Source organism: Gordonia sp. NPDC057258, from assembly GCF_042668985.1.
In the GTDB taxonomy this organism is placed as follows: domain Bacteria; phylum Actinomycetota; class Actinomycetes; order Mycobacteriales; family Mycobacteriaceae; genus Gordonia; species Gordonia hongkongensis.
Genome location: NZ_JBHUXZ010000038.1, coordinates 1 through 46,116 on the forward strand (window position 1 = coordinate 1; position 46,116 = coordinate 46,116).

Annotated in this window: 40 protein-coding genes and 1 tRNA gene; 20 read left to right on the top strand and 21 right to left on the bottom strand. The window is 67.0% G+C overall.

All coding sequences use genetic code 11. The features are described 5' to 3' along the window. Positions 1–254 precede the first annotated feature (254 nt). From ACFUEJ_RS20370 to ACFUEJ_RS20380, 3 genes are all read right to left on the bottom strand, one after another. Complete coding sequence (locus ACFUEJ_RS20370; RefSeq protein WP_388031533.1) at positions 255–1,127, bottom strand: exodeoxyribonuclease III; 873 nt, start codon at positions 1,125–1,127, stop codon at positions 255–257. Positions 1,128–1,155: 28 nt separating this feature from the next. Continuing rightward, positions 1,156–2,325 carry a Fic family protein gene (locus ACFUEJ_RS20375; RefSeq protein WP_159369852.1) on the bottom strand — a complete coding sequence of 390 codons (1,170 nt, stop codon included), beginning with the start codon at positions 2,323–2,325 and terminating at the stop codon, positions 1,156–1,158. Positions 2,326–2,659: 334 nt separating this feature from the next. Continuing rightward, positions 2,660–2,747: transfer RNA gene (locus ACFUEJ_RS20380), tRNA-Ser, on the bottom strand. 77 nt (positions 2,748–2,824) lie between these two features. On the opposite strand from ACFUEJ_RS20380, the gene ACFUEJ_RS20385 reads away from it, so the two are divergent. Continuing rightward, complete coding sequence (locus ACFUEJ_RS20385; protein WP_205333285.1) at positions 2,825–3,796, top strand: NAD(P)H-quinone oxidoreductase; 972 nt, start codon at positions 2,825–2,827, stop codon at positions 3,794–3,796. 7 nt (positions 3,797–3,803) lie between these two features. Here the strand turns inward: ACFUEJ_RS20385 and ACFUEJ_RS20390 are convergent, their stop codons facing one another. Together ACFUEJ_RS20390 and ACFUEJ_RS20395 are read right to left on the bottom strand one after the other, a co-directional pair. Then, entirely contained in the window at positions 3,804–4,226 is a 423-nt protein-coding gene (locus tag ACFUEJ_RS20390) for a MarR family winged helix-turn-helix transcriptional regulator (protein ID WP_159369850.1), read from the bottom strand. Positions 4,227–4,371: 145 nt separating this feature from the next. After that, positions 4,372–5,568: a cysteine desulfurase-like protein gene (locus ACFUEJ_RS20395; RefSeq protein WP_205333286.1), complete on the bottom strand. Its 1,197-nt coding sequence runs from the start codon at positions 5,566–5,568 to the stop codon at positions 4,372–4,374. A gap of 60 nt (positions 5,569–5,628) precedes the next feature. Between ACFUEJ_RS20395 and ACFUEJ_RS20400 the strand changes: the two genes are divergently transcribed. The 4 genes from ACFUEJ_RS20400 to ACFUEJ_RS20415 all read left to right on the top strand — a co-directional run bounded on the left by ACFUEJ_RS20400 (position 5,629) and on the right by ACFUEJ_RS20415 (position 8,906). Then, positions 5,629–6,189 (top strand): bacterial proteasome activator family protein, encoded by a 561-nt coding sequence (locus ACFUEJ_RS20400; RefSeq protein ID WP_068971149.1) that lies wholly within the window; start codon positions 5,629–5,631, stop codon positions 6,187–6,189. A gap of 85 nt (positions 6,190–6,274) precedes the next feature. Continuing rightward, entirely contained in the window at positions 6,275–7,138 is an 864-nt protein-coding gene (locus ACFUEJ_RS20405) for an ABC transporter permease (protein ID WP_388031481.1), read from the top strand. 11 nt (positions 7,139–7,149) lie between these two features. After that, positions 7,150–7,989, top strand: coding sequence for an ABC transporter ATP-binding protein (locus ACFUEJ_RS20410; protein WP_068971148.1), 840 nt, complete (start codon positions 7,150–7,152; stop codon positions 7,987–7,989). Next, complete coding sequence (locus ACFUEJ_RS20415; protein WP_205333287.1) at positions 7,986–8,906, top strand: glycosyltransferase; 921 nt, start codon at positions 7,986–7,988, stop codon at positions 8,904–8,906. Before ACFUEJ_RS20410 ends, ACFUEJ_RS20415 begins: the two co-directional genes overlap by 4 nt. Before the next feature lie 72 nt (positions 8,907–8,978). Here ACFUEJ_RS20415 and ACFUEJ_RS20420 read toward each other — a convergent pair whose 3' ends face one another. From ACFUEJ_RS20420 to ACFUEJ_RS20430, 3 genes are all read right to left on the bottom strand, one after another. After that, positions 8,979–10,196, bottom strand: coding sequence for an IS110 family transposase (locus ACFUEJ_RS20420; protein WP_159369979.1), 1,218 nt, complete (start codon positions 10,194–10,196; stop codon positions 8,979–8,981). 396 nt (positions 10,197–10,592) lie between these two features. Then, on the bottom strand, positions 10,593–12,020 hold the full coding sequence (locus ACFUEJ_RS20425) for a DHA2 family efflux MFS transporter permease subunit (protein ID WP_388031486.1): 1,428 nt from the start codon (positions 12,018–12,020) through the stop codon (positions 10,593–10,595). Further along, positions 12,005–12,829: an acyl-CoA thioesterase gene (locus ACFUEJ_RS20430; protein WP_388031535.1), complete on the bottom strand. Its 825-nt coding sequence runs from the start codon at positions 12,827–12,829 to the stop codon at positions 12,005–12,007. Before ACFUEJ_RS20430 ends, ACFUEJ_RS20425 begins: the two co-directional genes overlap by 16 nt. Before the next feature lie 54 nt (positions 12,830–12,883). Between ACFUEJ_RS20430 and ACFUEJ_RS20435 the strand changes: the two genes are divergently transcribed. The 6 genes from ACFUEJ_RS20435 (at position 12,884) to ACFUEJ_RS20460 (ending at position 20,360) form a co-directional block, all read left to right on the top strand. Next, on the top strand, positions 12,884–13,357 hold the full coding sequence (locus tag ACFUEJ_RS20435; RefSeq protein WP_065631230.1) for a helix-turn-helix domain-containing protein: 474 nt from the start codon (positions 12,884–12,886) through the stop codon (positions 13,355–13,357). A 132-nt stretch (positions 13,358–13,489) separates the two neighbouring features. Continuing rightward, the gene (locus tag ACFUEJ_RS20440) at positions 13,490–14,368 is read left to right on the top strand and encodes a TIGR03619 family F420-dependent LLM class oxidoreductase (protein WP_065631365.1); all 879 of its coding nucleotides are present in this window, start codon (positions 13,490–13,492) and stop codon (positions 14,366–14,368) included. A gap of 166 nt (positions 14,369–14,534) precedes the next feature. Beyond that, positions 14,535–16,145, top strand: coding sequence for an ABC transporter substrate-binding protein (locus tag ACFUEJ_RS20445; RefSeq protein ID WP_388031488.1), 1,611 nt, complete (start codon positions 14,535–14,537; stop codon positions 16,143–16,145). Position 16,146: 1 nt separating this feature from the next. After that, on the top strand, positions 16,147–17,112 hold the full coding sequence (locus tag ACFUEJ_RS20450; RefSeq protein WP_388031490.1) for an ABC transporter permease: 966 nt from the start codon (positions 16,147–16,149) through the stop codon (positions 17,110–17,112). Then, positions 17,109–19,742 (top strand): dipeptide ABC transporter ATP-binding protein, encoded by a 2,634-nt coding sequence (locus ACFUEJ_RS20455; RefSeq protein WP_388031493.1) that lies wholly within the window; start codon positions 17,109–17,111, stop codon positions 19,740–19,742. The genes ACFUEJ_RS20450 and ACFUEJ_RS20455 overlap by 4 nt, the downstream gene beginning before the upstream one ends. 75 nt (positions 19,743–19,817) lie before the next feature. Next, on the top strand, positions 19,818–20,360 hold the full coding sequence (locus ACFUEJ_RS20460; protein WP_374100780.1) for a GtrA family protein: 543 nt from the start codon (positions 19,818–19,820) through the stop codon (positions 20,358–20,360). A 49-nt stretch (positions 20,361–20,409) separates the two neighbouring features. On the opposite strand, the gene ACFUEJ_RS20465 is transcribed toward ACFUEJ_RS20460, so the two are convergent. Then, positions 20,410–21,240 (bottom strand): aldo/keto reductase, encoded by an 831-nt coding sequence (locus tag ACFUEJ_RS20465; protein WP_159369843.1) that lies wholly within the window; start codon positions 21,238–21,240, stop codon positions 20,410–20,412. 61 nt (positions 21,241–21,301) lie between these two features. Between ACFUEJ_RS20465 and ACFUEJ_RS20470 the strand changes: the two genes are divergently transcribed. Further along, complete coding sequence (locus ACFUEJ_RS20470; RefSeq protein WP_388031496.1) at positions 21,302–22,894, top strand: phytoene desaturase family protein; 1,593 nt, start codon at positions 21,302–21,304, stop codon at positions 22,892–22,894. 27 nt (positions 22,895–22,921) lie between these two features. Here the strand turns inward: ACFUEJ_RS20470 and ACFUEJ_RS20475 are convergent, their stop codons facing one another. The 3 genes from ACFUEJ_RS20475 to ACFUEJ_RS20485 form a co-directional block, all read right to left on the bottom strand. Continuing rightward, a complete protein-coding gene (locus tag ACFUEJ_RS20475) occupies positions 22,922–23,239 on the bottom strand; it encodes a hypothetical protein (RefSeq protein ID WP_311277553.1) in 318 nt (105 codons plus the stop codon). 77 nt (positions 23,240–23,316) lie between these two features. Further along, a complete protein-coding gene (locus ACFUEJ_RS20480; protein WP_388031499.1) occupies positions 23,317–26,295 on the bottom strand; it encodes an RND family transporter in 2,979 nt (992 codons plus the stop codon). Further along, complete coding sequence (locus ACFUEJ_RS20485; protein WP_388031502.1) at positions 26,296–26,739, bottom strand: MmpS family transport accessory protein; 444 nt, start codon at positions 26,737–26,739, stop codon at positions 26,296–26,298. Between the two features lie 287 nt (positions 26,740–27,026). On the opposite strand from ACFUEJ_RS20485, the gene ACFUEJ_RS20490 reads away from it, so the two are divergent. Next, complete coding sequence (locus ACFUEJ_RS20490) at positions 27,027–27,587, top strand: peroxidase-related enzyme (RefSeq protein ID WP_388031504.1); 561 nt, start codon at positions 27,027–27,029, stop codon at positions 27,585–27,587. A 76-nt stretch (positions 27,588–27,663) separates the two neighbouring features. On the opposite strand, the gene ACFUEJ_RS20495 is transcribed toward ACFUEJ_RS20490, so the two are convergent. After that, positions 27,664–28,077 (bottom strand): hypothetical protein, encoded by a 414-nt coding sequence (locus ACFUEJ_RS20495; protein WP_269553590.1) that lies wholly within the window; start codon positions 28,075–28,077, stop codon positions 27,664–27,666. Further along, on the bottom strand, positions 28,038–28,541 hold the full coding sequence (locus ACFUEJ_RS20500) for an arginase family protein (RefSeq protein ID WP_388031507.1): 504 nt from the start codon (positions 28,539–28,541) through the stop codon (positions 28,038–28,040). The genes ACFUEJ_RS20495 and ACFUEJ_RS20500 overlap by 40 nt, the downstream gene beginning before the upstream one ends. Before the next feature lie 217 nt (positions 28,542–28,758). Between ACFUEJ_RS20500 and ACFUEJ_RS20505 the strand changes: the two genes are divergently transcribed. Continuing rightward, entirely contained in the window at positions 28,759–29,385 is a 627-nt protein-coding gene (locus ACFUEJ_RS20505) for a TetR/AcrR family transcriptional regulator (RefSeq protein ID WP_388031510.1), read from the top strand. Between the two features lie 28 nt (positions 29,386–29,413). Here the strand turns inward: ACFUEJ_RS20505 and ACFUEJ_RS20510 are convergent, their stop codons facing one another. Beyond that, positions 29,414–30,322: a diiron oxygenase gene (locus tag ACFUEJ_RS20510; RefSeq protein ID WP_388031513.1), complete on the bottom strand. Its 909-nt coding sequence runs from the start codon at positions 30,320–30,322 to the stop codon at positions 29,414–29,416. A 178-nt stretch (positions 30,323–30,500) separates the two neighbouring features. Here ACFUEJ_RS20510 and ACFUEJ_RS20515 point away from each other — a divergent pair, with 178 nt between their 5' ends. The 4 genes from ACFUEJ_RS20515 (at position 30,501) to ACFUEJ_RS20530 (ending at position 35,692) form a co-directional block, all read left to right on the top strand. After that, on the top strand, positions 30,501–31,925 hold the full coding sequence (locus tag ACFUEJ_RS20515) for an FAD-binding oxidoreductase (RefSeq protein WP_058250950.1): 1,425 nt from the start codon (positions 30,501–30,503) through the stop codon (positions 31,923–31,925). A gap of 65 nt (positions 31,926–31,990) precedes the next feature. After that, a complete protein-coding gene (locus ACFUEJ_RS20520) occupies positions 31,991–32,752 on the top strand; it encodes a decaprenylphospho-beta-D-erythro-pentofuranosid-2-ulose 2-reductase (RefSeq protein ID WP_388031516.1) in 762 nt (253 codons plus the stop codon). A 250-nt stretch (positions 32,753–33,002) separates the two neighbouring features. Continuing rightward, positions 33,003–34,907: a galactan 5-O-arabinofuranosyltransferase gene (locus ACFUEJ_RS20525; RefSeq protein WP_388031538.1), complete on the top strand. Its 1,905-nt coding sequence runs from the start codon at positions 33,003–33,005 to the stop codon at positions 34,905–34,907. Positions 34,908–34,912: 5 nt separating this feature from the next. After that, positions 34,913–35,692: an MBL fold metallo-hydrolase gene (locus tag ACFUEJ_RS20530; RefSeq protein WP_388031541.1), complete on the top strand. Its 780-nt coding sequence runs from the start codon at positions 34,913–34,915 to the stop codon at positions 35,690–35,692. A 24-nt stretch (positions 35,693–35,716) separates the two neighbouring features. Here ACFUEJ_RS20530 and ACFUEJ_RS20535 read toward each other — a convergent pair whose 3' ends face one another. Beyond that, a complete protein-coding gene (locus tag ACFUEJ_RS20535) occupies positions 35,717–36,394 on the bottom strand; it encodes a nitroreductase (protein WP_388031518.1) in 678 nt (225 codons plus the stop codon). A gap of 332 nt (positions 36,395–36,726) precedes the next feature. Here ACFUEJ_RS20535 and ACFUEJ_RS20540 point away from each other — a divergent pair, with 332 nt between their 5' ends. Next, positions 36,727–39,330 (top strand): alpha/beta fold hydrolase, encoded by a 2,604-nt coding sequence (locus tag ACFUEJ_RS20540; protein ID WP_388031521.1) that lies wholly within the window; start codon positions 36,727–36,729, stop codon positions 39,328–39,330. 194 nt (positions 39,331–39,524) lie between these two features. Here ACFUEJ_RS20540 and ACFUEJ_RS20545 read toward each other — a convergent pair whose 3' ends face one another. The 4 genes from ACFUEJ_RS20545 to aroQ form a co-directional block, all read right to left on the bottom strand. Next, entirely contained in the window at positions 39,525–39,842 is a 318-nt protein-coding gene (locus ACFUEJ_RS20545) for a metalloregulator ArsR/SmtB family transcription factor (protein WP_068971647.1), read from the bottom strand. Beyond that, positions 39,835–40,317, bottom strand: coding sequence for an SRPBCC domain-containing protein (locus ACFUEJ_RS20550; RefSeq protein WP_137811045.1), 483 nt, complete (start codon positions 40,315–40,317; stop codon positions 39,835–39,837). The genes ACFUEJ_RS20545 and ACFUEJ_RS20550 overlap by 8 nt, the downstream gene beginning before the upstream one ends. A 136-nt stretch (positions 40,318–40,453) precedes the next feature. Next, a complete protein-coding gene (locus tag ACFUEJ_RS20555; protein WP_388031525.1) occupies positions 40,454–41,707 on the bottom strand; it encodes a DUF3500 domain-containing protein in 1,254 nt (417 codons plus the stop codon). Between the two features lie 77 nt (positions 41,708–41,784). Continuing rightward, complete coding sequence (gene aroQ, locus ACFUEJ_RS20560; protein ID WP_068971650.1) at positions 41,785–42,243, bottom strand: type II 3-dehydroquinate dehydratase; 459 nt, start codon at positions 42,241–42,243, stop codon at positions 41,785–41,787. A 134-nt stretch (positions 42,244–42,377) separates the two neighbouring features. Here aroQ and ACFUEJ_RS20565 point away from each other — a divergent pair, with 134 nt between their 5' ends. After that, positions 42,378–45,806, top strand: a complete 3,429-nt coding sequence (locus tag ACFUEJ_RS20565; RefSeq protein ID WP_388031527.1) for an arabinosyltransferase domain-containing protein — start codon at positions 42,378–42,380, stop codon at positions 45,804–45,806. A 55-nt stretch (positions 45,807–45,861) separates the two neighbouring features. Here the strand turns inward: ACFUEJ_RS20565 and ACFUEJ_RS20570 are convergent. Beyond that, a partial coding sequence (locus tag ACFUEJ_RS20570; protein WP_388031530.1) for a hypothetical protein occupies positions 45,862–46,116 on the bottom strand: 255 nt, incomplete at its 5' end.

The window sequence follows — 46,116 nt, forward strand, 5'->3', positions numbered from 1 at the left end:
CGTCGTCTACAACCACCTCACCACCGACCACCACGCCCGCACCCGCAAAGCCGACAACCCAACACCCGCCGCCGCTTGACATAGGAGCTATGAGCCGGCACCGAGCGCCAGCGAGGCGCCGAGTCGAAGCCACTCGGCAACCACAACTGCCCGAGCCGCAACCACCGCTGGTTGAGCCGGCACCGAGCGCCAGCGAGGCGCCGAGTCGAAGCCACTCGGCGACCACCATCGAACAGGGACGCGCGAGCCCCGGATCACAGCTCGGCGTACTCGACAACCAGCGGGGCGTGATCGGACAGCCGAAGGTCCGGCGACGCCTCCTTGTCGACCATCACCGCGCGTGCCCGCCGGGCAAGCGCGGGCGAGGCGAGCTGGTGGTCGATGCGCCATCCGACGTCCTTGACGAACGACTCTCCCGCCCAGCTCCACCAGGTGAGCGGTCCGGGACGGTCGCCGTGCAGGGCGCGTACCACGTCGACGAGCCGGCGCGGACCGGTGATCTCGCCGAACCAGGCGCGTTCCTCGGGCAGGAAGCCCTCCATCTTGCGGGCCGCGCGCCAGTTGGTGACGTCGTGTTCGAGGTGTGCCACGTTGAGGTCGCCGAGGAGCAGGAACTCCCGGCCGGCACGGCGAGCGGCGAGCCGGTTGCGCTCGAGTTCACGGGTGAACCCGGCCAGAAAGCGTTGCTTGCGTGCGTATTTGGCGCCGCCGTCCGGTACTTCACGCATCGAGCCGGGGCGCTGCGACTCGGCCGGAAGCCCACCTTTGGGCAGGTAGAGGTTGGCGACGGTCAGCGGCCGATCGGCGAGATCGACCTCGATGTAGCGGCCCTCGTGGGCGAAGGCGGACAGTCCGCGAGCCTTGGGCGGATGGGTCACCCACGTCCGCACCGCGGCGGGTTCGTTCCGGGCGAGCACCGCGACACCGTTCCGTCCGGCGACGGAGCCGACGTCGACGGCGGCGTGGTAACAGTCGAACTCTCCGACGTCGTCGATGCCACACCGCAACTCCTGCAGTCCGACCACGTCGGGCTGCCGTCCGTCGAGCCAGGCGTCGAAGCCGCGACGACGCGCCGCCCGGATCCCGTTGACGTTGAACGACGCAACGGTGAATCCACCGGTGCTCATCATCTTTCTCCTCTGGCCTCGGTGTCGCTCAGTACTCCAGGGCAGTCAGGACGGAATCGCACTGAAAGATCCGGTCGTACCGACCAGCGGTACGCTGTCGAAGAATTTTCAGGTCCACTAACTTCGCTATCGCAGAGTTCGCTGCTTGGTACGAAACGCCGTACAACTTCGAAGCGAGGGTGGCCGTGATCATTGGGTACCCCACCAAGTCGTCAGCGATACGCAGTGCGACGCCCTTCGACCCGCGCAGTGTCAGCTGGAAGCTCTCGCGCAGGGCGAGTAGCCGATCGACTCGGGCCACAACCTCGAGAGCCTCGGCGTGAATTGCTGCAGACATAAAGCAAATCCACGTGTCCCAGTCCCCCGTCTGTGACACGCGAAGCAATCCTTCTTGATACTCAGAGCGCCTCTGCACAAGCCATGGAGACAAGTTCAGGATGGGGTACCGCAACTCGCCCGCGCACATGAGCTGCAAAGTCGCGACGAGCCGACCCAAGCGACCGTTTCCGTCGTGAAACGGGTGGAGCGTCTCAAACTGGTAGTGAGACACAGCAACACGGATGATCGTGGGCACGTCGTTGACCTCGCGTATCCACGCTTGCCACGCTTCCAAGCCATCGGTCAAACGATGGTCCGCTGGAGGCGGAACGAAGCGGGCCGAATCCACACGCCGGTTGCCGACACCTATGAAGACCTGAGAGGTGCGCACGCTACCGGCGTGTGCACCGTCACTGGGTGTGCCTCGGAGTAGTTCAGCTTGCAGGTCTTCGAGCATTCGGATGGAGATCGATCGGCCTTGACCGATCATCTCGTAAGCGCGCTCCGCTGCGGTTACGTAGTTTCGAACTTCACTGACTGAGCTGGTCATCTCGTCGTTGTCAAGGAAGTCCGCCTCGAACACGTCCGACAGAGCCGCGTAAGTCCCTTCTAGGGCCGACGTGCTGACTGCCTCGCGGCGCGTCGCCGGCCGCGCCAGCAGTGTGGGATTGGGGAGCAGCGAAGAAGCCTGATCTGCTCGGGCGAGCGCTGCGGTCGCTTCGACAACGACCGAGTACGTCGACGCCTGCAACTCGAAACCCGCAGGCAGTCTGTTGGGGACGTAGCCGAAGTACTCGTACTCCTCGTTGAACCGAGGGTCGTAACCCCTGATGGGCACTAGCTCCCCGACCGGGCTGTTTCTCAATCTCTCGAGATCCACTGGGTGATCCAACCTTGAAAACCAACGATGTGATTTCAAGGTTAACGCACTAACCTTGAAATTGGCCCCGTCAATTTCAAGGTTCACCGCAGCCCTGGAAAGCGGGTCCGTCGAGCACCGATGCAGTGAGGTGAGGCCAACTCGCGGGCCGCATCGACGGTCGCCACAGAGACTGTTGCTCAAACACCCTCTGATGCAGGTCATCCGCTAGACGACGATCTGAAGGCCGTCGTCAACGCCGCAGACCGTCAGGCATCTGCCGGCGTCGAGCAGTCAGGACACGGGTGGCGCGGACTCAGGCGGCTGGCTTGCCTGCGCAAACAAGTAACACCTCTGGCGGAAGCGGAGGGATTTGAACCCCCGGTGGTTTTACCCACGCTCGCTTTCAAGGCGAGTGCATTCGGCCGCTCTGCCACGCTTCCCTGACGAGCAAGGTTACACACGAACGCCGGACCGGACCCCGCCCGGCACCGCGGTGCGCTGTGACACCATCGAAGAGGTGAAAGCCATCGTCGTCGAATTAGAGAACCTGTCCCTGTCCGATGTGCCCGACCCCACTCCCGCGTCCGGCGAAGTCGTGATCGATGTGGTCGCGGCCGGCGTCAACCGCGCCGACATCCTGCAGCGTGCGGGCAACTATCCCCCGCCACCCGGTGCGTCGGACACCCTCGGACTCGAGGTCTCAGGGCGGATCTCGGCCCTCGGCGACGGGGTCAGCGGCTGGTCGGAGGGCGACGAGGTGTGCGCGCTGCTCGCCGGCGGCGGTTACGCCGAGAAGGTGGCGGTCCCGGCCGAGCAGCTCCTGGCGGTTCCCAAGGGCGTCGACCTGGTGTCCGCGGCGGCGCTGCCCGAGGTGGCGTGCACCGTGTCGTCGAACATCTTCGACACCGCGCATCTGACCACCGGCGAGCTCCTGCTGATCCACGGCGGGTCCAGCGGCATCGGCACCCACGCCACCCAGATCGCCCACGCGATGGGCGCTCGCGTCGCGGTGACCGCCCGCACGCAGGACAAGCTCGAGCGCTGCCGCGAGTTCGGCGCCGACATCCTCATCGACTACTCGAGCCAGGACTTCGCCGAGATCCTCCAGGACGCCGGCGGCGCCGACGTCATCCTCGACATCATCGGCGCGAAGTATCTGAAGTCGAACCTGAAAGCACTGCGCACTGATGGACGCCTCGTGATCATCGGCATGCAGGGCGGCACCACGACCGAGATCAACCTCGGACATCTACTGGCCAAGCGGTTGTCGGTGATGGGTACGACGCTGCGCGCCCGGCCCGTGCACGGTCCCGGCGGCAAGGCCGAGGTCGTGGCGTCGACCCTGACCCGGACCTGGCCGCTGATCGAAGCCGGGACGGTCGTACCCGTCGTCGATCGCGTGTTCCCGCTCGCCGACGCCGGCGCCGCGCACGACCATCTCAACAGCGGTGACGTGGTCGGGAAGGTACTGCTGAGCGTCGCGGGCTGAGAGTGGCTCAGTCGGAGGCCGCGGGCTCCGCGGCGTCGACGGCCTCGCGGATCTTGCGGAACGCGACGCCCAGGGCGGTGAACTCCTCCGGGGTCATCGCGTCGACGACGAACTGCCGGATCACCTGATCTCGGGCGTTCACATGGAGGGCGAGGGTGCGCCGACCGTGATCGGTCAGACGCACGAGTCGGTGTCTGCCGTCGGCCTTCGACTCGAACCGGTGGATGTTGCCGTCGTCACTGAGTCGGCCGATCATGCGCGACACCGTGCTGACCCGCATGTGCACGGCGTCGGCGACCTCGCTGACGCTCAACTGCCGGTTGGTACAGACCGCTTCGAGAATGCGCAGATCGGATACGGATAGACCGCGTTTCGCGAACTCGTCGTTGACGCGGGCGAAGAGCGCCCAGCCGCCGTCGACGAGGTTCATCCAGCTCTCGGCCTCCGCAGCGGTGAGCGACCGGGGCGGGCCCTTTTCTGGACCATCAATCGTTTTTGCCGACACAGCATGACAACATACATTGTCGTTAACCCAAACAACACCATAGTGAATTTCGGAAGGGTTGCCGGGCACTTCAGGCCAATGAACCCAGCGTTCGCACCAGGTGATCGACCTCGTACGGGGTCGAGTACGGGGCCAACCCGACCGTGACAGCACCGCCGAAGTCGGGTGCGCCCATCCGAGCCAGGGCACGGTTGGGAAGGTCGGCGAGTGCGCAGACACCGTTGTCGGCCAGGCGCCGGACGACCTTGTCGGCACCCACCGACTCCACGGTGAAGCTCGCCAGCGGTATCCGGTTCTCCTCGGTCCCCACGAGGTTCACATGGTTGAGCTGGGACAGCGTCGTGACCAGGTAATAGTTGAGGCGCTGCAGATACTCGTAGACACCGTCCATCGACGTGACGAGACGCCGCCGACGCTTGCCGATCCCGGCCTCGTCGAGTCCGGCGAGGTGTTCCACCGAAGCGACCAATCCGGCGAGCATCGCGCCCTGATGCGGTTCGGGTTCGAGCCGGGCGGGCCCGCGCGCGGACGGGTCCATCGACATCAGCTTCAGCCGGTCGATCAGGTGGGGTTCGCGGAAGGCCATGGCCGCCATGCGCGGACCACCCCACCGCTCGGCCGAGACGACGAGGACGTCGGCACCCAGGTCGTGGATGTCCAGGCTGATGTACGGCGCCGCGTTGGTGGCGTCGACGACCAGAAGCGCGCCGGCTTCGCGGACCAGCGGCGCGATCTCGCTGATGTCGGTGACGGCCCCGGTCGTGGACGACGCGAGGGTCACCGCGACGACCTCCGTATCGGGCGTGACGAGATCGCCGAACTGCCAGGCCGGTAGTCCGCCGGTCTCGACGTCGACCTCGGCCCAGCGAACCCGGCCGCCGTAACGATCCGCCGCGCGCAGCCACGGCACGATGTTCGGCTCGTCATCCTGACGCGTGACGACGACGTCACCCCGCAGCCACGCATGCGGCGCGAGGGCCTCCGCCAGACCGGCCAGCAGCACGTACCGCGACGGTCCGAGCACCACACCCGCGGCGTCTCCGCCGACGAGATCGGCGATCGCGCGCCGGGCACCGTCGACCACCTCCGCGCTCGTGCGAGCCGACGGGTAGACCCCGCCCGGGGCGGCGGACAGAGAGCGGAAACTGGTGGTCACAGCGGTCGCGACCGAATCGGGGATCTGCATCCCCGCCTGCGGGTCGAGGTGGATCCAGCCGTCGCCGAGCGATGGAATCAATCCACGCACGTAGGCGACGTCGAAAGCCATGGGCACGAGGATAGACGTCGGCCATCTGCCGTTTCGCGGTGTCCGGGCACAATGGGACGCATGGCTATCGAAGGCACTCCAGGACCCGGCCCCACCTCAGGACCGTTCGGCTCGGCCGGCGACTCCGACAACGTGATCGTCGTCGGCGCGGGCACGGATGGGCAGACGGACGGCGAGTCGTCGGAATCGACCAGCGTCGCCGACATGGTCGAGCAACCCGCCAAGGTCATGCGCATCGGCACGATGATCAAGCAGCTGCTCGAAGAGGTGCGTGCGGCTCCTCTCGACGACGCGTCGCGCAATCGCCTGCGTGAGATCCACCAATCGTCGGTGCGTGAACTCGAAGAGGGGCTCGCGCCCGAGCTGCGCGAAGAACTCGAACGTCTCGCGCTCCCCTTCTCCGACGAGGGCACCCCGTCGGACGCCGAGCTCCGCATCGCCCAAGCCCAGCTCGTGGGCTGGCTCGAGGGACTCTTCCACGGCATCCAGACCGCACTGTTCGCCCAGCAGATGGCCGCCCGCGCCCAGCTCGAACAGATGCGTCAGGGCGCGCTTCCGCCCGGCATGCCCACCCCCGGCGGCGCCGGCGGACCCGGCCACAGCACGGGGCAGTACCTCTAGGTCGCCACACCGGCTCAACCGGCTGAGGGTCACCCGCTCAACCGGCAGCGGGCAGCGGATGGGCCGAGGGGTACGCTGACTCCTCGTGTCAGCGGTAGTAGACGACGACGCGATCCCCGCGCGTCCCCAGGGCTCTGATTCGCGCAGCTTCGCGCGCGCGGTCAAGGACCTCCGCGACGGTTTCGCGAGCCGCGAACTGTGGTTCCACCTCGGCTGGCAGGACATCAAGCAGCGCTACCGACGTTCGGTCCTGGGACCGCTGTGGATCGTGATCGCGACCGGTGTGACCGCGATCGCGATGGGTCTGCTCTATGGCGAGCTCTTCGGCATGGACATCAGGGTGTTCCTGCCATACGTCGCGCTTGGCTTCATCTTCTGGAACTTCATCTCGAGCTCGATCCTCGAGGGATCCGAGGTGTTCTCGAAGAACGAGGGCCTGATCAAACAGCTTCCGGCTCCCGTGAGCGTGCACGTCTACCGCGTGGTGTGGCGCGCGTTGATCATCTTCGCGCACAACGTCGTCATCATCGTCATCCTGTTCCTGATCTTCCCGCCGCCGCTCAACTGGACCGTCACGCTGATCGTCCCGGCCCTCGCGCTGTATGTGGTCAATTCGATCTGGGTGACGATCGTGTTCGGCATCCTGTCGACCCGATTCCGCGACATCGGCCAGCTCCTCACCACCGCGGTGCAGCTGGTCTTCTTCATGACGCCGATCATCTGGACGGCGCAGAGCCTCGGGAACGCGACCGGCGAGGCGTCGTCGAGGTTGAAGCTCGTCGAGCTGAACCCGATGTTCCATTATCTGGAAATAGCGCGCGGACCGCTGCTGGGCGAGCCGGTCGAGTTCTACCACTGGGCCGTCGTCCTGGGCTGCACCGCCGTGGGCTGGGTGCTGGCCATGCTGGTGTTGCGCAACTACCGGGCCCGCGTGGCGTACTGGGTGTAGGGACGGATTCGATGGCCAGGAACAACGATCTCGGAGACAACCGCGTCCGCGTGGACACGTGGGACGCGTGTGTGGACTTCCCGATCTTCGACGCCAAGACCCGGTCGCTCAAGAAGTCGGTCATCGGCGCGGCCGGCGGCGTCATCGGCTCCACCGAGTCGAACGTGGTCGTCGTCGAGGCACTCAAGGACATCAACCTGCACCTCAAGCACGGCGACCGGATCGGGCTGGTCGGCCACAACGGCGCCGGCAAGTCGACGCTGCTTCGTCTGCTGTCGGGCATCTACGAACCCACGCGCGGCGCCTGCCGGGTGCACGGCCGGGTCGCCCCCGTCTTCGACCTCGGCGTCGGCATGGACCCCGAGATCTCCGGCTACGAGAACATCATCATCCGCGGCATGTTCCTGGGCATGACGCGCAAGGAGATGCTCAAGAAGATCGACGACATCGCGGAGTTCACCGAGCTCGGCGACTACCTGCAGATGCCGCTGCGCACCTACTCCACCGGTATGCGGGTGCGCATCGCACTCGGCGTGGTGACCTCCATCGACCCGGAGATCCTCATCCTCGACGAGGGCATCGGTGCCGTCGACGCCGACTTCATGCGCAAGGCGCGGGGTCGGCTCCAGGCGCTCGTCGAGCGGTCGGGAATCCTGGTGTTCGCCAGCCATTCCAATGAGTTCCTGGCCCAGCTGTGCGACCGCGCCCTGTGGATCGACCACGGACAGGTCCGCATGGAAGGCGGCATCGAAGAGGTCGTCGAGGCCTACGAGGGCCCCGATGCCGCGGCACACGTCCGCAGGGTGATCGCCGACCTGGAGAAGGCGGACAAGAAGGGGACCCCGGAGTGACCGACGGCGCCGTCGCTCCGAAGGTCATCGCGGTCGTGGTCACGCACCGTCGCGTGGAGCTGCTCGCCGAGTCGCTGGCCGTGGTCTCTGGCCAGGACCGGCCCGTCGACCATCTGATCGTCGTCGACAACGCCGACGAACCAGAAGTCGCCGAACTCGTTGCGGCGCAGCCCGTTCCGACGACCTACCTCGGGTCGAGACGAAACCTCGGCGGTGCCGGCGGATTCGCGCTGGGCATGCTGCATGCGCTCGCCCTCGGCGCCGACTGGGTCTGGTGCGCCGACGACGACGGCCGACCCGACGGTCCGGCGGTCCTCTCGACGCTGCTCGACTGCGCCGCACGGCACGACCTCGACGAGGTGTCACCGGTGGTCGCCAACCTCGACGACCCGGACACCCTCGCCTTCCCGCTGCGACGCGGACTCGTGTGGCGACGGAAGCGGTCGGAACTCTTTGCCGACGGTGAGACCCAGGACGACGATCTGCTGCCCGGCATCGCGTCGCTGTTCAACGGCGCTCTGTTCTCTGCACGGTGCCTCGAACAGGTGGGCGTGCCGGACCTGCGGCTGTTCTTCCGCGGCGACGAGGTGGAGGTGCACCGTCGGCTGGTCCGCTCGGGCGTGCGGTTCGGCACCTGCCTGCGCGCGGGATACCTCCACCCCGACGGCTCGGCGGAATTCCGACCGATCCTGGGCGGTCGCATGCACACCCAGTACCCCGACAACGACACCAAGCGGTTCTTCACCTACCGCAACCGCGGCTACCTGATGAGCCAGCCCGGACTCCGCAGGCTGCTGCCCCAGGAGTACGCCCGGTTCGGCTGGTTCTTCCTTGTGCAGCAACGTGATCCGAAGGGCTTCGCCGAGTGGGTGCGTCTTCGCGGCCTCGGTCGCCGAGAGCGGTTCACGCGGCCCTGAGGTGTTGATCCTTCACTGCTCCCTGAGCTGCGAGCGAAGCGAGCCACGAAGACATCCCAGGGGTGCAAGGTGTCAAGCGGCGAGGTTGGCGCGGTGGTTCCAGGCGGTGTGTTCGTTGTAGAGGGTGCGGTGTTTGAGGCAGCCGTGGAGGATGCCGATGAGCCGGTTGGCGAGCGCACGCAAGGCTTGGGGGTGGGACTTCTTCTGATCTCGCAGGCTGTCGTAGTAGACGCGGGCGCCGGGACTGCCGGTCAGCGCGCTTTGCGCCATCGCCATGGCGGCGGCGTTGAGGCGAGTGTTGCGGATATGGCGGGCCAGCACGACGTGCCCTTTGCCTGAGGCGATGGTCCGTGGTGAGGTGCCGGCATAGTTTCTGCGAGACTTGGCGGTGGCATAGCGTTCGGGGTCGTCCCCGAACTCGCCAAGCATCCGGGCGCCGGTGATGTCACCGACTCCGGGCATGGACAGGTAGATCTCGGCGTCCGGATGCGCTCTAAAAGACTGGGCCATACTGGTTTCCAGTTGATCAATTTGGGTGTTGAGCGTCGTCAGCATGTTCACCGTCACGGTCACGGTCGCCGCATACGCTGCGGTAAGTGCCTCCGGTGCGCTCAGATGACCGCCCCCACGCAGGGCCTGCTGGATCTCGCGGGCACGGGTATCGGTATTGCGTTGGCGGCCACCCTTTTTCAGAGCTGATCGGATCGCCGCGACCGTCAGTGCCGCTCCCTGTCGTGGGGTGGGAGCGCGACGCAACACCGCCAGGCAGTCTTTGTGGGCGAGGTCGCCGCCGAAGGCATCGACCGCGGCCGGATAGTAGGCGCCCAGTTGAGCGCGCAACACGTTCTGTTGTGCTGAGCGCGCCCACACCAGATTCTGATGCGTACGGGCCATCACCGTGATCGCCTTGACCTCGACGGTGTCGGCGGCGACCAATCGATGATTGTGCCGGTCGGTCCGCACCAGATCAGCCAGCGTTTTCGCGTCAGCCTTATCGGATTTGGTGCCCCCGACATGGTGGCGGTCGCGGTACCGCGACACCGACAACGGGTTGATCGCATACACCTGATAGCCCGCGGCGACCAGGGCGGCGACCCACATGCCGTGATCGGTTTCGATCCCCACCACCACCTCAGAGGGGTCGTGGGCGAACCGGGCGAGCAGGTCATGCATCGCCGTCACGCCGGCCGCGTTCTCGGGTAGTCGGCGGGTGGCCAGGGTGGTGCCGTGTTCATCCATCACGCACACGTCGTGATGATCCGACGCCCAGTCGTTGCCCACACAGATCATGTCGGTCGTTCACCTCGTCTTCGGTCGTCTCGATCGATCGTCGGTGTGAACCTTGGGGTGATCACCCTTGACGCGGCCTAATGGATCAGTGCTCACCCCACATGGTTCAGGGGGCACGACATCCCAGAAGCGTTCTAGCGGGTGATCCTTACCCGGCCGGGCCACGGTCTTCGTGTAGAAATCCGACACCGTTTCAGGGTCTCGGAGTGGTCACCGGCCGGGAAGGCTCACACAAACCAGCATCCCCTGCAGGACGCCGATCCACCCCCATTAGGGTTTCACAAGGCACGTCACCATGCCCTTCGAGGCTCGTCGACCTCGACGCGCTCCTTCGTCGCTTGCTCGGCCCGGCGGCTTGCGCTCCTCACACCTCAGGGAGCAATGGGTCCTCACACCTCAGGCAGCGGAATTCAGCACCGCTCGCGGGGTCATCCCCAACGCCGAGATCGCGCCCAGCGCAGCGATTCCCGCGAGTACCCACCAGGCGGTCAGGAACGAGTTGTGCACATCGGCGTACACCGCCGAGGTGCCGATGATCGCGACCAGCAAGCTGACACCCAGCGACATGCCGATCTGACGACTCATGTTGACCACCGCGCTTCCGGTGGCGGCCTGATCTGCGGGGAGGTCGGCGGTCGCCGAGGAGAGGATCGACGGCAACGCGAAGCCCACTCCGACACCGCCGATCAGCCAGCCCGGCAGGAACTCGGTGGCGAAATCCGGTGTGGCGTCGACCGACAGGGCGATGAGGGCCGACCCGAGACCGAAGAGCACACAACCGAAGGCGACGAGTCGCCCCACCGGGACCCGCGCACTGAGGCGATGCGACACGGCCGCGAAGATCGGGACCATCAGCGGTCCGGTTGACACCGCGAGACCCGTCACGATCGGCGAGAAGCCCCAGACCTGCTGCAACCACAGGATGTTCGCGAGAAGTGCGCCGGCGAACGGGATGGAGAACAGCAGCATCGTCACGTTCGCGACCGAGAAGGCCCGGATCCGCAGCAGTGCAGGCGAGATCACCGGTTCGGGATGACGCGCCGAACTGAGGACGAAGCCGACGAGCCCTGCCCCGGCGACGATCCACGCACCGGTGATCCGCGCGTCCGTCCAACCCCACTCACTCCCCTGGACCAGACCGAGTGTCAAGGCCCCCACCGAGACGACCAGGAGAAGCGCGCCCAACGCGTCGGGAAAGCCACTGGCCGAGACGTTTTGGGGGCGGGACAGTACGATCGCCCCGGCGACGATCGCCGCCACGCCGACGGGCACGTTGACCAGGAACACCCAGCGCCACGACGCCTCGACGAGGAGTCCGCCGACGGCCGGTCCGAAGGCCGCGGCCAGGGCGCCGGTGGCCGCCCAGATGCGCACCGACCGGGCCCGACGTTCCGGCGGCAACGTCGCCACGACCAGACCCAGACTCGCCGGGGTCAGAATCGCCGCGCCCAGTGCCTGCAGTGCGCGGAATGCCACCAGCCACCAGACGCCCTGCGCCGCGGCACATGCGGCACTCGCCGCGGTGAATATCGCGAGACCGAGTAGGAAGCCGCCCTTGCGGCCGTACCGATCGACGATCCGGCCCGCCGGAACAAGGAGCGCCGCATACAGGATGGCGTACGCGTTGAGGATCCAGGACATCTGGGACAGGGTCGCGCCGGTGAAGTCGGCGCCGATGTCGTCGAAGGCGACGTTGACGATGAAGACGTCGAGGCTGGCCATGAACGCCGCCCCAGACAGGATGAGCAGGACGAGGCCGGGCCGCGCGACAGTCGGCGCCGGCTTCGCCGGGCCGCTTCGAGTGACCGTCATCGGACCGGCCATCCGAGAACCCGGCGACTCTGGCGCGCGGAGGCGAGGAGCCGGCCGCCGCGGTCGCGCAGCGTGGTGTCGTCGACCGACCAGCCGCCGGACGTCGAGGTGTTACGCGTATGGACGAGAATCGGCGCCGGAGTGGCGTCGTCCAGCGGCGCCGTCACATGCATGGAGAATGCCACCGTCGGAAGTGCAAGCGGCGCAGTCAGAGTCGGGAAGACGGCGGGCGGTAGGCAATCCGCCAGCAGGGCCAGGTAACCTGCGTCGACGGCCATCGGGGTTCGGGTGGTGATCCATGCCCGCATCCAGGCCTCGTCGGCTCCGGTGAGCGCGAGCGGACCGTCGACCGGTCGCACATCGAGCTGCGCGCCCATCGGCACGATCTCCGGGGGAATCATGAAGGGGTCGAGCCCTTCCGGGCCGGGAACGTCCGCGACCCGGTCGATGACATCGGCAGGTGCGGATTCCCCGACCCGCCCGGTCGTGACTGATGCCGACGCGATGTCGACACCCGCCTGGGTGACCGTGACGTCGACGACCCTCGTGTGCCGACCGACCTCCCGGACCGTCGGCGTCAGGAGCAACTCCCCGCCGTCGGGCTTGCCGACGAATCGCAGATCGAGAGCGCGCACCGTCGTACCCGGCGCTGCATCGGCGCCGACCCGGACGGCCAGCGCCGCGATGGCACCACCGTGCGGGCCCGACCATCCCCACCAGGAACGGTCGATGGTCGCCGACCATCGACCGTCTCCGGTCGGGGTCGCTCCGAAACTGTCCAACAATCCGTCAATGGCTTCTTGCCTGGTGAGTTGCTTCACGCAACTCATGCAAGCAGGTTGAGTTGCGTCACGCAACCCACTACTCTCGATCCTATGCGCCGCGCCTCATTCGCCGAGATGAACTGCTCGATCGCCCAAACGTTGGAGATCGTCGGCGAATGGTGGACGCTGCTGATCGTCCGGGACGCGATGTTCGGCGTAACGCGATTCGACGAGTTCTCGTCGCGGCTCGGCATCGCGCGCAACGTGTTGACCCAGCGACTGGACACCCTCGTCGAACACGAGATCCTGGCGAAGGAGCCGTACCAGGACAACCCGGTGCGCTACGACTACCGCCTCACCGAGAAGGGCCGGGACCTCTGGACGGTTCTGGCCGCGTTACGTCAGTGGGGTGACCGGTGGACCGCCGAGGACGGCGCACCAGTGGTGTCGACACACTCCTGCGGTCAGACGATGACGGTCGAGCCGACATGCTCGGCATGCGGCGAGCGAATCGGCACCGGCGAACTACGGGTACACCCGGGCCCCGGCGCGACTACGGACAATCCCCTCGCGGGGCTTCGCTGACCCTGGGCCGACACAGCCAACAATTGCCATCCCCCTGCGCGCTGGAGACCTGCGACGATGACGAAGTCCATGTCGAATAACTAGAACGTGTTCTACTGTGGACGGAGTTTCACCGCCGTCCCGAGGAGCATGATGCGGTTCACGTATGCCGAGGCCATGACCGATCCGTCGTACTACGCGCCGCTCGCGCAGGCCGCCGAAGCCGCGGGGTACGCCGGCTTCACCATTCCCGACTCGCTGGCCTATCCGGAGGAATCGGACGCGAAGTATCCGTACACCCCCGACGGCAATCGCGAGTTCCTCGACGGCAAGGCGTTCATCGAGACGTTCATCCAGGCCGCGGCGCTCGGCGCGGTCACCTCGACCATCCGTTTCACACCCTTCGTGGTGAAGCTGCCGGTCCGCCCGCCCGCGCTGGTCGCCAAGCAGGCCAGCTCGGTGGCGTACCTGACGAACAACCGCTTCGCGATGGGCGTCGGCACGAGTCCGTGGCCCGAGGACTACGACTTCATGGGCGTGGACTTCAAGCGCCGCGGCAAGCGGATGGACGAGTGCATGGACATCATCCGCGGCCTGACCACCGGCGAGTACTTCGAGTTCCACGGCGAGTTCTACGACATCCCCAAGATCAAGATGACCCCCGCGCCCACCGAACCGATCCCGCTACTCGTGGGCGGTCACGCCGACGCCGCGCTGCGTCGCGCGGTCATCCGCGGCGACGGTTGGATGCACGGTGGCGGTCCGCCCGAGGAGCTCGAGACGCTGCTGGACCGGATCAACGAGATCCGCATGGCCGAGGGAAAGACCAACGATCCGTTCGAGATCCACGTGATCTCCATGGACGCCTACACCGTCGACGGATGTAAGCGGCTGGAAGACAAGGGGATCACCGACGTGATCGTCGGTTTCCGGTTGCCGTATGTCATGGGCGACGACACCGAGCCGCTGCAGACCAAGATCGACCATCTGAACTGGTACGCCGACAACGTGATCGCCAAGGTCAACGGCTGATCGTCCTGCCTCTCCCGGTATTCTCCGCCCTGCCCTGGGGTATGGCACGGTTGCACCACCTGTACCGCTGGGGCACACTGCACAGCAGGGCGCCTCACGCATGCCGTGGCGCGGCCGACGTGCGGTGAGACTCCGAGGCGAACACTCGCCGGGCGGGAGGACAGTGATGACCGATTCGCCGAGCGGGTCGGTGTATTCATCTGTGCGCGAGCAGCTTCCGCCGCGCAGACCCGACGTTCTCGATCGCCGCGGGTTCCTTCGCGTCGCCGGTGTCGCCGGAACCGCCTTGCTGGGCACGTCCGTGCTGGCCGCATGCGGTGGTGGATCATCGGACACCGCCAGCACGATCAAGGCAGCCATCGCGGGTGAGCCCGATCAGCTCGATCCGCAGAAATCGAGTTCCTACTTCACGTTCGAGGTTCTCGAGAACGTCTTCGACACCCTCGTCGAGCCCGACGAGAAGCTGCAGATGCGGCCTGCCCTGGCCGAGAGCTGGGAGGTCAGCCCCGACGGCCTGCAATGGACGTTCACGCTGCGCTACGGGGTCATGTTCCACAACGGCGACCCGCTGACCGCGGCCGATGTCGAATACTCCTTCCGTCGGATCATCGACGAAGAGCTGTCCAACGCATACAAACTCGATGCCATCGCCTCGATCACCGCGCTCGACGAACGCCGGGTCAGGTTCACCGTCAGCGCGCCGACCCCCAATCTGCTGACCAGCATCGGCGGATTCAAGGGGTTGGCCATCGTCAACCGCCGCAACGTCGAATCCGGTGAGATCACGACCAGGCCGATCGGCACCGGGCCGTTCTCGTTCATCTCCCGGTCGCCGGGCGCATCCATCGTGTTGGCGTCGAATCCCGACTACTGGGGTGGGGCGCCCGCCGTCGACGGGGTCCGCTACAGCTTCATCTCACAGGGCACCACCGCGGTGTCCGCACTACGGTCGGGTGAGATCGATTGGACCGACGCCATTCCCGCCCAGCAGCTCAGCATCCTGCGCCGCGACGACACACTCGATGTCGGGACCGTGGTCGCCAACGACTACTGGTACGTCACGATGAACTTCGACGCCCCGCCGTTCGACGACACCCGGGTCCGCCAGGCGGTCGCGTATGCGATCGACCGGGACTCGATCGCGCAGGTCGTCGGATACGGGACCGCGACGCCCAACGAGCTCGCGATCCCCTCGACCAGTCCCTGGTTCGCACCCTACGACCGCTATACCGCCGGACTCGACCGCGACGCCGCCGTCGCGAACGCCAGAGACCTGCTCCGGCAGGCCGGCATCCGCGGACTCGACATGCGCCTGATGGTGACCACCGAGTATCCCGAGACGGTGACGGCGGCGCAGGTGATCGCGTCGAACCTCGCCGACGTCGGGATCGACGTGCGGATCGAACAACTCGACTTCGGCGCGTGGCTCGATCGCCAGGCCGCCGGCGACTTCGACGCCCTGCTGCTCGGCTGGCTGGGCAACATCGACCCGGACGACTTCTACTACGCCCAACACCATTCCGAGGGCACGTCGAACTCGCAGAAGTACTCGAACCCCGAGGTCGACGCCTTGTTGGACCGGGGTCGAACCGAACTCGACGTCGAGGCCCGCAAGCGGATCTACGCCGAGGCCGCGAGCATCATCGCCGACGACGTGAGCTACCTCTACCTCTACAACCCGTCGTCGACCCAGGCTTTTGTGACGCGGCTCCGGGGATATGTCGTCCGACCCGACAAGGCCATCCGGTTCCGCGATGCCCGGCTGGAGAGGAGCTGAGATGACCGCGTTGCACTCGCCGCTGGCGCGCTTCATCATCGTGCGGCTGCTCTACACGGTCGCGGTGTTGCTCGGCGTGATCGTCGCGGTGTTCTTCCTGATGCAGGTCGTGCCCGGTGATCCCGTCCGCATCGCGCTCGGCACCCGCTACACCCCGGAATCGTATGAGGCGCTGCGCAGCGCCTCCGGACTCGACCAGCCGCTGGCAGCACAGCTGGTGAACTATGTCGGCAGTGCCTTCACCGGTGACCTGGGTGTCAGCTTCCGCAACAGCGAACCGGTCACGACGATGCTCTTCGATCGGCTTCCCGCCACGATCACACTCGCGACCGCGGCGATCGTCGTCGCGTTGCTCATCGCCGTGCCACTCGGTTTCTGGGCCGCGCTGCGGGAAGGTCGGTTGGCCGACAACGTCATTCGCGTGGTGAGCCAGTTCGGGATCTCCGTGCCCGACTTCTGGATGGGCATCCTGCTGATCGGTCTCTTCTCCACCGCGCTCGGCTGGTTACCGTCGGCCGGGTACCAGCCCTTCGCCGACGACCCACTCGGTTGGCTCGAACACCTCGTGCTGCCGGCGATCACGGTCGGGGTCGTGACGGGGGCGATCATGACGCGGTACGTGCGCTCGTCGGTGCTCGACGTGGTGAACGCACCGTTCGTGACGACGGCCGAATCGAAAGGGCTGAGCACCAAGCGTGTTCTCCTCGATCACGTCGGACGCAACGCGCTCGTACCCGTGCTGACCATCTCCGGTATCCAGTTCGCAGGTCTGCTCGGTGGTGTCATCGTCGTGGAGGTCGTGTTCGCCTGGCCCGGACTGGGTCTGCTGGTCTACGACTCGGTCGCCGCGCGCGACTACCCGGTTCTCCAGGGTGCGATCCTGCTCATCGCGGTGATCTTCCTGGTCGTCAACCTCGTCGTCGACATCCTCTACGCCGTCATCGATCCCAGGATTCGACTGTCATGACCCTCACCTCACCCGACCCGCCGGAGCCCGGTACCGGAGTCGACGACGAACCGGCCGGCACCGAGCTCAACAGCGGAACGTCGACCGATTCGGCCTGGCGATTGCTGCTACGCAACCGCACCTCGGTGATCGGGCTGATCATCATCGCAGTCGTCCTCGTGTGCGCGGTGTTCGGTCCGCTCATCGCTCCATACGGCGCCAACGAGATCGACGTCCCGAATGCGCTGCAGGCACCCAGTTGGTCCCATCTCTTCGGGACCGACGACCTGGGTCGCGACGTCTTCTCCCGGGTGGTGCTCGCCGCGTCGGTGAGCATGCGCGTGGCGGTCATCGCAGTGGCGATCTCCCTCACCGTCGGCGTGATCCTCGGTATGGTCGCCGGTTTCGCCGGTGGCGTCCTCGACACCGCGCTCATGCGGATCGTCGATGTGGTCTTCTCTTTCCCGGTACTGCTACTCGCGCTGGCCATCGTCGCCATCCTGGGACCGGGAGTCACCTCGGCGATGATCGCGATCGGCGTCGTCTACATACCGATCTTCGCCCGGGTGGCGCGCGCCGACACCCTGCGTGTGCGACAGACCCAGTACGTCCAGGCGTCACGCACGATGGGTGTGGGGACATCGGCCATCCTCATGCGGCATGTGCTGCCCAACATCTCGGGTCCGGTCATCGTCCAGACCTCCATCTCGCTCGCGTTCGCGATCCTGTCGGAGGCGGCGCTGTCGTTCCTCGGTCTCGGCGTCCAGCCGCCGGACCCGTCGTGGGGCCGGATGCTCTTCGACGCACAGGGGTTCATCACCACCGCCTGGTGGATGGGCGTGTTCCCCGGTCTGGCGATCCTCTTGACGGTCTTCGCATTTAACCTCGTCGGCGACGGCGTACGCGATGTGCTCGACCCGCGCCAGCGCACGCTGCTGCGCAACCGCGGGTACGAACGCAAGTCGCCGACGGTGACCACACCGTCGACCTCGAAACACGTCGACTCCGACGGATCGGTGCTGCGCGTAAAGGACCTCGTCGTCGGTGTCGGTCCGCGAGAGATCGTGCACGGCATCAGTTTCTCGGTCGCGCCGGGTGAGACGCTCGGGATCGTCGGGGAGAGCGGTTCGGGCAAGTCACTGAGCGTGTTGTCGGCGACCGGGCTCTTCGACGCGCCCAGCGCGTACGTCCGCGGGTCGGCCCGCCTCGGTGACACCGAAATAGTCGGCGCCACACCGGCGAAACTCCGGGCCCTCCACGGTTCGCGAGTCGGCTTCGTTTTCCAGGACCCGTCGTCGAGCCTCAATCCCCTGCTCACCGTCGAACAACAACTGACCGAGGGTCCGCGCCGGCATCTCGGCCTCTCGCGGGGCGAGGCGCGCGAACGGGCCCTTACCCTGCTGCGCGACGTGAACCTGCCCGACCCCGAAAGCCGTTTGCGCGCATACCCGCATCGGTTGTCCGGCGGCCAACGGCAGCGCGTCATGATCGCGATCGCGTTGGCCTGCGATCCGGAACTCCTCATCGCCGACGAGGCCACCACCGCACTCGACGTGACCACGCAGGCACAGATCATCGACCTCGTCGCGAAACTACAGCGCGAGCGCGGTATGGCGGTGGTCTGGATCAGCCACGACCTCGGCGTCATCGGGCGGATCGCCGACCGGGTGATGGTGCTGCGATCCGGCCGGATCGTCGAGAGCAATGACGTCACAACGCTGTTCGACGACCCGCAGGACGAGTACAGCCGCACACTGCTGGACTCACGTCCGCTGTTGAGCAAGGTCACCGAACGTGATGGCGCGTCGCCTCTTCAGAAGCGAACCGACGCCGACCCACTGCTCCGCGTCACGGGGCTGGGCGTCGACTATGTGGTCCGCGGCCCGTCGGGGCGCCGGGTGGTGCACGCCGCCGACGGGGTCGACCTGCAGGTCGCTCGTGGCCGGACGCTCGGGATCGTCGGCGAATCGGGATCGGGGAAATCGACCGTGGCCGGCGTGATCACCGGCCTCATCACGTCCGCCCAGGGCACGACGGTGCGGGGCAGCGTGACCGTCACCCTCGACGGCCGGAGGGTCGAGGCCATCGGGGCGCGCGGTGCCGACGAGGCCCTGCTCCGACGCCGCGTCGCCATGGTGTTCCAGGACCCGGCCGCCTCGCTCGATCCGCGGATGACGGTAGCGGCGTCGATCGCCGAACCGCTGCGGACGCACGGCCTCACCGACGGCCGGGACGGCACGCGGAGTCGTGCCGAAGAGTTGCTCGCCGACGTCAGCCTCGACACGTCGTTCCTCGACCGCTATCCGCACGAGATGTCCGGCGGCCAGCGGCAGCGGGTGAGCATCGCCCGCGCGCTGGCGTCCGACCCGGAGGTCCTGATCCTGGACGAATCGACGGCATCGCTCGACGTGTCGGTGCAGGCCAGCGTCCTCGACCTGCTCGCCGAGCTCCAGCGTCAGAAGGGGCTGACCTATCTGTTCATCGCGCACGACCTGGCCGTCGTCGAACAGATCAGCGACACCGTCGCGGTGATGCAGGACGGGAAGGTCGTGGAGAGTGGACCGGCGTCGACCATCCTCCACGACCCCGCGACCGACTACACCCGCGCGTTGCTCGCGGCCATCCCGCCGGAGGTCCCGCAGCGGGCCTGACCCGTCGACTGTGCGTCGCAACCCCGCCACGCCCGTCGGCACGGTTGCCAGGGCGTCGTCGGCTAGGGTGTCAGCGTGTCTCGACCCGACCCTGGTGACCACCTCGAGAACGCCGTCGGGCCCGACGGCCCCGTTCGCGATGACGACGAACCGAGCCACGAGGACTTCGCCACACGCCATGCACCGATGCCGATCGAGCTGCCCCTCGACGACGAAGAGGCGTCGACGAATGTCGGCCTGAAGACCCAGCTGGTGCGCTTCGTCATCACCGGCGGGTTCTCCGGGCTGCTGGACTTCGGGCTGACGATCCTCCTGCAATACGGTCTGGACGTCCCGTTCTGGCCCGCGAAATCCGCGGGATTCATCCTCGGCACCACCGTCGCGTACCTGCTGAACCGTCGATGGACGTTCCGAGCCGAACCGAGCATGGCGCGGTTCGTGTCGGTGGTCGCGCTCTACGTGGTGACCTACTTCGTCAACGTCGGCATCTACACGCTTCTCTCGCATGCCTGGCAGGAGACGCTGGTGTACAGCTTCGCGGCGTACGTCGTCGCCCAAGGCACGGCGACGGTCATCAACTTCGTCGTCCAGCGGATGGTCATCTTCAAGATCCGCTGACCCGAGAACGCACGGTCAACGAAAGCGGACGCCCAGTCGACGGGCAGGGTCAGAACTCCTCGTCGACGTCGGAGTCACGGGCGGCGCGCTCACCGCGGTCGAGGGTGGCGAGTTCGGCCAGGTCGGCGGGGTCGAGAGCGAAGTCGAACAGGTCGGCGTTCTCCACCTGACGGCCGGTGTGCGACGACTTCGGGACGACGCTGATGCCGTTCTGCACCGACCAGCGCAACGCGATCTGCGTCGGCGACTTGCCGTACTTGCGCGCGATCCGGAGGATGACCGGGTCGGCGAGCAGGCCTTCCTTGCGGCCGGTCGGATGCCACGCCTGAGCATGAATACCCTTGTCGGACATGAACTCCCGCAATTCGGTCCGTGGCAGTGAGGGAGAGCACTGGATTTGATTCAGAACCGGCCAGCGTCCCGTCTCGTCGAAGAGCATCTGCAGGTGGTGCTGTTTGAAGTTCGAGACGCCGGGTGTGCGGACGTATCCCTCGTCGGCGAGCGTGAGCAACGCTTTCCAGGAGTCGACGGTGCGGCCCAGGCTCGGGCACGGCCAGTGGATGAGGTAGACGTCGATATGCGCGACACCGAGCCTGCGGGCGCTCTCCTTGGCGGCGTTGATCGCCTCGTCGAAACCCTGGTCGCCGCCGCTCAGCTTGGTCTGCACGACGATCTCCTCGCGCGGGACGCCGGTGCCGTGCAGCCCCATCCCGACACTCAGCTCATTGCTGTACCGGGGCGCGGTGTCGAGGAGGCGGTATCCGGACTTGATCGCCGAGCTGACGGCGCTGACAGCCGGCCGGCCGAGCATGTTGTAGGTGCCGAGCCCCACCAGGGGGATCGAGGTGCCGTTGCTGAGCTCGACCGAGGGGATGTCCACCGCATCAGGATATGTCGACAACCGCATCCTGCGCCGCCGGTCGATCTGGAACGCTTGACCGATGAGCACCGGAGACGACGCGTCGTACGACGACATCGTGGTGGGCGCGGGACACAACGGCCTGACCGCTGCGGCCTACCTCGCTCGTGCCGGCCGGCGTGTGCTCGTCCTCGAGAAGGCCGACCACGTCGGCGGCGCCACGGTGTCGGCGACGCCGTTCGCCGGTCTCTCCGCGCGGTTGTCGCGGTACTCGTACCTGGTCTCGCTGATGCCGAGCCAGATCATCACCGACCTCGACCTCGACGTCACACTCATCCGACGGCGCTATTCGTCGTACACGCCCCTGCCGTCGGATCCGGCGCGCGGCATCCTCGTCGACAACCTCGATGACGATGCGACGGCCGCGTCGTTCCGGCGGGTGACCGGCTCCGACCTCGGTTTCACCGCGTGGCAGTCGTTCTACCGTCGGCTCGGCGTGGTCGCCGACCGCGTCTTCCCGACCATGACCCAGCCGTTGCGGACCGCCGCCGACATGCACGACATCGTCGTCGGCCCAGACAAGTCCACCACCGACACGTCGACCGCCGAACTGTGGGAGGCGCTCACCACGCTGCCGCTGGGCACGCTGCTCCGTCAGTACTTCGACGACGACCTGATCCGCGGGATCGCCGCCACCGACGGACTCATCGGCACCTTCGCCGACCTCGACGATCCGTCCCTGCGCCAGAACATCTGCTTCCTGTACCACGTGATCGGCGGCGGAACCGGCGACTGGGACGTCCCGGTCGGCGGGATGGGCGCGGTGTCGGGTGCGCTCTACCAGGCGGCGACCTCGGCGGGAGCCGAGATCAGAACGGGCGTCGAGATCACCGGCGTCGATCCCGGCGACGGGACCGTCGAGACGACGAGCGGCACCTTCCGCGGTTCGATGCTCTATGCCGCGTGCGCGCCGCAGGTGTTCAACACGTTCCTCGACGGGACGCCGATCCCCTGCGAGCCGGACGCCCGCGGGTCGCAACTCAAGATCAACCTGCTGCTCGACCGGTTGCCGCGACTCCGCGACGGGTCGACCCCGCCGGCGTCGGCATTCGCCGGGACCTTCCACATCAACCAGACCGCCACCCAGCTGCACGACGCGTGGCGGCAAGCGAATCGTGGTGAGGTGCCGGAGGTCCCGCCGTGCGAGATCTACTGCCACACGCTCACCGACCCGTCGATCCTGGGCCCGGAGCTCGCGGGCAAACACACGCTGACGCTCTTCGGGCTGCACATGCCAGCAGACGTGTTCGACGAACCCGGCGCCGTCGAACACGCCGTCGGCGCGACCTTCGCCTCGTTGAATTCGGTGTTGGGGGAACCGATCCAGGCGGTGATCGCGCACGATGCCAACGGCCGGCCGTGCATCGAGGCGAAGACCCCGCAGGACCTCGAGGACGCCGTCGGACTGCCCGGCGGGCACATCTTCCACCGGCCGTTGCAATGGCCGTGGGCCGAGACCGTGTCGGAAGTCGGCCAGTGGGGCGTGGAGACCCCGCATCCGCGACTTCTGTTGTGCGGCGCGGGCGCTCGTCGCGGCGGCGGGGTCAGCGGTATCCCGGGCCGTAACGCCGCTGCGGCAGTGCTGGGTGCGGATGCGCTCGAGTCGCCTCGTTAGACATCACGGCCGGACCTCCACGCCCGGTCAGTCACCCTCGATCTTCTGCGCATTCGCCCACCGGCGTCCCGGGTCGCCGCCCCACGCATCCCAGGCCACGCGTCCCGCTGACGGGAAGCCGTCCTCGCCGTTGTTGAACCCGGTCGCGTTCTTGTCCACCTCGTGGCGAGAGAAGTAGTTGCGCATATTCTTGATCTGGTCGTCGTCGACGTCCTTGCCGTCGGCCAACTGGTGGGCCCGGTGGCGGCCGGTGTCGGTGAACCCCTTACCCGCCTTGCCGTCGTCGATCCATCGCACCGCGCGCTGGGCAGCCTCCTGGACGTCCTTGGGTGGCTTGTGACTCATCTGCCGCGCTCCTGTCGTCGGGTCGTGAGATATCCGCGTGCCCGTCGGAGCCTGACGTCAAACCCGTCGACGGGGCCCTACGCGCGCACCTCGGCGAGGGGGCGGTCGTCGGCGATGGTCGCCGTAGCCCGATCCGCCACTCGCGCAGGTAGCGACACGAACGGCGTCGGCCACCAGAACCAGCGACCGGACAGTCGCGCGATAGCCGGCATCACCAGCGTGCGGACGAGAAGGGTGTCGATCAGCAGTCCGATCGCCACGGTCGTGCCGATCTGTGCGACGTTGTGTGCGTAGCTGGCGAGCATGGCCAGCATCGTGATCCCGAAGGTGAGTCCGGCCTGGGTGACCACGCTGCCCGTGCCGACCATCGCGCGGATCAGACCGGTTCCACCGCCCGCGCCGTACTCCTCACGAAAACGGCTGACCAGCAACATGTTGTAGTCGGCACCCACGGCGACCAGAAAGGTGAACGCGATGGGCGCGACCGACCAGTGGAGCGGATTGCCGATGAGACCCTGCCACAGGAACACCGATACCCCCATCGCGGACAGGTAGGAAAGCCCGACGGTCCCGATCACGGCGAGTGCCGCGACCAGACTGCGCAGCAGGAACAGGACGACGCAGAACACGAAGGCGAAGGCGGCGACGACGATCGCGATGAAATCCTCGTGCGCGAACGACTCGATGTTGAGGAGCGTGCCGCCCGGCCCGCCGATGCTGACGGTCGATCCCGCGAGCGAGGTGTTCTTGATCGCCGCGAGTGAAGTCGGGATCACCTCCGCGCTCACGTCCATCGCGTCGCGGCTGAAACCCTCGCGCTGCGGGGTGACGATCATCCGCGTCGCCTTGCCGTCGTCGGAGAAGTAGTACGGGATGCCGCTCTGGAAGAGCGGACTCTCCAGCGCCTGGCTGGGCAGGAAGAACCCGCCGGCCCCGGGACTGCCCGCCGAGTACGCCCCGCTGACCTCGTCGAGGAAGTCGGTGATCTCGCCGACCTGCGGGAGCAGCGCACCCAGCGTCGTGCGCAACGGCCCGATCAGCTCGCGAATGTCGGTGACCGTGGCGCGCAGCGTCGGGATCTGCGCGGCGGCGGTGGGCAGCGCATCGCCCAGGGAACGAGTGCCGCTCGCCAGTTCCCGCACGGAATCACGCAGTGTGGGAACGTCGTCGAGCACCGACAGTCCGGTGAGCGCGGTACGGCACGCGTCGACACCCCGGCACTGCGGGACCGATTCGACGAGTCCACGCACCGGCGCGATCCCCGCCGACAGTTCGTCGACCTTGGTGAGTGTCGACTCGCTCGTTCGTTGCAATTGCGCAGTGGCATCGGACAAGGATCCCGCGCCGGCCGCCCCTTGCCGCAGCGCGGTGTCGAGGCCGTCGATGGCGGTGTCCAGGCGATCGACCGTTGCACCGATTGCGTCGAGATCGGAGATGCGGTCGCGCAGAAGCGATGTCATCTGACCGAATCGGTTACCGATGTACCCGGCCTGCGACGTGAGAGTTCCTTGGTCGAGCGTCTGCCCGAGGGGGCGGGTGATCCCTTGGACCGCGTTCACACCGTCGATCGAGGCGACGGCGTCGGTCATCTGCGCGAGAGCGACCAGATCCGCCGCATTGCGCATGTCATGGTCGGACTCGACGATGAGCACGCTCGGCGCCATGATGTTGGGCGGCAGGTGCCTGTCTGCCGCAGCGAATCCCACGTTCGCCGGTGAGTCCCCCGGTTGGGCGCGACGTTCGTTGTAGCTCGGCGCGTACATGGCGAGCGGGATGATCATGACCGCGAGCACCGCGAGTGCGGCAGCGAGTACCGGGCCCGGCCAGCGGGCGACCGTGGTCCCGATCCGGCGCCAGCGTCGTGGCGACGCCGACTCGCGCGGCTCCACGAACTCGAGCCTGGTGGCGAGGGCCAGGACCGCGGGGCCGAGGGTGAGTGCAGCCGCGAGGGTGATGAGAATGGCTATGGTGCAGGGCAATCCCGACGTGCTGAACATCGCGAGCCGGGTTGCGGCCAGGCAGGCCATCGCACCCGCGACGGTCAGCGCCGAGGCGATGACGATGTGCTGGACGCCGGCCAGCGCGTCGTAGTAGGCGTCTTCTCGGTCGCGACCCTTTCGGCGCGCCTCCTGATATCGGCCCACCAGGAAGATCCCGTAGTTGGTGCCCGCGCCCAGGACGATCACCGCAGACAGCGCCGCGGCGAAGATCGAGACCTTGATGACCTCGTTCCCGGCCAGGAAGGAGATCGTTGCGCGGGCCACGGCCAACGCCAGCCCCACCCCGAGCAGTGGCACCATCGCGGTGACGACGGACCGGTAGACCAGCAGCAGCACGGCACCGACCAGCAACGCGCACACCGACACCAGCAGGATGATGGAGTCGTTGATCGCGACCATCTCGTCGTTGACGACCGCCGACGGCCCGGTGACGTGCACGGCGATACCGGGTGGCGGTGTCGACGCGGCGACCGTGTCCCGCGCGGACTGGGTCGACTCCATGGCCAGCGCGGTGCCCATGTTCCCGGCGAGATTCACCAGGACGTAGGCAACGTGACCGTCGGAACTCTGTGCAGCCGGAGCGAGATCGGGATTCGACCACAGGTCCATCGCGGAATTGACGTGTTCGGTGTCCGCGGTCAGCGCAGCCAGCAGGTCGTTGTAGTAGGTGCGGGCGTCGGGCCCCAGCGGTTCGTCACCCTCCATGAGTACGTAGACGAAGTTGTTGCTGCCCCCGCCGCCGAAGTACTCGCCCATCTTGACCAGCGCCTGCACCGACGACGCCTCGTCGGGCAGGAAAGACTGCGCATGTTCGGTGACCGTCGATTCCAGCTGGGGCACAACGATGTTGAGACTGCCGGCGATGAGCCACCAGATGACTATGACCGGCAGCGAACAGGCGTACAGAAAGCGTGCGAACCGCGGTCTCGACGATGCCCTGTCGCGCAGCACCTCGCGGCGTACGGGCCGCCGGATCTCGGCAGAGAGTCCCTGTAGGAGTCGAGCGAACCGCTCGCGTCTGGTGGTCATCTGCCGCTCCCCTTCGTCGGTGCTCATCTACGCCACCGGGACCAGACAGTTGGCGGCCGTGCTGCCGTCGGCGCCCGAGCCGGTCTGCCTTACTCGCTCGAACCCGTTGACCCGCACCGCGCATGACACCGCGCCGCGACCTGACGATTGAGTGAGCACACCGATGGACGTCGTCAGTTCGCGCGTACGGAGCACCATCCGCCACGGAACGGAGACCTTGTCGTCGACGACCCGTCCCCCGGGCTCGATGTAGGACACCCGCGCTGACGAGCCCGCCGGGCCGGTCACCACGTACTCGATCGACTTGTCGCGCACGACGCCCGCCTCAGGCGCCGCCGGCGAGTGGCCGATCGCCCGGTCGGGGATCTCACTCAGGCGCAGCTTGCCGACGTAGAACGCCGACACGGACATCACCGCGATGAACACCCACACGATCCACCACGAGCCTGCATACGCAACGGACTTCTTCATCGGACCCCCATCGACATCAGGCATCCGCGGCTCGACCTGGCCTTATGCCTGCCGAGCCGCGTTCTGCCTGCCAGTGGCAGGGACTCTATATGTGACATCGCACGTTGGCAAGGTCCACCGAACGCCCGCGTCTTGCTTCGAAGCCATCCGACGCAGACCTCCGCCATGAACTCCATGCGTGATGGCCGTGACCCCTTCTTCCGGGGGTGGTGAGTCACGTCGCAAGGCGCGACCATGGGCTCCTCGCGAAGCGAGCAGGGTGCGCCCCTGTGACGGAAGGCCTTGCCATGACCACGAGCCGATTCCCCTTGACCGAACTCGCCGACCTGCCGGATGACCTTCGCGATCGCATCCAACCCATCGCGGAGAAGTCCGGTTTCGTCCCCAACATCTTTCGCGCGCTGGGGCATCGCCCGAACGAGCTACGAGCGTTCCTCGACTATCACGACGTCCTGATGGAGGAACCGGGCCCGCTGTCGAAAGCCGAACGCGAGTTGGTCGTCGTCGCCTCGTCCGGAGCGAACAGATGCATCTACTGCGTCGTCGCCCACGGCGCCATCCTGCGCGTGCGATCCAAGGATCCACACCTCTCCGATCACGTGGCAACCAACCCTGCCGGAGCGGTCCTGGATGAGCGTCAGCGCGCGATCGTCGATCTCACTCTCGCCCTGACCAGGACCCCAGAACTGTTCGCGGACAGCGACATGGCTCGCGCCCGGCAAGCGGGGCTCACCGATTACGAGATCTGGGACGTCGGGGCGATCACTGCGTTCTTCGCCGCGTCGAACCGACTCGCACACCTGACGGCGGTGGCACCCAATCACGAGTTCTATTCCATGGGTCGGTGACTCGGGACACGGCCGGATCAGCTCACCGCGGATCGAGCCGGTACAGACGCAAGTGAGCGGGTGTCACCACACGGGGCTAGGTGGAGCTCAGTGCCGAGACGAGCACCGACACGAGCCTGGGTATCGCGGTTCGATCTGCCGACGCATGCGCCGGGTCGAGCTGCCCGATCGACAACCCCCAGCAGTCGGGATCTTGTAGCAGCGCGCCGAGTGCCTGTCCGAGTATCGCGATGGTCGGCCCGCTGTTTCGGCCGTTCACGTTCTCGGCGATCGGCGCGTCCAGAAAGTCGAGTACGTCGACATCGAGATGCACCAGGAACGGTCCGGACGCCAGAATCCGGCGGGCGTCGGCGGCCGCACCTCGGGGGTCGTCGCAGAGCGCGGTCTGATCGACGACCGCGATTCTGTGTTCTGCAGCCTGTCCGCGTTCCCAATCAGTTGTTTCTCGACTCAGATCAACGCCGAGGTAGACCAGCTCCGACGGCTGCACAACGGTGTGCGGTACATCAGATCGACCAACTCCGGCGCGGCCCCCTCGAGACCCAGCGCGTGTGCCATCCCCATCCAGCTCAGTGAGCCCTCCGTCGTCGAGCGGGGGGTGTTGAGATCCAGATGCCGGTCGATGTAGACGAGCCTGGGCCGTTCTCCGGCACGTGCCATCGCGTCACAGAGTCCGACGGCGACTGTGCAACTTCCGCCGAGCACGAGCAGACGTTGCTCCGCTGCGAGCAGGCTCGCCGCAGCGGTGGAAAGCTCGACGAGTGCATCCGCCTCTTCGCCGAGGTTCTGCGCGAACGGTCGCTCACGGTCGGGAAACCACAGCCGTGTCGTCAGATCGCCGGCATCGACGACGTCCGTGCCTGACGCCCGCAGCTGTTCGACGAGGCCGGCAGCTCGCAACGCGCCGGGCGCTCGTTCTACACCCACGCAGTAGGCGCCGGCACTACTGGGCACACCCAGCACCGTCGTTCTCATCGAGTGCCGTCGACTGAGCTGGCGTGAGCTGGCTCCATGGCACCCATCGTCGCAGAACCAATCGCCTGTTGGCCGCCCAGATCGGAATGCAGACCATGAAGATCCGAAGCCGACGTCCTGGCCGACCCGCCGCCCAGCTCGCACATGAGGGCGAGGTCGGGCCACGTCACGAACGCCGTGATCCATAATCGCGAGCATGCAGAAGCCGGCTTGCCCGATCCGACGCCGGACCGCGCCCGAGGTCCGAGAAGCTCTGCTCGTCGCGGCTGTCGCCGAACTCGACGAGGCCGGACCCGAGAACGCGAGCCTGCGTGCGATCGCCCGCCGGGTGGGTATCACGCATCAGTCGGTGGCCCACCATTTCGCCGATCGTCGGGCGTTGTTCACGGCGGTCGCGGTCCGCGGTTTCGACAACCTCCACACCGAACACATGCGTGCTCTCGAGCAACTGCCGGACGACGCCCCGCTCGGCGAGGCCGTCGCCACGCTGGGGCAGGTCTACGTCCGATTCGCGCGTGACAACCGCGCCACGGTCACGCTGATGATGGGCTCACGACTCGTCGACAACAAGGCGCCCGACCTGGTCGCGGCACGGGCGCGCGGATGGGAGTTGCACACGCGCACCGTCTCCGACGCCGCCGACCACGGTTGGGGCGGCGGCGTGCCCGGCAAACTCATCGCCGTCGCAACCTTCGCCATGGCGCACGGCCTGGCCGCACTGGAGACCGACTTCGCCGACCAATTGCCCGACGGCACCGGCATCGAAGACCTGCTCTCGCTGGTCAACGCCGCGATCATCACTCCCCCGCACCAGGATTCGTGATCGCCGGGGGACGTTCGGCATCGGCCCGTCAGAGCATGTGCACCTTGCGGTAGATCCGCGCCGCGGGCCGGGTGAGCAGACCCACCTCGTCGAGGAAGCCCATCAAGTGCGCGCAACCCGAGCGGACCATTGACTGGAAATGGTGGTTGCGGCGCATCTCTCCGACCGCCCGACGGTGGTCCAGACCGGCGTCGGCGTAGGCCTTCGGGCGGACGAGGCTGACGAGGATGTAGGACACGGCCATCGCGGTGATCACCGAACTGAGTTGTCGCCGAATCCAACTGGCGTCCGCCATGGACTGGCGCACCTCCTCTCGCGCGAAACGCATGTGGCGAGATTCCTCGAAGACGTGGATCTCGTTGACGGTGCGCACGAGCGGCAGCACCCGATCGTCACGCATGCAGCCACGCTGCAGCACGTCCAGGACTTCCTCGGCGGCAAGGATTCCGGCGTAGGCGACTTCGCTGCCCGCGACCCGCATGAACAACTTGCCGAAGCGACCCAGGCGCGGATGCGGCGTGTAGCTGGTCCCGGTCAGCTTGTGCGACGTCTTGGCGAACATGAGCGAGTGCCGACACTCGTCGGCGACCTCGGTCAGGGCGAACTGGAACTCCGGGCGATGGTAGTCGCCGAGGTACTGATCGCGGATCACCATCTCCTGCAGCATCATCTCGAACCAGATGCCGATGCTCATGATCGACGCCGTCTCGTGCCGGGTGAGGGCGATCCGCTGCTGCTCGGTCATCTCATTCCAGTAGGCCGTTCCATACAGAGTCGACCACTCCGGGCTGCAGCCGTACTTGTCCTTCTCGAGCGGCGCATCCCAGTCGATCTCGGTCAGCGGATTGCGCGACAACCGCGCGGCAGATGCCAGCAAGCGCTGCGACACCTCGTCGATTCCGTCGTCGGAACGGGTCACATCTCTGAGCGCTTCCATGCCGGGCTCCTCGTCGTGCGCGGTAGTACGTCTGTGATGCATGCCACCACGTATCGTGCCATCAGTCAATGGTGCGTTTCTCGATGGCATCGACGAGCGCTTGGAGGTCATGGGTACGACTCCGCGTCCCCGGCATGACGGTCGGTCTGTGAACCCCGCCCAGGTAATCTCTCTAGCGATGTCTACTGAAGAGTTGCTGCCGATCACGACCCGCAAGCTGGTGGGCTGGTCTCGCACCACCCCGATCGAGGGTCACGTCCTGTCCACGCCGTACCCAGAGGTCATCGCCGAGGCGGTGGCCCGCGTGGCTGACGACAACGCGGACAAGCCGGACTACCTCAAGCGCGGCGTCATCGCCCGCGGGCTGGGCCGCTCGTACAACGAGTCGGGCCAGAACAGTGGCGGCCTCACGATCGACATGACGCCACTGACCAGGATTTACGCGATCGACGACGAGTCGGCCACGGTCGACGTCGACGCCGGCGTCTCCCTGGACACGCTCATGCAGGCGGCGCTCCCCCACGGCTTGTGGGTCCCGGTGCTCCCGGGTACCCGACAGGTGACGGTGGGCGGCGCGATCGCGCACGACATCCACGGGAAGAACCACCACAGCCAGGGCAGCTTCGGCAACCACGTCGTCGAGATGCAGTTGCTCGTCGCCGACGGCCGCATCCTCACCCTCACCCCGGGCGGCTCGGCCGACGACCCGAACGGCGAACTCTTCTGGGCGACCATCGGCGGCATCGGACTGACGGGCATCGTGTTGCGCGCCAAGATCCAGATGAAGCGCACCGAAAGCGCCTACTTCATCGCCGACACCGCGCGCACCGGCTCGCTCCAAGAGACCCTCGACCTGCATCTCCAGGACGGATTCGAGGACGGATACGAATACGCCTCGGGCTGGTTCGACACCATCAGCGCGCCGCCGAAGCTCGGTCGCGGCACGTTCTCCCGGGGGAATCTCGCCCGCGTCGACGAACTGCCGGAGAAGTACCGCGACAACCCGCTGTCGTTCAACAACAAGCCACTCGTCCGGTTCCCCGACATCTTCCCGCGCGGGTTGGCGAACAAGCTCAGCTTCTCCGCAGTCGGCGAGGCGTACTACCGGATCGGACCGCCCAGTGAGGGCAAGGTCAAAAATCTCGCGCAGTTCTACCACATGCTCGACGTGTTCGGTGACTGGAACAACGCCTACGGACGCGGCGGTGGTTTCTGCCAGTACCAGTTCATCGTGCCGACCGGCAACGAGGGCGAGTTCACCGCGCTCATCGAGGACATCCAGGCGTCGGGCCATGTCAGCTTCCTCAACGTCATCAAACTCTTCGGCGAGGGCAACCGGGCGCCGCTGAGCTTCCCGTTCAAGGGCTGGAACGTCTGCCTCGACTTCCCGGTCAAGGCCGGCCTCGCCGAGTTCCTCAACGAGCTCGACCGCCGCGTCATGGCGATGGGCGGCCGCCTCTACACCGCCAAGGACTCGCGCACCTCGGCCGAGAACTTCCACGCCATGTACCCGGAGATCGGCGACTGGATCGCGACGCGTCGTCGCATCGACCCCAACCGGGTGTTCATGTCGGACATGGGTCGGCGACTCGAACTCGCCTGACCGACTGCCCTTTTCGACGCGCCGCACGCGCACCCGACCTGTACGTCACCGAAAGCGAGTACATAATGATCAACGCCGTGGGCGTCCCACAGTCCATCCTGGTCCTGGGCGGCAGCTCCGAGATCGGGCTCGCCATCACCGCGGAGTACCTCAGCAAGGGCCCCGCGCGGGTCATCCTCGCCACCCTGCCGGGTGATCCCACCGCCGACGCGGCGGTGGAGAAGGCCAAGAACGCCGGCGCCACCGAGGTCACGCAGATCGACTTCGACGCCCGCGCCACCGACACGCACCGGGCGGTCATCGACAAGGCGTTCGCCGACGGTGACGTCGACGTCGCGATCGTCGCCTTCGGCATCCAGGGTGACGACGAGCAGGCCTGGCAGGACCACGGTCTCGCGGTCGCCGAAGCCGAGATCAACTACACCGCAGCGGTTTCCGTTGGAGTCCTGCTGGGCGAGAAGTTCAAGGTACAGGGCCACGGACAGATCATCGCGATGAGCTCCGTCGCCGGTGAGCGCGTGCGCCGCAGCAACTTCGTGTACGGCTCCACCAAGGCCGGACTGGACGGTTTCTACCTCGGGCTCGGAGAGGCGCTGCGCCCCTTCGGTGCTCGCGTCCTCGTCATCCGTCCCGGCCAGGTGCGCACCCGGTTGTCGGCGCATGTCAAGGAAGCGCCGCTCACGGTCGACAAGGAGGACGTGGGTCGCCTCGCGGTGGCCGCGGCCACCAAGGGCAAGGAGATCGTCTGGGTGCCCGGGCCGTTCCGCTACATCATGATGGTGCTCCGCCACATCCCGCGTCCGATCTTCCGCAAGCTGCCGATCTGATCGCTGAATCGCCCAATCGCTGAACAGCAGAGTCTGAGTGGACGTGATGAACCGACCTGACCCTTCGAGACGTCCCTCCGCAAGCTCCGGGACTCCTCAGGGAGCGGAAGAGGACTCGCCCCCCGCAAGCTCCGGGACTCCTCACGGTGCGGAAGAGGACTCGCCCCCCGCAAGCTCTGGGACTCCTCACGGAGCGGAAGAGGACTCGCCCTCCGCACCGCAGGGTTCGACGGGCTACGGACGCGCGGTACTGTCCCTGCTGATCGCCGTGGTGGTCGGCGGGTTGGTGTCGATGGCGGGACTGACGGCCATCGGGACCGTCGAGTGGCCGGCGTTCAACTCCTCCAACGTGACCCGGTCGCTGACGACCGCCGGACAGGTGCTGGCGATCGCCATCCTGGTGATCGCCGCACTGCTCTATCGCTACGGCAAGGGCCGCCTGCTGGTGCCGGTGCTGTCGGCGGCCGCGATGTCGGGCTTCGTCACGGTGACCATCGGAATGCCGCTGGGCGCAACACGTCTCTACCTCTTCGGACTCTCGGTCGACCAGGAGTTCCGCACCGAGTACCTCACCCGCATGACGTCGAGCCCGCACCTCGCGGACATGACCTACACCGATCTGCCGCCCTACTACCCGGCCGGCTGGTTCTGGTGGGGCGGCCGGTTCGCGAACCTGCTCGGCCAGCCCGGCTGGGAGGCCTACAAGACCTGGGCGATCGTGTCGATGGCGGTGGCCGCGGCCGTCGGCGTCATCCTGTTCATCCGCATGTTCGGCGCGGATCGCGGTGTCGCGCTGGGCCTCGCGGTCACCACCGTCACGTTGCTGTACACCTCGCCGGAGCCGTATGCGGCCATTCTGGTGCTGATCGGCGTACCCATGCTGATCACGCTGACCTACGCGCTGCGCGGACGAACCCGTGCCGTCGACGGGCCCATGGGTCCGCTCTTCGGCGCGACGAGTTGGCCCGCGGTGGCGGCGTCCGGTGCGTTCCTGGGGATCTCGGCCGCGACCTACACGCTCTACACCGGACTGTTCGCCCTCACAGCTGTCCTGCTGGCCGGTTACTTCGCCGTCCAAGGCTGGCTGAGCGCGTCGAACAAGGCCACGCCGTCGGCCACGGTGACAAGCCGCCGGCGCGGTGTCGTGCTCGCGGTGATCGGTCGTCTGGTCGTCGTCGGGGTCCTCTCCGGCCTGATCGCCCTGCTGGTGTGGGCGCCCTACCTGTGGGCACGCCTGACCAACACGCCCGCCAGCGGTGGGACCGCCGAACACTATCTGCCCGAACGCGGTTCGGTGCTGCCGCTGCCGATGTTCGGGCTGAACCTCGTGGGCGCGATCACGATGATCGGCCTCCTCTGGATTCTGCTGCGCTTCCGCACCCGCACCGTCGCACTGGCCATGGGCGTCACGGTGGTGACGGTCTATCTTTTCTGCCTGCTGTCGATGCTGATGACCGCCCTGGGCACGACCCTGCTCTCGTTCCGTCTCGAGCCGATCCTGGTGGCCACACTGAGCGCGGCGGGCGTCTTCGGTGTCGTCGACCTCGCGCATGCGGCGGTACGGCGCTTCGGCGACGTTCGTGTGGTCGTCGGCGCACTCGCCGTCCTCTCGGCAATCGCGATGGCACAGAGCATCCCGGGTCATCTCGCCACCGAGATCACCACCGCCTACACCGACACCGACGGATACGGCGAACGCGCCGACGCCCGCCCGGCGGGTGCCGAATCCTATTTCGCGGAGCTGGACAAGCTGATCGGTGAACAGACCGGCCGGCCGCGCACCGAAAACGTCGTCCTCACCGCCGACTTCGGTTTCCTGTCGATCTACCCGTATTGGGGATTCCAGGGACTCACCTCGCACTACGCGAACCCTCTGGCCGAGTTCGACAAGCGCGCAGCCGCGATCGAGCGTTGGGCGAAGAGCGAGAACGCCGACCAGCTCGTCGACGCGCTCGACCGATCCCCCTGGACCCCGCCGAATGTCTTCCTGTTCCGGTACAGCGCAGACGGTTACACGCTCCGCCTCGCCGAGGACGTCTATCCCAACGATCCGAACGTGAAGCGCTATACGGTCACCTTCGACCCGGCGGTGTTCGACGACCCGCGTTTCGAGGTCACCGAGCGCGGCCCGTTCGTGCTCGTCGTCCGGAAGTGATGATGATGCGACTCCCGTTCCGTACCGCGCGACCGATGACGATCACCCGGGTCGACGGCGATTCGTCGACAACGCATTTCGTCTCCACCGACGTCGTGAACTGGGTGCTGCTCGAGCAGGACGGCGAGCTGACGCTCATCGACGGCGGTTATCCGGGCCAGGCCGCCCAGGTCGTCGAGTCCATCGAACGGATCGGCCGCAAGCCCGAGGACGTACGTGGCGCGCTCCTCACCCATGCTCACGTCGACCACCTGGGTGGTCTCGTCAAGCTGCAGGCGCAGTACGGGTTCGACGTCTACATGGACCCGGTCGAGGTGGATCACGCGCTGCGCCATCACCTCCAGCAGGCGAACGCGCTCGATCTCGCCCCGCAGGCCGCGAATCCCCGCCTGTGGGCGTGGCTGGCCAAGACCACTCCGCTCGGCGTCCTCAGCCGTGCGGGTCTCGCGCGGGCGTCGGGGTTCTCCACCAGTGGGCACCAACCGCTCGACCTCCCGGGCGCACCGGTCCCCGTGGCGAGCCCCGGCCACACCGACGGCCACAGCGCCTACCTCGTCGCCGACGGCCGCGCCCTGGTGTCCGGCGACGCACTGGTGAGCGGACACGAGATCTCGTCGATCACCGGCCCGCAGTGCATCCCGTCGCTCTTCCAACACGACGAACCCACCGCGCGACGCAGCGTCCAACGGTTCACCGAGCTCGACGCCGACATCCTGCTCCCGGGCCACGGCCCGATTCATCACGGCGGCGTGGCCGCGGCCGCGCGTGCGGCGCTGCCACGCTGAGCCCCGGCAGGATCAGCCCCACCGCTACTCGAAGCCGACGAACGTCGCGGCCTCGGCGACCGACTTGCGTTCGGAGACCACCGCATTGGCCGGGAAGGTCTCATCCGGCCAGCCGAGCGCAATGCTCTTCATGATCACTTGATCGTCGGGAATGCCGGCGTGCTCGCGAACCACGGGCGACTGCATGATGCCCTGGCTGTTGATGACCGCGCCGAGACCGCGCGACCAGGCGGCGTTGACCAGCGCATTCGAGACCGCGCCGCAATCGAACGGGGTGTCGTCGCTGCCGTCGAGGATGCGGTCGTAGGTCACGATCACACAGACCGGCGCGTCGAACTGACGGAACCCCCGCAGCACCCAGTCCTGCCGCATCTCCATGTCCTCGCGGGCGATGCCCATCGCGCCGAACAGTTGCTTCGCAACCTGGACCTGACGGTCGCGGTGCGTCCCGGTGAACTTCTCCGCGCCCGTCCGGAACTCTCGCGAATGGGGAACGCCGGCCAGGTTGCGCTCGGTGTTGCCCGCGCGGATGCGATCCAACGGTTCACCCGTGATCACGTGGAAGTTCCACGGTTGTGTGTTCATCGACGACGGGGCTCGCATGGCGAGGGTGAGGATCTCCTCGATGAGCTCTCGAGGCACGGGGTCGGAGGTGAACCCGCGGGTGCTGCGACGTCTTAGAACCACTTCGTCGTACTGCATCGTCGATCTCTCCTCGCACGCCTCGAACAGCCCCGTCGTCGCGGACGGCGATGCAGCGACCACACCGTCCGACGACCGGTGAACACGTCACCGCCGACCGGCCGGATGTCTCCGCTTCCCGTGTCATGCCCGGCCGACCGGACCGCATCCCCGTGCTCCCACCCCGCTCCGATCGTGCTCCTTCGCACGACTAAGGGTAGGCTTGCCAGGCAAGCTGTCGGGGCCGGAGGAGGGGCCGAGTCCCGCGCGGCGTGGCACCGTTGCCCGGGCTCGAGTTCGCCTGGCCCGTCCATGACCGTCGACGTTTCCCGCCTCCGCGGAAGTTTGAGGACATGAACAGCCATAACCCTCCCGAAGCCCGGGTTACTCCCACCGGCACTACGGCAGTCACCGACCTTCCGGGCGTCGACGCCGCCGACACCGCCGCGGCCCGATGGCGAGCCGTCGCCGCGGTACGTGGTGAGGCCGTCGCACTCCAGACCCCCGAGCAGTCGATCACGTTCGCCGACGCCGCCTCCCGGGTCGACGACCTCGCGCGCACGATCGTCGCCACCACCGATCCGGACCGACCCGTCGCGGTGGAGATCGAATCCGACATCGACTCGGCGATCGGGATGCTGGCGGTGCTGTGTTCGGGACGCCCCCTCGTCCTTCTCGACCCGTTCCTGCCGCCGGACCGACGCGAGGTCGTGCTGGAACGGTCCGGTGCCCATCTACTGCAAACCGCGGCCGATGCCCGAGAACCAGGTCAGACGCGTATCGCGGACGAGCCCGGCCCTGACGATCCGGCGGTCCTGCTGTTCACCTCGGGCTCGACCGGCACCCCCAAAGGCGTGGTGCTGGCGCAGAAGATGCCGGTCAATCACGCCCGGGACGGCCGTCGCTTCCTCGGCATGCGACCCGACGACCGCGCCGTCGTCCTGCTGCCCCTCAGTTTCGGCGGCGGCCTCGACGCGCTCGCGATGAGCTTGCTCAACGGGTCGACCATGCTGCTCTGGGATGTCCGCCGCCGCACCACGACCGGGCTTCGGGACTGGCTCGTCGCGCAGGAGGCGACGACCGCGCACTGCACCCCGTCGCTGTTGCGATCCTGGCTGGGTGAACTGTCGGCCGGCGACGCCGTCGACTCCCTGCGACTGCTGTCCACCTGCGGTGAGCCGACCCACCGCGCCGACATCCAGCTGGCCCGCGACACGATCCTGACCGACGGAGTGTTCTGTTGCTGGGCAGGCGCATCGGAGGTCGGCAACCTGGCCTTCAACCTGTTCCCGCCCGAGCGGGAAGTAGAGCCTGGCGCCATCCCTGTGGGCGTGCCGGCGTCGGACAAGCACGTTCGGATCGTCGACGCGGACGGCAACGATCTGCCGGTCGGCAGCACGGGCGAGGTCATCGTCGAATCCGCCCATGTAGCGTCCGGTTACCACCAGGATCCGGAGCTGACGGCGACGCGCTTCATCGTGTTGCACGACGGCCGGACACGTTATCGCACCGGCGATCTCGGACGCTTCGACGAGTCCGGCGAACTCGCGCTCCTAGGACGCAGTGATGACGCGATCAAGATCCGCGGGTACCTCGTCGAACCGCTCGAGGTGGAAGCCGCCATCCGCGCGCTGCCCTGGACCACCGAGGCGGTCGTCACCGCCAACCGCGACGAGGCACGGCTCACCGCCCACGTCGCCGTGGACCCCGAGAAGTGGTCACCCTCCCCGGCCGAGATACGGCAGGAGCTCGGGAAGACGTTGACCCCGTGGATGGTTCCGCGCGACATCATCGTGCTCGCCGAACTTCCGCGCAACGAGCGCGGCAAGGTGGACCGGGCGGCCCTGCCTTCGCCGCCCGCACGTCCGGATCACGAACCGCCCCGTGGGATGACCGAGATGGCGCTGCACCGGTTCTGGTGCCAGATCCTCGGCCTCGAATCCATCGGCCGGAACGAGGATTTCGTCGAACTCGGGGGCGACTCGCTGGCCGCCGCGAAGATGCTGGCCGAGGTGCAGCATCACCTCCAACTGGACGTCAACACCGCGATGCTCGCCGAGGCGCCGACCATCGCGCTGTTCGCCCAGCGCATCGAGTCGGCCGCGAAGGAGCGGTCGGCGAATGCGTCGGGGGCCACCCTCATCCCGCTGCGACAGGGCACGGGCCGGCCGATCTTCCTGGTGGCCGGCGCCGGTAGCCTGGCGACCAGCCTCACCCCGGTCGTCCGAGCACTGCAGACCGATCGGCCGGTCTACGCGATCCAGTCGCGGGGCGTCGAAAAGCGCGGCCGCGCTGATCATTCCGTGCGCGCCGCGGCACGGCGGGCGATCGCCGACATGCGATCGGTCCAGCCCGGCGGCCCGTATCAGGTCGGCGGTTACTCTCTGGGCGGGTTCGTCGCGATGGAGGTCGCGGTTCAGCTGACCAAGGCCGGCGAGACATGCGATCCGGTCGTCGTGCTGGACTCGCTCTTCGACCCGGCACTGGCCAAGCGTGTTCGTGGTGAGAAGGTCGGGATCGTCGGACGCCTGCGTGCGCTGCGCGGAGGTGCCCGTGACACCGCCCTGCCCGACCGCACCGGGGACGACCCCACGCCCGCCCGCGAACCGCTCCCCCAGCGAATCGTGAAGGAGCTCGCGCTGGCCGTCCTCGTCCCCACTGCCGGGATGGTCGAGCTCCCGACGCCGGTGCAGTGGATCGTGTTCTTCCGGTTGGGCACCAGGATGATCCGCCGGTACCGACCCCGGGAGTACGCGGGTCCCGTAGGCGTCATCCGCGCCCGCACCAATCCCGACGACCCGGACCTGTGGCGGCGGATGTCGACCGGCGAAGTGACCTTTCACGACGTCTCCGGCGACCACATCTCGATGATCCGCGCACCCCACGCCGCCGACACCGCCAGGGCGATCGACGAGGTGATCAGCTCCGCCGCTCCCCCCGCTACAGCCGCCCCGTGAGGAGCCCTGCGCTCTCTGAGCTGAGGGAGCGAGTCGACGCCCCCTCTGCTCCCTGAGGAGCGAACTTGCGAGCGTCACGAAGGGTCTCTCGAGTCGTCTCACCAGGACCCTTCGAGGCTCGTCGCTATCGCTCCTCGCACCTCAGGGAGCAATGGGTGTCGCTTCTTTCGGATCATGGAGGGTTGTCGTGCGGCTCAGCCCTCTTCGGCGCGGAGTTTGATGTCGGCCAGACGGCGATCCCAACCACGGCCGATGGTGTCGAGCCGATGCGCAACCCGCGACAGCTGTGCCCCCACGGCTTCGTAACGGATCTCGCGGCCGACACGTGAGGACGTCACCAGTCCCGCCTCGGTGAGGACCCGAAGGTGTTTCGCGATCGCCTGCCTGCTGATCGGCAGTTCGGCCGCGAGATGTGACGCGGACGCGGGTTCCGAACCCAGTCGCGTGAGGATCTGCCATCGGCTCTCGTCGGACAGCGCGGCGAAGACCTCGACGGGAGCGACGTCAGGCATGCACGCCGCCGAGATGTGTTCGGGCCAGCTCGAGTTCGATGGTCCATCCCTCGTTGTTGCCGTCGAACCGTGCGCGTCGCTCCGCTTCCGTTCCCGGCAGCGACGCGAAACCGGACTCCACGACCTTGAGGAGCACGCCGGAGTCCGCCGGCGTGATCCAGAACTCGACGAGCGTCGAATCCGATTGCGGATCAGCGGCATCGGCGAGCCATCGAAACGCTGCGTATCGCGGCTCGTCGAGTTCGACGGTGCGGAAGGTGAAGGCGCCGTGGACCGGGTCGTGGATGGTCGACAGGTCGCCGTCGCGTTCGATCCGGTGCTCGGTGATCGCCTTGTCGTTGATGAACCATCCCGGTTCGCTGACCAGAGACCAGACCCGGTCGGCGGGTGCGTCGATCGCGATCTCGCGCTCGATCCGGTCGAATTCTCCTGTCGCCGAATCGGTCACGTCATGTGTGGTTGTGTTCTCGCTCATCGATACTCCCTCGCCTAAGTTGATTGCTGCAACTCCATAGTTGCAGTAGTCCGGAGGTTCTGCAACCCTACGGTTGCGCCAGTCGATGAGTTCTGGACTCGCGAGTCGCTTGACGGCGGCTGCCCGAGGCTGACAACTAACCACTGGCGGGGCGAGATCCAGCCGGAGCCTGCCCGGCGGGACCGCCCGCTCCTCCGGCCATGCCGGTGGCGGCTTGCTGGGTCACGCTGCCGGCGTAGTCGTTGCCGGGATCGCGATAAATCGTATGGACGTGTCCCCAGCCCGACGTCGTGACGCCCTCGACATCGGCACCGGCGGAACCCTGCTGGGCGGCGAATTCGATGTACACATCGGGGCCGGAGATCTGGAAGTAGATACCGTCACCCTGTGTCATGTCGTAGGCGGTGGCTCCCGACCAGTTGATGTAGGTCTCGTCGAGCGTCGCTTCGATCTCGGCGAGTGCCTCGGAGGTGGTCTCCTCGTCGGACAGGCCCACCCAGTTCGCGATGACGTCGAGCAGCAGCTTTTTCTGCTCATCCGTCAGATCAGCGCCCGAAATTCCTGTCCCCGTGGGGTAATCACAAGTGCTTCCGGGAGCGCACACCATGTTCGCGACGGTCGACCCCTGGTACAGGGCTGCCTTTTGTTCGTCGGTCAGGCTGTCGTAGAACGCGAACGCCGTGGTGTAGATGCCGTCGAACGGTTGGACCTCGTTGCCGTCGGAATCGGTGTACACCGCCGGCTGAATTCCCAGATGTGTGGGAGCGAAGGTGATCTCATCGGCCGCGCCATCGAGTGTGGCGTTGATGCCGAGATGGTGCCCGCCGAACTGGATCTCCCAGGCACTCGAATCAGACGGATCGCCGAAGAAGGCGATGTAGTACTGGCCGAGCGACTCCTCCGTCGAACTGCTCTTCTCATGAAGATATTCGTCACCGCCCATGATTCCGGTGACGGTGGCGTAGCCCTCGTCGCTGAGGAGCGCTTCCAGAACCTTCATCGCGGCGGCCCGCTGCTCGTCGGACAGATCTGCGAGGTTCACCCCGGCGCGGTCGACGAAGGTGACCGGGAAGTTCGACCACGACGTCGTCTTGGTCTCGTCGTCGTAGTCGTAGGTGACCTGCTCGCGTTGTTCATCGGACAGGGTGGCCAGGAACGCCTGAGCGGCTTCGGCGGACGACGAGATCGTGGTGGCGGTGGTTGACGCGTCTTCGGTGGTGATCGAGGAGGACACGGACGAAGACGCAGAGGTCGAGGCCGATGACGTGCTGGGAGCGTCGGTGGTGCAGCCACCGAGGAGCAGGCCCCCGGCCAGCAGCGCCGACACGATGGCGAAGCGCACGCGGCGAGGAGAAGAGGCAGGGGCAGAGGCAGAGGTTCGCTTGTGCATACGACGAAAGCTATCGGCGCCCACTGCTCCCTCCCTGGGAGAAACCTGGACGGTTCCTGGGAACCGTGCCGCTCTGGTCAGCCGACCAGATCGACGAGTCGGCGAACCGCGAATTCGTAACCGCGGATGCCGAAACCGGCGATGACCCCGGCGGCGATCGGTGACACATAGGAGTGATGCCGGAATGCCTCGCGCCGATGGACGTTGCTGATGTGCACCTCGAGGATCGGGACATCGGGGACGACGAGCGCATCGGCGAGGGCGACCGAGGTGTGGGTCCATCCCCCGGGGTTGATGACGATGCCGCTGATCTCGCCGACGGATTCGTGGATCCAGTCGAGCATCTGCCCCTCGTGATTGGTCTGCGCCGCGCGTACACCGAAACCGAGTTCGGCGGCGGTGCGCTCGGCCAGGTCGACCACGTCGGCCAGAGTGTCCGAGCCGTAGACGGCCGGCTCCCGGGTGCCGAGAGTGTTCAGGTTGGGGCCGTTGAGCAGCAGGATCGGCAGACGGTCGGGCACCTCGGCGTCGGACATGGCGTTCACCTTACTGGCCCTGACCTGGCGATCGGCGTTCCTGCGTCGCCGCGGCGCGACCGTGAGCACCCGCCCGTCGTGCCCGCACCGCCGCCGACGGGGGCGAGACATCCCAACGGCTACCATCTCTCTTTGTGCCAGCGCAGACCGTTCGACGAGCGAGGATCGTCGCCATCGTCACCGGTCTACTCGGATTCCTGCTCGCACTCGCGACTCCCCTCATGCCGGTGTCGCAGCGAACGGCCGAGATCGACTGGCCGCAGAACGGTCAGATCGGTTCGGTGTCGGCCCCGCTGATCGGCTACACGCCCGTCGACCTCGACGTCTCGATTCCCTGCACTGCCGTGAACGCCCTGCCGCCCGGCGGGTCGGTGCTGCTCTCGACGACTCCCAAGCAGGCACCGAAGTCCGGTGAGCGCGGCCTGTTCATCCGCAAGACCGGTGCTGCCGATGCGCCCCTGGACCGGCAGGGCGTCGAGGTGGTCATCCGCAACGTCTCGCTGGTGTCGGCGACGCTGCAGGACATGCGCGACCAGGGGTGCCGAGAGATCGTCGTGCATGCCGATTCCGACGCGGTGACCGCCGAATTCGTCGGCATGACGAGCGGCATCCGGAACGAGGACGGCGAGGACGAGCCACTCGCCGGCACGACCGAGGACAAAGAGGCCTTCAAGTATTCGTCCGACCAGCGCCCCCAGGTGACCGGCCTCTTCACCGATCTCACCGGGCCGGCGGCCGACATCGCGGGACTCGACGCCCACGTCACCATCGATTCGCGCTACAACACCGCGCCGACCATCTCGAAGTGGCTGGTCGTGATCGTCGGAGTGGCGTCGACGCTACTGGCTCTGTCCGCCCTGGCAGCACTGGACTCGACCGACGGCCGACGGCATCGTCGGATCTTCCCGGCACGGTGGTGGCGACTCAATGCGCGCGACTATGTGGTGATCGGCGCGCTGATCGTGTGGCACATGATCGGGCCCAACACCTCCGACGACGGTTACCTCCTGACCATGTCGAGGGTGGCCCAGGACAGCGACTACACCGCGAACTACTTCCGCTGGTACGGCGCACCCGAGGCGCCGTTCGGCTGGTACTACCAGGTCTTCGGACTGCTCAGCCACGTCTCGGTGGCGAGTCCGTGGATGCGTCTGCCCGCACTGTTGTGCGGAATCCTGGTGTGGCTCATCGTCAGTCACGAGGTCCTGCCCCGCCTGGGACGTGCCGCGCTGACCCGCCCGATGGTCGCCTGGACGGCGGCGTTCGCGTTCCTGGCGTGCTGGTTCCCCTTCAACAACGGCCTGCGGCCCGAACCGATCATCTGCCTGGGCGCCCTGCTGACCTGGTGTTCGGTCGAACGGGCCATCGCCACCGGTCGCATGCTGCCGGCCGCCGTCGCGTGCCTGATCGGAGCGTTCAGCATCGCCGCCGGCCCGACGGGCCTGCTCGCGGTGGCGGCACTGATCGCCGGCGCACGCCCGATGATCATGGCGCTCATCAAGCGAGCCCGCGTCGTCGCCGAACTGTCCTCCGCCGACACCGAATCCGCAGGATCGGCATCCGGCGATCCCGAGACCGCCGACCGCGATCGCAAGCGCTCGCTGCGATGGTCGTTCGTGGCGCTCATCGCGCCGATCCTCGCCGCCGGAACCTTCGTCGTCTTCGTCGTGTTCTCGAACCTGACCCTGCGGTCGTTCGTCGAGGCGTCGAGTATGAAGTCGGCGCTCGGGCCGTCGATGAGCTGGTACAACGAGATCGGTCGCTACTCGGCGCTCTTCGCCTTCTCCGCCGACGGTTCCATCGCCCGTCGGTTCGCGGTACTGGCCATGATCCTGGGGCTGGTCGTCTCGGCCGCGGTGCTGGTCCGCAAGAACCGCATCCCCGGGACCGCCATCGGCCCGACCCGCCGCATCGTCGCGATCACCTTCGCATCGCTGGTGTTCCTCATGTTCACCCCCACCAAGTGGACCCACCACTTCGGCGTCTTCGCCGGTATCGCGGCCGCCCTCGCCGCGATCGCGGCCATCGCCGCCAGCCAGCAGTCCATGCACTCGAGGCGAAACCGCACCCTGTTCTGCGCGCTCGTCCTGTTCATCGGCGGACTCGCCTTCACCGCGCCGAACTCGTACTACTACTACTCCGCGTGGGGCATGCCGTGGGGCGTCGAGCAGGTCAAGATCGGCGGCATCATGCTCGGCAGCGTGCTGCTCTATGCCGCGCTCGCCCTGCTGCTGGTCGCACTGTGGTTCCACTTCCGCGAGCCGTTCACCGGGACCGATCCGCACGTCGAGGAATCCACCGGCGCCGACGCCGCGCATCAGCGGTGGTACCGACGACTGGTCGCCTCGATGGCGGCCGCCCCGCTGGCCTATCTGGCGATGGCGGTGGTCGTCTTCCAGATCGTCACCGCGATCTTCGCCGGCATCCACCAGAGCTCGTCGTACTCGGTACCCCGGTCCAACTTCGCCGCCGTCGCCGGCAACCCGTGCGGGATGGCCGACAAGGTCTGGGTGGAGTCCGACCCCGACCGCGACATGCTCCGCCCGGTCGACCCGACGCTGCCCAACCCTCTCGGCGGACCACCGCCCGCACCGGGCAGCGTGCCGTCCACCTCGGGATTCTCCCCCAACGGTGTGCCGACAGCACTCGAGTCGACAGCCAGCGAGGGGTCGCTGGGTGTCCTGTCCGGCGACGTCTGGCAGTCCCCCGACATCGTCAACTCCAACCCCGGCGGTACCGGCGGCGGCGAGATCGCCGAACCCGGGATCAACGGCAGCACCGCGGCGCTCCCGTTCTTCCTCGATCCCGCCTCGACGCCGGTCATGGGCAGCTACTCCAAGCTCGACCAGGTCCCGGCCCGCCTCACCTCCGGGTGGTACGCGCTGCCGCCGGATTGGCGGGACCGCCCGCTGCTCACGATGTCGGTGGCCGGTGAGTACGACAATCCGAACGTGATGCTCGAGTACACCGCGGACCCGATCGGTCCCGACACCCGCGATGCCGACCTCGAGGCCGCCGGCGACACCGAACTCATCGACCCGGGCCCGCGCCCGTCGTGGCGCAACCTGCGCTACAACACCGACGAGCTGCCGTCCGACACCACCGCCGTGCGGATCGTCGCGACCGACGACAACCTCGCCGAGGACCGGTTCATCGTGCTCACCCCGCCACGGATCCCGCAGATGGACACCCTGCAGGACGTGGTCGGCAGCACCGATCCGGTCCACATCGACTGGACTTCGGGCCTGGCGTTCCCGTGCCAGCGCCCGTTCACCCACGACGTCGGGGTCGCGGAGATCCCGAAGTGGCGCATCAAGCCGGGCTCAGACCTGGCAGCCGCGGTGTCGGCGTGGCAGAACCGCTTCGGCGGCGGCCCCCTCGGCTGGCTCGAGGTCTCCCAGCAGGCGACGGCGGTGCCGACCTATCTGATGGCCGACATCGGACGCGACTGGGGCGCCCTCGAACGCTACGAGCCATACGGCGACGTCGACACGCTCGCCGAGATCGAGACCGGCACCGCCACCCGCAGCGGACTGTGGAGTCCCGCGCCGTTGCGGCACTGACGGTTAGGCGGCCCGGTCGCCGCGGTGGTAGTCGGCGAGGCGATCTGCTTTGCCGTCACCGGTGGTCGGTGAGTATGCGTGCGAGTTCTGCTTCGACCGGGGTCAGCGGTGGGCTGGTGAGGTGCTCCGGCGGTGTTCGCGGATGGACCAGTTCGCGATAAGCGAGTTCGAGACGGAGGCCGCGGTCGCCGTAGCCGACGGCATCGGGGCGCCCGCTGCTCCCTGAGCAGCCTATGAGGGTTTGTGTCAACAGGGTCCTGTGATGGGTGTGGGCGTGGGGGTGTGGCCCGGCGGCCGGTGGTGGCTGCGG

Coding starts and splice junctions, on each gene's coding strand:
- ACFUEJ_RS20370 (WP_388031533.1), bottom strand. CDS start 1,127: ATGAGCACCGGTGGATTCACCGTTGCGTCGTTCAACGTCAACGGGATC.
- ACFUEJ_RS20390 (WP_159369850.1), bottom strand. CDS start 4,226: ATGAACCTCGTCGACGGCGGCTGGGCGCTCTTCGCCCGCGTCAACGAC.
- ACFUEJ_RS20395 (WP_205333286.1), bottom strand. CDS start 5,568: ATGGCTTTCGACGTCGCCTACGTGCGTGGATTGATTCCATCGCTCGGC.
- ACFUEJ_RS20400 (WP_068971149.1), top strand. CDS start 5,629: ATGGCTATCGAAGGCACTCCAGGACCCGGCCCCACCTCAGGACCGTTC.
- ACFUEJ_RS20410 (WP_068971148.1), top strand. CDS start 7,150: ATGGCCAGGAACAACGATCTCGGAGACAACCGCGTCCGCGTGGACACG.
- ACFUEJ_RS20420 (WP_159369979.1), bottom strand. CDS start 10,196: ATGATCTGTGTGGGCAACGACTGGGCGTCGGATCATCACGACGTGTGC.
- ACFUEJ_RS20425 (WP_388031486.1), bottom strand. CDS start 12,020: ATGGCCGGTCCGATGACGGTCACTCGAAGCGGCCCGGCGAAGCCGGCG.
- ACFUEJ_RS20435 (WP_065631230.1), top strand. CDS start 12,884: ATGCGCCGCGCCTCATTCGCCGAGATGAACTGCTCGATCGCCCAAACG.
- ACFUEJ_RS20440 (WP_065631365.1), top strand. CDS start 13,490: ATGCGGTTCACGTATGCCGAGGCCATGACCGATCCGTCGTACTACGCG.
- ACFUEJ_RS20445 (WP_388031488.1), top strand. CDS start 14,535: ATGACCGATTCGCCGAGCGGGTCGGTGTATTCATCTGTGCGCGAGCAG.
- ACFUEJ_RS20450 (WP_388031490.1), top strand. CDS start 16,147: ATGACCGCGTTGCACTCGCCGCTGGCGCGCTTCATCATCGTGCGGCTG.
- ACFUEJ_RS20455 (WP_388031493.1), top strand. CDS start 17,109: ATGACCCTCACCTCACCCGACCCGCCGGAGCCCGGTACCGGAGTCGAC.
- ACFUEJ_RS20470 (WP_388031496.1), top strand. CDS start 21,302: ATGAGCACCGGAGACGACGCGTCGTACGACGACATCGTGGTGGGCGCG.
- ACFUEJ_RS20475 (WP_311277553.1), bottom strand. CDS start 23,239: ATGAGTCACAAGCCACCCAAGGACGTCCAGGAGGCTGCCCAGCGCGCG.
- ACFUEJ_RS20480 (WP_388031499.1), bottom strand. CDS start 26,295: ATGAGCACCGACGAAGGGGAGCGGCAGATGACCACCAGACGCGAGCGG.
- ACFUEJ_RS20485 (WP_388031502.1), bottom strand. CDS start 26,739: ATGAAGAAGTCCGTTGCGTATGCAGGCTCGTGGTGGATCGTGTGGGTG.
- ACFUEJ_RS20490 (WP_388031504.1), top strand. CDS start 27,027: ATGACCACGAGCCGATTCCCCTTGACCGAACTCGCCGACCTGCCGGAT.
- ACFUEJ_RS20505 (WP_388031510.1), top strand. CDS start 28,759: ATGCAGAAGCCGGCTTGCCCGATCCGACGCCGGACCGCGCCCGAGGTC.
- ACFUEJ_RS20510 (WP_388031513.1), bottom strand. CDS start 30,322: ATGGAAGCGCTCAGAGATGTGACCCGTTCCGACGACGGAATCGACGAG.
- ACFUEJ_RS20515 (WP_058250950.1), top strand. CDS start 30,501: ATGTCTACTGAAGAGTTGCTGCCGATCACGACCCGCAAGCTGGTGGGC.
- ACFUEJ_RS20520 (WP_388031516.1), top strand. CDS start 31,991: ATGATCAACGCCGTGGGCGTCCCACAGTCCATCCTGGTCCTGGGCGGC.
- ACFUEJ_RS20530 (WP_388031541.1), top strand. CDS start 34,913: ATGCGACTCCCGTTCCGTACCGCGCGACCGATGACGATCACCCGGGTC.
- ACFUEJ_RS20535 (WP_388031518.1), bottom strand. CDS start 36,394: ATGCAGTACGACGAAGTGGTTCTAAGACGTCGCAGCACCCGCGGGTTC.
- ACFUEJ_RS20540 (WP_388031521.1), top strand. CDS start 36,727: ATGAACAGCCATAACCCTCCCGAAGCCCGGGTTACTCCCACCGGCACT.
- ACFUEJ_RS20545 (WP_068971647.1), bottom strand. CDS start 39,842: ATGCCTGACGTCGCTCCCGTCGAGGTCTTCGCCGCGCTGTCCGACGAG.
- ACFUEJ_RS20550 (WP_137811045.1), bottom strand. CDS start 40,317: ATGAGCGAGAACACAACCACACATGACGTGACCGATTCGGCGACAGGA.
- ACFUEJ_RS20555 (WP_388031525.1), bottom strand. CDS start 41,707: ATGCACAAGCGAACCTCTGCCTCTGCCCCTGCCTCTTCTCCTCGCCGC.
- aroQ (WP_068971650.1), bottom strand. CDS start 42,243: ATGTCCGACGCCGAGGTGCCCGACCGTCTGCCGATCCTGCTGCTCAAC.